Here is a 45753-nt window from a genome sequence, read left to right as displayed (position 1 = left end):
CGTCGGGGCTACGCCCCTCGACCCGGGTCTAAAAAGCGGGCACCCCTGTCGGGGTGCTTCGTTCACCACTCTTTACAATGAGTTGAATGGTTTCTGTACCACTCAAATGCGTCACCCCTGGTTTTTCGGACGACTTCCTCTTGCGGGGGGGGGGATAATGTATATCTTTGGGGACAGAAACCTTTTCCCTAATCTCCTTTCATCACGATATGGGTCTTATGAATGCTTGTACCAAAACCTTGCTGTCACTGCTTGTGACGCTACTGACAGGCCTGACCTGTCTCGCCACGGACTACCACACGCTGCTGAGGGACAAGACCACGGGCGAGGCGGTCGCCGGTGCGACAGCACTCCTCATGGCACCCGACTCGACGACCCTTGCGGTGGTGGTGTCGGATGCCGAGGGGGCGGTGAGGCTCTCCGGCGAGGGGGCGTGCTGCCTCCGCATCTCGCATCTTATGTACCACCCGCTGACGGTCGACTTGGTGGGAGCGACGCTCCCCGACACCCTTCGTCTGGAGCCGCGGAGTGAGCTGCTGGAGGGTCTGGTGGTGAGTGCCGACCGTCCCGTGATGAAGCTGCTGGAGGGCGGCATATCGAGCTACGACGTGGAGCTGCTCTTCGAGAAGAGTCCCGTCTCCACCGCCTATGAGATGCTCTGCCGCCTGCCGGGGATGAGGGAGGAGGGCGGCGTACCGGTACTCGCCGGGGTGTCGGGCTTTACCTTAGTGATGAATGGGAAGCCCTCGTCTCTGCCACAGGATCAGCTGCTGGAGCAGCTCAAGTCCATACCGGTGTCTCTGGTGGCGAGTGCAGAGATCTCCTACACGCCGATCGCCCGATATAGGGCTAAGGGGGCTTCCGTCAATATTGTGCTCAAGCACCAGTCTCGCGACCGGGTCACCTCCGGGCTCTCCGCCCAGCTCTTTGGGACCTATACCTCTCAGTACTACAGCCGGTATGCCGCCGGGGGAAGTGCCCTATACACCTCTCCGAGCGGACTCTCCGTCTCAGGGAGGTATGGTGCCGGTCTCGGCGACCGGATCTCCGATCTGTCGGTGGTGACCGGTCCCCTCGGCTCCCTACCGGAGATAAGGACCCGCAATGTCGGGAAGAACTCCTTCACCACTCATACCCTCTCCCTTGACCTGGGGTACCGGAAGGGACGGCATGACCTGTCGGCGACTTACTACGGCACGTTTTCCCCCAATAATCAATTTGTCGAAAAAGATATTGAGCGCCCTCATCCGATAGAGCAAGAGCAGGAGTCACAGAGGCGGACACACCACCTCAGCGTGGAGTATGGCTACGACGGACACCTGATGATCGGTGCCTTCTATACGGACTATCACCACAGCCAGGCTGTCACCTATGGCACCGGACTGGACGCAACGCCGAGTGAGGCCTTTGCCTTCGACAACGGTCAGCGGTCTCGGGTCGTGGGTGCGCATGCGGACAATAGCCACCGGCTGGGAGGCGGCTGGGGGATCGAGTATGGGAGCAAGTTCTCCCTCTCCCACACCGCCAATCGTCAGCAGTACTGGGTCGTCGCCGGAGAGACGCAGAAGGCTGACCCGATAGAGCGAGTGAGCAGGGAACTACTGGCGGATATATACCTGGGGGTCAAGAAGCAGCTCACCTCTGCGCTCTCCATTGATGCGACTCTCATTGGGGACTATGCCCGATACTACGGTCATGAGGAGACCTTCCGACTGATGCCGCAAGCCTCCCTCCTCTACAGGATCTCTCAGACGGATATGCTGCAGCTCTCCTTTAACTCTCAGAAGAAGTACCCCGCCTACTTTGAGCGGGAGCCCTTCTCCACTCAGCGAAGTGCCGTCCAGGTGTGGAAAGGTAATCCTGAGATCAGACCCTTCGTCGCCTACAATGCGCAGACGGTCTATGTGCTGAGGGGGAAGTACCAGTTTGTCATCCGTGAGAACTACGCCCCTCGCTACTTCGTCCAGCAGATGTATCTCGATCCGGAGCTGGAGAAGATCGTCTACAAGACCTGGAACTGGCACTACTACAATAACCTCAGCCTGACAGCGATTGCGCCTCTTCCCAAGACCGATTGGTGGCAGGGACGGCTGATGCTGGATGTCAGCCTCACGCGGATCAAGCTTGATGTGCCCTTTGTCGGGACGGTAGATCGCCGGCGCACTTCTCTATTTGGCTCACTCTCCAATGACTTCGTACTCAGCGAGCGGAATGGGCTCACCGCCGGACTTGACTTCTCCTACCTTACTGGGGGTATGCAGGGGCTCTATGACTTCTCTGATATCGTCAGACTGAGTGCGAGGATGAAGTGGGTCAGCCGGGACAAGAAGTGGAGCGTGACGATGCGGGGCAACGATCTCTTGGAGAAGGGAACGCCTAAGGTCAAGGCGAACCATGGGGTGCAGCAGTTTGAATTTGTCCCCAGCCGCTACGGGCGCAACTTTAGTCTGGACATCCGCTACACCTTTGGCAACTACAAGAGCGTGAAGAGCCCGTCGCAGCTGGACACCAGCCGCTTCGGTATGTAACCGGGGTTTTGGGTATCTTGTCGGTCAGAACGATAGACACCTATTTATATATGAGTACCTACTTTAGATCCACACTCCTCGTCTCGCTCATCGTCCTGCTGTCGACTCCGGTCGTACGGGCTCAGCAGTGGATGGACCCTGCCAATGCCGATCCCTGCCTGGTGCAGAGACGACTGACGACCGACGCCGGTCTCTACGAGCGGGCTGGGAAGGGAAGCGGCTCCGATGGGCTGCTGGTGGAGTTTTATACCACCTCACCGATGATCCGCGTCCGCATTACTGCCGAAGGGGCGATCTCATCGGGGGTAGACCTCTTCGCTACCGACTGCGACGGAGTGACACGACCCTGCCGAGAGACAATGGTGGCGGGCGACATCATCACCTTTACCAAGCCTGAGACGAAGAGCACCCATAAGTACGGCGACCGTTGCCGACTCTATCTGCCCCTCGGGGTGACGGTCACGTCACTGCAGGTGGGCGTGGACGATGGGGCGTACTTCGACTGGCTTCCCGATCGGGAGGAGCGACCGATCTTAGTCTGTCTGCCGGCGGAGCGCGGCGTGAGCCCGTCGGAGACCCGTGCGGCTCGGCTGGAGCGTGAGCTGGACATCCCGGTGATCACTGTCCCTGAGGGATTGTCCAAGGAGGAGATGATGAAGTCCCGACCTCGCCTAATCCTTACAGGGGAAGCGAAAGATCTTGCCACGGAAGCGAGAGAGGCTCTGGGGCTGCCGACGAAGTGGGTCTGCCCGCCGGTGACGCAGTCGAGGGACAGAGCGTCCTACGTCTGGGAGCGGCGGCACAACGAGGTGATCCTCCGCAATCGAACCGCCAAGCCGAGCGTGCTGGTGCTGGGCAACTCTATTATGCACTACTGGTCCGGGCTGCCGGCATCTCAGCACCACCGCGGGGATGACTCCTGGAACAAGCTCTTCGGGGACCGCGTGGTGACCAATATGGGCTTCGGCTGGGACCGGGTGGAGAACCTGAACTGGCGCCTCACCCACGGGGAGATCGACGACTGCGACCCCGAGGTGATCCTCCTCGCCATCGGTACCAACAACCTCTCTGCCGGAGACGACAACCAGCACATCGCCCTCGGCATCGCTGAGACGGCGACCCTCATCCGGCGTATGAAGCCCAAGGCTCGACTCTATGTCCTCGGGGTGCTGCCCCGCAAGGATATGATGTCCCGTATCCGCCCGCTCAATATGCTGACCGAGTCGCTCATAAGCGTCATCCCGGGAGCCACCTTCATCGACGTCTCCGAGGGACTGACTGAGGACGGAGAGCTCATCGACGCCCTCTTCCGCGACGGACTCCACCCCAATGCCGACGGCTACCGCATACTCGGCGACAACATTGCCCGCCAGGTGGATCTCTGATCCACTCTAAGCCGGTGGGGTATTGGAATTGAGGGGATAAAGGGGTACCTTTGCACCCGAATTATTCATTTATTCACTCACAACTAATAAGGTTACAGAGATGAACCATTACGAAACCGTTTTCATTTTAACTCCCATTTTGTCTGCCGACCAGACAAAGGAAACGGTAGATAAGTTCGCCAATCTGATCACCGACAACGGTGGTGTCGTGGTGAACTGTGAGGAGTGGGGTCAGCGCAAGCTTGCCTACCCGATCCACAAGCTATCTACCGGTAATTACTTCCTCATCGAGTTTGACGCAGAGCCTGACTTTGTCGATACGCTCGAGATCAACTTCCGCCGCGATGACCATGTCATCCGTTTCCTGACCTTCAAGCAGGATCGCTTTGCTCACGAGTACGCTGAGAAGCGTCGTCGCAACCACAAGGAGACTACCCCTGCTGCTACTGAGACTCCCGCTGAGGAGGCACAGGCAGAGTAAAGATCCGGTAACACAAGCAAACTGACATATCATGGCAAAGAAGACATACAACAAGGGCAGAGCCAAGATGCGCTACCTGACCCAGCTGACCCGCGACAAGCAGAAGTACTGTCGCTTCAAGAAGGCCGGCATCAACTACATCGACTACAAGGACCCTGAGTACCTCAAGAGATTCCTCAACGAGCAGGGTAAGATCCTTCCCCGTCGCATCACCGGCAACTCGCTGAAGTTTCAGCGCCGCGTCGCTCAGGCGGTCAAGCGTGCTCGCCACCTTGCCCTCCTCCCCTACGTTACCGACCTGATGGAGAGGTGATCCGGGAGTCTGACAATCAATTTTTGAGAATACTAAAAGGAGACAGAATATGAAACTTATTTTGAAAGAAGATGTCCGTAACCTCGGCTTCAAGAACGAGATCGTAGACGTGAAGCCCGGATATGGTCGCAACTTTCTAATCCCTAAGGGTATGGCTGTGCTCGCTACCGAGAGCGCTCTCCGTTCACACGAGGAGAACCTCCGTCAGCAGGCAGGTAAGCTCGAGGCCTTCAAGGCTGAGGCGCAGAAGCATGCCGACAAGCTGAGCGGTGCCAAGGTGGAGCTCTCCGCCAAGACCTCCTCTACCGGTAGCCTCTACGGCTCCATCACCACCACTATGGTGGCTGACGAGCTGGAGGCTCAGGGCTATGAGATCAATCGCAAGATGATCGAGATGCCCGGCATCAAGGAGATCGGCGAGTACGTCGCCAAGATTCGCTTCCACAAGGATATCGCCGTAGAGGTGCCTGTCATCGTCACCAGCGAGAATCCTGAGGACCTCGAGCTCCCGAAGGAGGAGGAGAAGCCGGCTGAGGAGCCTGTCGCTGCCTCTGAGGAGGAGCAGGAGGGCGAGGAGGCTGCTGCTGAGAGCAACGAGGCAGAGTCTGCTGAGTAATCCTTAGCACATTCCCATTTGCACAAGAGGGGCGTGTCGGTTAGCCGGCGCGCCCCCTTTGTCACTCTCGGGGGAAGGGTATAGGTTCTTCCCCACTAGGGTCAGACAAGAATTTCTCAATGGGAAAGTCTGAGAGACGCATCCCAGTGTCGGCATCAAACATAAAGATGTTGTTTCCATCGGAGACCAGGGTAAATTCCTTATCAGGGCATCCTATCGTTAGAACTCTGTACTCCGGATAATCTCTCTCAAAAGACTCAAGCAAGTCAAAGCACTCCTTGAATGAGTCGTGGTACTTGGTAGCATAGTCTTTGTACTCGCCAAACTCATCTCCGAAGATACTCATGGAATACTCATGGACTATCGCATCCTCCTCATCCTTACCGTATCTTAGCCAAGTCTCAAAGTCACTATCTACATCTCCCACCAGACATCTCCAGGAGTGGTAATCATCACTAATCCATCCCTCAGAGAAACCCATTATTCTTGCCGCATTGAAACAATTGTAGCGTGCTCCGATATAAGGGTTTCCATTCCTATCCACATCTCCAGAATATGGCCAAAAATAGAAGCAGTATCGATCTCCAGTAGAAACCTCCCAGTACCCTTTGTTCAGGTAGTACGTCGCTGATATCAGAGGAATGGTAAAGCTGTACTCCGGCACTTCATACTCCTCCCATCCTGTAGAGTCAGAGTTGTAAATAGTTATTTCAGTCACAAACTCTCTCCTACCCCCAAAGAATGCCGTAACTCTATTAAGAGCATCCTTGAAGAAGGCAAGGGCATACTCATTATCCATTATGTCCTTGCAGTCGTTGGGTAGGATGAGGTTAAGGTCGACTCCCATAGTCCTGATACGCTTGACTATTTTTTGATCTCTAGGTCGTCCGGATAGTCTCTGAGTGACGGCTGTATGTCAAACTCTACCCTATAATCCCCTCTTATGGAGTGGGGCATCATTTTTTGATCATCCATTTCTCCATATCTCTCTTTGACTATCTCAATCCCGTCAAGAAGACTATTCTTCGCCTCTCTGATGGTCCTCCCGTACCCATAGGCTCCTACATCCTCGGGGCTATACGTGTAAGACCAGAAACCATCTGTCCCTGGCTCAATGTAGGCACTGATTACGATGCTGCGGTGGTCTGGTCCGATGGCGTCAGCAATGGCGTCCTCATCAGCTCTGAGAGCGGGTTTTACTGAGCCATCCAGTCCCGCACTCTCCATCAGTTTAACCCCAGTCCCGAGTGGAATCTCAGAGACAGGTACATCGGGTATAGCTAGTACAATACCCCCTTTTTCAAATAGGCTTACGTCTTGGTGCTCTTGCTCCATAACATTTTACCTGATAGTAACTGGACAAATGTACCCATTTCCCTCACCCGACAGTAGCGACACATTCTGTGATTTACACACTACTCATGGAGCCTGTCGGAGGTTTGGAGATAAGGTGGGGCAAGCACATCTGTTGCAGAGAGGAGCGTGGCGAACTAATATCGGTACAAGGTGAAACTATTGTCGGTAATATTTGACACTAATACCGAAAAGATAAATCTAGTACCGGTAGTAGAATTGACTGATCGCTACCTGCTGGTAGTCAGTCTTGTGTGAATGGACATGCGCAGCCGATGAAACTGGATAGTAGTTGGGGCTCCTTGTGATGATTGAGTTGTAGTGCTTTCTTGTCGGAGCGAGGCAGGGGTGACGCATTTGAGTGGTACAGAAGTCATTCGACTCATTGTGAAGAGTGGTGAACGAAGCACCCCGATAGGGGTGCCCGTTGTTTAGCCACGGGTCGAGGGGCGTAGCCCCGAAGACCCGTGGATTGGGCGACGCAAGCGATCCCGACCCCGCTAGGGTGTCGCACTATCAGCCTACTTATGCAGTGCGACGCCCTAGCGGGGTCGTATATCTTTACCGGGGACTTCTTTCCCGGGGTCTTAGGCACTATCGTGCCTCGACACCCGGTCTAAAAAGCGATGATCCCTCCGGGGCTTCGCCCCTGCGGGATCGGCAGTCGGTAGCGGCAGGGCGTGGATCAGTCGACAGGATTGCACAGCGACAGGGATTATCACTTCTTTGCTTTAAAGCTCAAATGCGTCACTCCTGCGGACCGGGGTCGTAGGCAAAGGGAAAGGGGCAAAATAGGTATATTTGCGCCAAGAATAATGTTACGGCTATGTGTGCTAAGAAAGACGACTGCTATCCTCTCCTCAGACATATCGACACCCCTGCGGATCTCAAGCGACTCGATCGCTCGCAGCTCCCTCAGCTCTGCCGCGAGATCCGTCTCTACCTGACGGAGGTGCTGAGTCAGACCCCGGGGCACTTCGGAGCCAGTATGGGGGCCGTGGAGATTGCTGTGGCAGTCCACTACGTCTACGACGCTCCGGAGGATAAGGTGATCTGGGATGTCGGACACCAAGCTTATGCACATAAGCTCCTGACAGGCAGGAGAGAGGCATTTCCCACGTTACGTCAGTGGGGTGGCATCAGCGGCTTCCTCCACCCGGGAGAGAGCATCTACGACGCATTTATCTCAGGCCATGCGTCCAACTCTATCTCCGCCGCGGTCGGCTATGCTGCTGGGAGTAAGCTGGATCAGAAGGATAATCATGTCATCGCAGTGATCGGCGACGGGGCTCTCTCGGGAGGGCTCGCTTTTGAGGGGCTAAACAACGTCTCCGAGCGGCACAATAACGTCCTCGTCATTCTCAATGACAACCACATCTCCATCGACCCCGCGACGGGTGGGCTGAGCCGGTATCTGGTCAAGTTTATCACAAGCCCTGAGTATAATAAGCTCCGCAATATGGGCGCGAAGGGGCTCTCGAAGCTCAATCTCCTCACAGACTCGAGGAAGCGAAACCTTCAGCGCTTCAATAACAGCATCAAGGCGCTGATGACCGATGAGGGTAATTTCTTCGAGGACTTCAGCATGCGCTACTTCGGTCCCATTGATGGCAATGACATTGAGACCTTTGTCTCTGTGCTGGAGGCGATCAAGGACTTCGAGGGACCGAAGTTGCTTCACGTCAAGACGGTGAAGGGGAAGGGGTATAAGCCGGCCGAGGACAGCTCCGTCCTATGGCACGCCCCGGGACGCTTCGACCTCCGCACCGGAGAGCTGGCAAAGAAGGGTAAGAAAAATGGAGCACCGGAGAAGTTTCAGGAGGTATTTGGGAAAACCTTAGTCGACCTAGCCGACCTGGACGACCGGGTCGTGGGGATTACTCCAGCGATGATCTCGGGGAGCTCCATGGGGTATATGCTCCGCAAGTATCCGGAGCGGGTCTTCGATGTCGGTATCGCCGAGGGGCACGCCGTCACCTTCTCTGCCGGTCTGGCGCTGGAGGGGCAGATCCCCTTCTGCAACATCTACTCCACCTTCCTCCAGCGGGCAGTGGACGGAGTGATCCACGACGTGGCGGAGCAGAAAGCCCCGGTGATCCTCTGCGTCGATCGGGCCGGTCTTGTCGGCAATGACGGGATGACGCATCAGGGACTGTATGACCTCGCTTACCTGCGGTCGATCCCCGGGCTGACACTGATGTCACCGATCGATGAGTGGGAGCTGCGGATGATGATGTACACCGCTTATCAGCACAAGGATGAGGGACCCTTCGTCATCCGTTACCCGCGCGGCGAGGGTAGTAATGGCAACTGGCATGCACCGATGGAGGAGCTGCCGATCGGCAAGAGTGACGAGCTGGCTGTGGGGGATGAACTGGTGATCGTCACTTACGGACCAGTGGGCGCTGTCGCTCGGCGTGTCGTCGAGCAGCTTAGGGAGGAGAGAGGGCAATCTGTCGGGCTGATCAACCTGCGCTTCCTTAAGCCCCTTGACACAGAGCTGCTGGATGAGCTCCCCAAGCGGTATCGTCGGATCCTCACCATCGAGGATGCGGCTCTCGCCGGTGGGATGGGGAGCGCACTCCTTGAGTACTACGCTGATCAGGGTGTGTCGATCCCGATCCGCCGTATGGGCGTCGGGGATGAGTACATCAGGCATGGGGATGTATCAGTACAGCGTGCCTATGTGGGCATCGACGAGGAGGGGATAATGACTGAGGTGGAGCGCCTACTGGAGCGAGTATAAGCGATGAGGGTATTTATAGTAGGAGCGGGAGAGACCGGCACCCACCTGGCCAAGCTGATCAGTCAGCAGGAGCACCACGACGTGATCCTGATGGACGAAGATCCGGATAAGATTGACTTTGCCTACGACAATTCGCTCGAGATTATGCCGATCGTGGGTAATCCTACCTCCATCCGTCAGCTGAAGCATGCGGGGGTGGAGGAGACTGACCTCTTCGTCGCGGTGACTCCCTCTGAGAGTGCCAATATCCTCTCCTGTATGATCGCCCACCGGATGGGGGTCAAGAAGACCCTTGCCCGGGTGAGCAATTACGACTATTTCCTGCCCCAGTACCTTCCCTACTTCAATGGTCTCGGCGTCGACGAGATGGTCTATCCGGAGGCGCTCGCAGCTCAGGAGATATACAATGGTCTCCGTCTCCCGTGGACGCGTCAGTACTGGCGGCTCTTTGGCGGTCGGCTCCACCTCTGCGCCTCTCGCATCACGAAGCACTCTCCTATGCTGGGGAAGCGGCTCATGGAGCTGTCGGACCTCGATGAGAAGCACTTCCACATCATCTCCATCGTCCGTGGGAGGGAGAGCTTTGTCCCGAGAGGAAACGACACCCTGGAGGTCAATGACATCGTCTACGTCGCCTGCAATACGCAGAATCTGGACACCGTCCGCGAGTACTGCGGTCAGCCTAAGGTGGATGTGCGGAAGGTGATCATCATGGGTGGCAGCCGCATCGCACTACGCACGGCGGAGCTCCTGCCTCACGATATGAGCGTGAAAATCATCGAGCGCGATCTGGAGAAGTGCCGGGAGCTCTCCGAAGTGACCAACGACAATACCCTCGTCATCCATGGTGACGCAGCCGACTCCGATCTGCTGATCTCGGAGGGAATCCGCAACACACAGGCCTTCCTTGCGCTGACCGGCAGCTCGGAGATCAATATGATCGCGACGATGAACGCCAAGCATCTCGGCATTCCCCGCACCGTGGCGGAGATCGAGAATGTCGACTACCTCGACATCGCCAGTCAGCTCGGCATCGGCAACATTGTGAATAAGAAGATCATCGCTGCCGGTAAGATCATCCGCCACCTCCATCGCATAGACATCTCTGACGCCAAGACGATGGCGATCGGTCATGGAGACGTGCTGGAGATTGTGATCACGGAAGGCAGCAGGATCACCAAGGCCCCCATCAAGGACCTGAAGATCCCCCGTAGCATCACTCTCGGAGGCTTCCTCAGGGATGGGGAGGTCTATCTCGTCGAGGGGCACACAGTCCTGAAGCCGGGTGACACGGTCCTCGTCTTTAATATCAATGCCAGAGACACTGAGCTGGATGATCTCTTCAAGTAATTTGCTGAGCTGAGCAATGCTAAGGGAAGACTTCTTCGTAGACGATTACCAGCCGACAAAGCGGCTCCTCAACTTCCGCTTTGTCCTCAGGACGATGGGCGAGCTCTGTATGGTGCTCTTCCCCTTCCTCATCATCGCCCTCTTGATCTCCCTCTACTATCCGCATGATACCGGGACTAAGCCGCTCGCCATCACTGCCGGAGTCGACGCAGCTGTGGGAGCCCTGCTGATCCTACTCGGCCGGGATCCCGGCAATACCAACATTGGCTCTCGTGAGGGAGTCATGACTGTAACGATCAGCTGGTTCTTAGTCTCTCTCATCGGTATGCTTCCCTATCTGCTGGGCAGCTATATCACCTCGGCGCCGGCTGCTTTCTTCGAGGCCATGTCCGGCTTTACCACCACGGGAGGTACGGTCATCACTCGGGTGGAGGACATACCTAGGAGCATCCTCTTCTGGCGCGCATCGACGCAGTGGCTTGGCGGACTGGGTATCATCGCCTTCCTTGTGGCACTCATACCTATGTCGGGGCAACGGGCAACAACGATCTTCAATAGCGAAGCGACTGGGGTGACACACCAGAAGTTTGACCCCCATATCGGGACTATGGCGAAGTGGCTCATCGTCATCTATGTGAGCTTTACGATCCTCTGCATCCTGCTCTTCGGCATCGGCCCTATGAGCTGGTACGACGCGGTCTGCCACACCTTCTCGTGCGTCTCCACAGGAGGCTTCAGTACCCACTCCGAGTCGATCGGCTTCTTTCACTCCACCTATATAGAACTGGTTGCCGTCTTCTTCATGCTGCTGGGGGCGACCCAGTTCTCGCTGATCTACTTTGCGATCGTCAAGCGGCAGCCGAAGCGCCTCTTTCAGGACAGCGAGCTCCGCTGGTTCCTCTCTTTGGTGCTTATTATGACAACGATTGGAGCCATATGGCTCTGGTACTCCGGTTACCTTACCGGGGCGGATGCTTTCATCAAGAGCCTCTTCACCGTCGCCAGCCTAGGGACGACCACTGGTTTTTTCTCTGGTGACTACTCCGTCTGGGGGAGCTTCTTTGCCCTGATCGTGATAGCGTGCATGTTTGTCGCCGGCTGCTCAGGATCCACTTCGGGTGGCTTCAAGGTTGTCCGCTTCGAGGTCTTGGCGAAAAATCTCAGTAAGGAGCTGGTCCGCCGTGTCCACCCCAACGTCGTCTCCACCATCCGAATGGGCAACACCGTCATCACCGACAAGGTGGTGGTGCAGGTCACCTCATTCTTCTTTGCCTATACAGCCCTTATCATCATTGCCACCGGCGTGGTCACCGCAGAGGGATACAATCTGACAGACTCCTTCTCTTGCGCCGTCTCCTGTGTCTCCAATTCCGGTGGCGGCCTGGGTGTCTTCGGTCCGCATGGCGGCTTCTCGTCGCTGAGCGGCGTGTCGAAGATATTCCTGTCGTTACTGATGGTAATGGGGCGACTGGAGATATTCACTGTGCTCTCACTCTTCCACCCCAGTTACTGGCGGAGCTAAGAGCCAATCCTAATCTTATCTAAAACACTAAACCAATGACAGATACCAATCATACGGGCGAGGAAATGAATCTCGAGGACATCCGACGCGACTACAACGTCGGCTCACTCTCGCACAGCGACATGACGGAGGATCCGCTCGACAAGTGTCGCGAGTGGCTTGAGGAGGCGATTAAGCTCAACGTGATAGAACCGACAGCCCTGATCGTCAGCACGGCTACTCTCGATGGTCAGCCCTGCACCCGCACGGTGTTGCTGAAGGAGATCACCGAGGAGGGGAAGTTTATCTTCTACTCCAACTACGAGAGCCGCAAGGGACACCAGATCGATCTCAATCCCAAGGTGAGTCTCACCTTCCTCTGGCACCAGCTCCAGAGGCAGATCCACATCGAGGGTACCTGTCGGCACGTCGCCCCTGAGGTGTCGGATGCCTACTTTGCCAAGCGCCCCTACAAGAGTCAGGTCGGTGCTCGGATCTCGCCCCAGAGCCACCCGATCCCCAATCGGATGTTCATCGTGACCGAGTTTGCCAAGGAGGCACTCAAGGTGGGAGTAAAGGTCCCCCGTCCCGAGAGCTGGGGAGGATTTGAGGTGACGCCTCACCGGATCGAGTTTTGGCAGGGAAGGCCCAGCCGCCTGCATGACCGCTTCCTCTATCACCTGCAGGAGGATGGCAGCTGGTCCCTTACGCGGATTGCTCCGTAAGAGAAGAGACAATAAAAAATAACTTGCGACTCAAGCAAAATAGGCTTATATTTGCAGTGTGTTTTTCATAGTATTAGATTTTAGGTTAATATTAGGACGCAAAGCTGTCGAGAGACAGTTTTCTCCTAAGCCCCTTTAGGGCGACAACACAACCCCTTGCAGGCACTCGTCTGCAAGGGGTTTTTAATGTGTGAGGGGGCGGAGGAGAAGAGAAAAAATCGTACCTTTGCGCCAATATCAAGGGTCTTATGGATCCGGCACAGTGATATTGGTCCTATAGCTCAGTTGGTTAGAGCACCTGACTCATAATCAGGGAGTCCACGGTTCAAGCCCGTGTGGGACCACTGGATCGACTTTGATCAGCCGGAGAGTGCGGAAGAAGCTTCTGCACTCTCCGGCTTTTTTGGGGGCCTTCTCTAATACCGATATTAGTTGAGACTATTACCGGTATTAGTCGTCACTATTATCGGTATTAGATTTCACTCATACCGACTCCGGTCCCGGGGGGCTTGGGTGGAGTGGCTCTAGAGGGTGCGGATGAGGACGGCAGGAGGTGTGGAAATTTGGGTAACTTTGTTGGTCACTAGAGATACACAGAAATAATCAATGGGAAAGAAATTTAAGTCTAGAAAAGATAAGAGCAGTCAGGCATTTAGGGACTCGTCCTACAAGCCGAGTAAGAGAGAGCGGGGATTCTCCCGCTACAGAAGAGATGTCATCGACTACTTTACCAGTCATGCCAATGTCTGTGTGTCTGTCGTGGTGATCTGCAAGTCGGTCGGCGCAGAGAATGGCTCGGAGAAGCAGATGGTCGGCGAGGTGATTGATCAGCTGATGCGCGAGAAGCTCATCCAGGCAGGCGCCGCCAGTGACGAGTACATCTACAGAACCAAGAATACCAAGCTGACCGGATCTTTCCGGCGGAAGGCGGGCAAGGGACACAATTTCTTCTACCCCGAGGATGGGAGCGACCCGATCCGTGTGGCAGAGCGAAACTCTGCCCACGCCTTCGATGGCGATAAGGTGATGGTACAGCTGCTCGCGCTTCGCCCCGGTCAGGAGATCGAGGGTGAGGTGATCGAGATACTGGAGCGGGTGGTGACTAATTTCGTCGGCGTGATGTCGATCAGCCACGGCTACAACTTCCTCATCACCGACAGCCGTAAGCTGGACAATGATATCCTGATCCCGGATCGTAACCTCAATGGCGCTCAGGACGGGGAGAAGGTGCTGGTCCATGTGCTGGAGTGGCCGGATCATGCCAAGAACCCTGTCGGTGAGGTGATCTCCCGCCTCGGTGAGCCGGGTAGCAACGACACCGAGATGCACGCCATCCTGGCTGAGTATGGTCTGCCTTACTCCTATCCGGAGAATCTGGAGCAGTATGCCAATGACCTCGATGAGCAGATGGCATACGATCCGAAGTACAAGCGGGAGGACTACACCGACCGACTCACCTTTACTTGCGACCCGGAGTCGGCGAAGGACTACGACGATGCGCTCTCCTACAAGGATCTCGGAGACGGCACCTATGAGGTGGGTGTCCACATCGCCGACGTCACCTCCTACGTCACCCCCGGAGATCCGATCGACGAGGAGGCCTATCAGCGTGCGACGAGCGTCTACTTAGTCGATCGCACCGTGCCGATGCTGCCGGAGCGGCTCTGCAACGACCTCTGCTCCCTCCGTGCCGGTGTGGACAGACCCGCATTCTCCTGCATCTTCCGCGTCAATTCCCTTGGAACTGTGCTCGACTACCATGTCGCCCGCACGGTGATCCACAGCGACTACCGATTTAAGTACGAGGAGGTGCTGGAGGTGATCAATGGTCAGCCCGGCGTGACGCCCGAGGTGGAGGAGGCGGTCCATAAGCTGGATGAGATAGCCAAGGCTCTGAGGAAGAAGCGCTTTGAGCACGGTTCGATCGAGTTTGAGCAGGAGGAGCTGGAGTTTGACCTCGACGAGAAGGGTAAGCCGATCTCCGTCCATGTCAAGGAGAATACCGATGCCAATCGTCTGATCGAGGACTATATGCTGCTTGCCAATCGCACCGTCGCCAAGCACATCGCCAAGCTGGCCAAGGAGCGGGACGAGAAGGTGCCGCCCTTTATCTACCGCGTGCATGACCGTCCCGATGAGGAGCGGCTGCAGAACTTTGCCGAGTACGTGGGACGGCTGGGGTACAAGTTTATCTACACAGGGGACGCGCAGTCCATCTCAGACAATCTCAATAAGCTCCTCGAGGAGATCAAGGGGAAGCCGGAGGAGAATGTGATCCAGATCCTGGCGATCCGCACGATGTCTAAGGCTGTCTACCAGACAGAGAACATCGGTCACTTTGGGCTCGGATTTGAGTTTTACACCCACTTCACCAGCCCGATCCGCCGTCATCCCGATATGATGGTTCACCGCCTGCTCTGGCAGTATATGACCACCGGGAAGAGTGCCGACAGGAGCGACCTCGATGCCATCTGTGAGCACGACTCGGAGATGGAGAAGACGGCTGCCGATGCGGAGCGCTCGTCAGTCAAGTACAAGCAGATCGAGTATATGCAGGAGCGACTGGGGCAGGAGTTTGAGGGCATGGTCAGCGGTGTCAAGGACTTCGGGATCTTCGTGGAGATCAAGGAGAATGGCTGCGAGGGACTGGTGCCGATCCGTGATCTCAGCGATGACTTCTACGAGTACGACGACAAGACCATGGCGCTCGTAGGGATCAATACCCGTAAGCGTTATGCCCTTGGCGACACGATCAAGATCCGTGTTGCACGAGCCGACCTCCAGAAGAGGTTCCTCGACTTTGAGCTGGCGGATAAGCCGGCTGATCAGCCTCAGGATGATCATCGCCGAGGAGGCTACAACTCACACCGCGGCGGTAACCGATCCGGTCGCAGGCACTGATAGAGCTGATCTGAGGACATGCGCGACGAGGATCGTAAGATAGAGGGTCTGGAGGACTTCGACATACGTGGTGTCGAGCTGGGGAGCGATCCGCTCACCCTCTCCGAGGAGGGGCGGAAGGATCCCGACAAGCTCTTGAGGCCGCAGCGCTTTGAGGACTTCACAGGTCAGCCCGATGTGGTCGGCAATCTCAGCGTCTTTGTCCAAGCGGCGAAGATGCGGGGTGAGACGCTCGATCACGTCCTGCTCCACGGTCCCCCCGGACTGGGGAAGACCACCCTCTCTCAGATCATCGCCAATGAGCTCGGTGTGGGGATCAAGGTTACCTCAGGTCCGGTGCTGGATAAGCCGGGAGACCTTGCCGGTGTGCTCACCTCCCTCGAGCCGGGAGAGGTACTCTTCATCGATGAGATCCATCGCATGCCGCCCGTGGTGGAGGAGTACCTTTACTCTGCCATGGAGGACTACCGGATCGATATCCTGATCGACAAGGGACCCGGGGCAAGGAGCATTCGACTAGATCTGGAGCCCTTTACCCTCATCGGGGCCACCACACGGAGCGGTCTCCTCACGGCTCCGCTGCGGGACCGCTTTGGGATCAATATGCACCTCGAGTACTACGATGCGGAGATGCTGAGGGAGATCGTCCTCCGTAGTGCCGGCATCCTGGGGATCGAGTGCGAGGATCGGGCGGCGACAGAGATCGCCAATCGCAGCCGCTGCACGCCCCGTGTGGCCAATGCGCTACTGAGGCGGGTGCGAGACTTCGCTCAGGTCAAGGGGACCGGTAAAGTGACGCACGAGGTGGCTTGCTATGCCCTCGAGGCGCTCAATATCGACGAGTACGGGCTGGATCAGATCGACCGGAAGATCCTCCTGGCGATCATGGACAAGTTTGAGGGCGGCCCGGTGGGCGTCGAGACCATCGCCACCTCTATCGGGGAGGATGCCGGTACCGTGGAGGATGTCTACGAGCCCTTCCTGATCAAGGAAGGCTTCCTGAAGAGGACTCCACGGGGGCGCGTCGTCACGTCGCTTGCCTATACCCACTTTGGCCGTCCGTCGCAGACACCGGCTCGGGGACAGATGCTCTGGGACGAGCAGGATCTCTCACTCTAAGGACTTATGGCACAGGGCGGCGGCATGAAGAGTCTGGCCAAGGACACGGTGGTCTATGGCCTTACGAATATCGTCAGCAAGTTTCTCAATTGGCTCCTGGCACCCCTCTACATCCGGGTGCTGGCAACCTCGGCGGAGTATGGCATAGTGACCAATCTCTATGCTTGGGTCAGTGTGATACTCGTGGTACTGACGCTTGGGCTGGAGACGGGGCTCTTTCGCTTCATCAATACCTCCGATAAGCCGCAGCAGGTCTACGCCACCTGCCTAAAGGTGCTGTCTGTCCCGGTGCTGATCTTCCTCCTCGTCGGGCTTACTCAGACGCAGGCAATAGCGGACTTCCTGAAGTATCCCCTTCACCCGGAGTACGTGGGGATGTTTGTCGTCATCGTGGCGCTGGATGCCCTGATGTCGCTCCCCTTTGCCTACCTGCGTTATCAGCATAAGCCCTGGCGCTTTGCTTTCTACAAGTTCCTCTTCATCGGGCTGAATATCTTCTTCAACCTCTTCTTCCTCATCGTCTGTCCGAGACTCGAGGCGGCGGGGTACGCTCTACCCGGCTGGCTCTACCGACCCGGCATGGGAGTAGGGTATATCTTCATCTCCAACCTCCTCGCCTCCGGCATCGAGGCACTGATGATGCTGCCGCTTTTCAGGTACGGGATCAAAGGCTTCGACCGAGAGCTTCTGCCGAGGCTGGCGCGATACTGCGGTCCGCTGGTGTTGCTCGGTCTGGCGGGCGACTTCAATAAGATGGCCGGTCAGGTGCTGATCCCCTACCTCTATGCCGACCACGGCGAGGGGATGACGGCGCTCGGGATCTTTGGCGGAAACCTCAAGATCTCGGTCATCATGGTGATGTTCCTGCAGGCGTTCCGCTTCGCTTACGACCCCTTCGTCTTTAGCAAGATGAAGTCTCGGGACGCCGGTCAGGCGTATACGATGGCGATGACCTACTTCATCCTCTTCGCCTCGGTGATCTTCGTCGGAGTGATGTACTGGATCGATGTCTTCAAGGTCATCGTCCGTCCCGACTATTACTCCGGACTGGTGATCGTGCCGTGGATGATGTTTAGCGAGATCCTCTTTGGGATCTACTACAACCTCTCTGTCTGGTATAAGGTGACGGATCGGACCTACTACGGGGCGCTCTTTGCCGTGATCGGTCTCGTCGTCACTCTGACAATCATCACGCTGGGCGTGCCACGCTACGGCTTCATAGCCTGTGCCTGGGCCGCCGTCAGCTGCAACCTCGTCATGCTCCTCCTCTCCTACGTCCTCGGGCAGCGTCACCATCCGATAGCATACCGGACACGGTCGGATCTGGGGATCCTGGCGCTGGGAGCACTCTTCTACTTCGGTGGGATGCAGATCCACCCCGAGAGCTTGGCGCTCACGCTTGTACTCCGTACGCTTCTCCTGCTGATCTACATCGGTCTTGCAGGCTATTTCTTTACTCCTGTATTTACTCTTTTGCGTCATTATAGAAAATGAGTACCCAACCATCCAATCCCAAGCCCGAAGATGCAGAACAGCCTCAGGTAAAGAAGAACGAAGGCTTCATCGGCTTCCTTAAGGAGTACTTTGACCTCGGTCTCGACAAGGAAAATGAGCTGAAGACCATCGAGTCGATTGCTGCCGATGTCGACTTCAAGGGTCCGAAGATGTGGATCCTGATCTGCGCGATCTTCATCGCGTCGCTGGGACTGAATATGAACTCCACCGCCGTTATCATCGGTGCGATGCTCATCTCCCCACTCATGGGTCCTATCCTCGGCTTCGGTCTCGGGCTTGGGATCACCGACTTCAAGCTGGTCAAGCGTAGTCTCAAGAACCTCGGTATGATGACCCTCATCGGCATCACCACCGCTACAGTCTACTTCCTCCTCTCACCGGTGGAGACTATCACTTCGGAGCTCCTCGCCCGCACACAGCCGACCTTCTACGACGTGCTGATCGCCTCCTTCGGCGGTCTGGCAGGCATCACGGCCGGTGCCAGTAAGAATAAGGGGAATGTGATCCCCGGTGTCGCCATTGCCACCGCCCTCATGCCACCGCTCTGTACTGCAGGATATGGCATCGCGACGATGAATCTCCACTACTTCATCGGTGCCTTCTACCTCTACATCATCAACGCAGTATTCATCGGGCTCGCCACTTACATAACGGTACGTGCGCTTGACTACCCGCGGGTCACCTATGTCGACAAGAAGCGGGGGCGGCTGCTCAATCGCGCCGTTGCCGTCATCGTCATCTGCACACTCCTGCCCAGTATTTATCTGGCATGGCAGATGGTACAGACCACAGTCAAGGAGCAGGCGGAGCGAAACTTCATCCGCTCTGAGATCACCGGTGATGACCGCTATGTGCTCTCCTACGACTCCTACAAGCATGGAGACTCCACCTTCATGACCGTGAATGTACTCGGCTCGGAGATCACCGAGGAGGAGGAGAAGGTGCTGGATGCGAAGCTCGATGGCTATGGCCTCCACAAGACCGCCCTGATGATCCAGCAAAACTACGACCGGCAAAACGTACAGCGCCTCCGATCCTCGATCCTCGATGACGTCTACAGGGGCGATGGCGGACGTGGAACCGCTGACCTCGTTGCCTACCAGCACTACCAGATCGACTCACTGCAGAGACTGCTCTCCCAGTATGCCATTATCGGAGAGGAGTCGCAGCGACTTGCCGTCGATATGAAGGCGCTCTTCCCTGAGGTGAGTCAGCTGGAGTTTGGCGACGTGATCACCTACAATCAGGACTCACTTGAGGTCAATAGCCCGGACACGACATTCCTTGTCCGGATCTATACGCCCTCCAGCAAGCTCACCGAGGAGAGAGAGCAGACCATACGTCGCTGGGTGGCCATTCGGATCCCCAGGTCAAGGGTCGACATCCTCACGTCTGCCAAGATGAAGTAGTGGTGGTATGAATACCCACGGCAAGCTCTTTCGCCTCACTACCTTTGGCGAGTCGCATGGCCCCTATATCGGAGGGGTCATCGATAGCTGCCCTGCCGGTCTCAGAGTCAATTGCGATGAGGTGGCGCATCAGCTTGCCCGCAGGCGTGGCGGAGTCACAGAGGGATCGACCGCACGGCGGGAGAGTGACCGGGTCGACTTTGTCTCCGGTCTCTTGGACGGCATCACTACCGGTACGCCTCTTGCCTTCGTGATCCCCAATGAGCAGCACCGTAGCTCCGACTACGACCGGCTCAGGGACGTCTTTCGCCCCTCCCACGCAGACTATACCTATACCAAGAGGTATGGCATCCGGGACTGGCGAGGCGGCGGCAGGGCATCAGCCCGCGAGACAGCCGTTCGCGTCGTGGGCGGAGCAATTGCCCGCCAGATCCTCCGGGAGGAGGTGGGGCTGGAGATTGTCTCCTACACCTCACGACTTGGTGGCGTGGGGTTGCCTGACAACTACTTAGATGAGATAAAATGTGCCGATGTGGAGGCATCGGACTACGGCTGTCCAGATCCGGCGATAGAGCAGCAGATGAAGGAGCTGATCCGTCAGGCGCGTGCCGCGGGCGACTCCCTCGGTGGTGTGGTCACGACTGTGGTGCGGGGTGTGCCGGCAGGGTGGGGCGATCCGCTCTACGACAAGCTCTCTGCCGGCCTGGCGTCAGCGTTGATGAGTATCAATGCTGCCAAGGGCTTCGAGCTCGGGGACGGCTTTGCTCTCGCCGAGATGATGGGGTCGGAGGTCAATGACCCTTTTGTTACGAATGAAAAGGGAGAAATACGAACCTCCACCAATCACTCAGGAGGCATCCAGGGTGGCATCTCCAATGGGGAAGTGATCCGATTCCGAACCGCCTTCAAGCCCATAGCCTCCATTGCTCGCCCTCAGTCCACCGTCGACACCGACGGTCACCCCACCGATCTCACCATATCCGGTCGCCACGACTGCTCCGTCTTCCCCCGCGTGCTGCCGGTCGTCGACGCCATGACGGCACTGGTCCTCGTGGACCACTACCTGCTCCTCCGTGGGGTGAGGCCGTTGTCGTAGGGCTTACTCCGCCCCGGTTCTATGCCCGGAGGTGCGGATCAGCTCCAGTAACTCCCGGTAGAGCGGGTCATCGATAGAGGTGGCGAGGAGATAGGGGAGATCCTTCCCCTCCTCGAGACGCTCTCTGATGTCTGTCGAGGAGACCTCGTACGTCGGCACATCGTCGATCACCCGCGTCCTCGCCGGCATCTCGAAGTCCTCCGGCAGATGGTATCCCGGCCGCGGATAGACCAGTATGTCGGTCGTCTGGGTCAGCTCATCGCTATGGTACCACTTATGGAGCCAGAGCAGGCTGTCGAGCCCCATCAGGAGGGTAAAGTGGCTGTCCGGGTACTTCTCATGGAGGTACTGCATGGTCCGGAGGGTGTAATTGGGCTGCGGCAGCTCCCACTCATCGAGGCTCAGGTGGATCTTAGGGTGCTCTCGCAGGAGGCTCTCCGCCCAGCGCCGCCTGAAGTCGTCCGGCAGCAGCAGATTGTCCTCCTTGAAGGGGTTGCTCGGCGTGAGCGAAAACCACAGCTCATCGAAGCGGTCGCGCATCTGCTCGATGATGTAATTGGCGAGGCAGAGGTGGCCTATGTGCAGAGGGCTGTAGGAGCCGGGGTAGAAGAGTATCTCGCGCATCTGTCACACATCTGTAGAGAGGAAGTCCTCGATGACACGAGCTGCGTCGCGACACGCCTCCTCGAGGTCGTCATTCACGACGACCGCATCGTACCTATGAGCAAAGGAGAGCTCTGTCTCCGCCTTAGCGAGCCTCCGCTCAATCACCTCAGGGGCATCTGTCCCCCTTCGCTCCAGTCGCTCCCGCAGACGCTCAATGCTCGGCGGCTGGATGAAGAGCGTCAGCGCTCTGTCGCCATAGATCTTCTTGACATTGAGTCCACCCTGCACGTCGATGTCGAGGATCACATTCTCCCCCTGAGCCAGCGTCCTGTCCACCTCGCTCCGAAGTGTCCCATAGAAGCATCCCGGATAGACCTCCTCGTACTCCAGGAAGTCCCCCTCACTGATCCGCCTCCTGAAGTCCTCCTCCGTGAGGAAGTAGTACTCGACACCATCCTGCTCGCTACCGCGCGGCTTGCGCGAGGTGGCAGAGATGGAGAAGCGGCCCCGGAGGCCATACTCGCTCATAAGCTTATTGATGATCGTGCTCTTACCCGAGCCGCTGGGGGCGGAGAAAATGATTAGCTTGCCTTGCATGTGGGGAGTCAAAAGTGAATGGTACTATCTATCTCAAGTCAAAGGTACCAACTTTTTGCCGTCTCCCCTTTTTTATATCCCTCTTCCGGCGCCGGCAAATCAGGTCACGAGAAGAAGCCCTAAACTAATACCGGTATTAGTGATCACTATAGTCGGTATTAGTCGACACTATTACCGGTAATAGATGAATCTAATATCGGTAATAGATTTTGAGGAATGCTGAGTGCTGATTTCCAGGTCTGTGGCTGGTCTTCGTCCGGCTCCTAAAATAGGGCTATGACTCTTTGGCGGGATCGGGTGTGCTTGACCTTTTTTAGTAGCGGGATTTCTCGTCATCCTCCTTATTCAGACCTCGTCTCTTGATTTTATCGGCCTGATCGGATTACGGCAAAAGTTTGTACCTTTGTCTATTAAAGATAGTAAAATCAGACAGTAGATCAATCCATATAGATCATGGCAAATATCACAATTACATTTCCGGACGGGTCTCAGAAGGAGGCCCCCAAGGGGGTAACCAGTCAGCAGCTGGCGGCAGAGATCAGCCCTCAGCTGGCTAAGAAGATCCTCGTGGCGAGGGTGAATGGTAAGCTGTGGGATGTGATGCGTCCCATAGAGGAGGATGCGCGGGTGCAATTCTTCACCTGGGATGATGACGAGGGGAAGCATGCCTTCTGGCACACCTCGGCACACCTCACCGCCGAGGCACTGCAGGAGCTCTATCCCGGGGTGAAATTTGCCATCGGTCCCGCTGTAGATGACGGCTACTACTACGATGTCGATATGACGGAGACCGGCACCACCCTGACGGAGAGCGACTTGCCTAAGCTGGAGAAGCGTATCATGGAGCTCGCCAAGGAGGATCAGCCACTGATCCGTCAGGAGATCTCCAAGGAGGACGCCCTCCACCACTGGACTGAGGAGGATAAGGATCCCTACAAGGTGGAGCTGATCCAGGACCTCGAGGATGGGACGATAAGCACCTACACCTGTGGTAACTTCGTCGATCTCTGTCGTGGACCCCATATCCCCGGTACCGGTCTGATCAAGGCGGTCAAGCTCACCAAGCTCGCCGGCGCCTACTGGCGTGGGGACGAGAATCGTCAGATGCTGACCCGTATCTATGGTGTCACTTTCCCCAAGGCTAAGATGCTCGACGAGTATCTCCAGATGGTGGAGGAGGCAAAGCTCCGCGACCACCGCAAGATCGGTAAGGAGCTGGAACTCTTTACCTTCTCGAGCGAGGTGGGACCCGGTCTGCCCCTCTGGCTCCCGCGTGGTACACAGCTTCGTCTGACCCTGCAGCGCTTCCTGGAGCGTGTCCAGGAGACCTATGGCTACCAGCAGGTGATGACGCCTCATATAGGTAGCAAGCAACTATACGTCACCTCAGGTCACTGGGCGAAGTATGGCAAGGACTCCTTCCGCCCCATCACCACGCCGCAGGAGGGTGAGGAGTATATGCTCAAGCCGATGAATTGCCCTCACCACTGCATTGTCTTCCGGAGCAAGCCTCACTCCTACCGAGATCTGCCTGTGCGGATTGCGGAGTTTGGTACCGTGTATCGCTACGAGCAGAGCGGTGAGCTCCACGGACTGACGCGCGTGAGAGGCTTCACGCAGGATGATGCGCATATCTTCTGCCGCCCTGATCAGATCAAGGAGGAGTTTGAGCGCGTGATGGACATTATATATATTGTCTTCAAGACCCTGGAGTTTAAGTCCTTCGAGGCACAGATCTCCCTGCGCGATCCTAATAATAGGGAGAAGTATATCGGGTCGGACGAGAACTGGGAGAAGGCCGAGAGTGCCATCATCGAGGTCTGCAAGGACCGCGGTGTCAAGGCGAAGTTGGTCGAGGGAGAGGCTGCCTTCTACGGTCCCAAGCTTGACTTTATGGTCAAGGACGCCATCGGGCGCAAGTGGCAGCTCGGTACCATCCAGGTGGACTACAATCTCCCGGAGCGCTTCCAGCTCGAGTACACCGGCGAGGATGGTCAGCTACACCGTCCGGTGATGCTGCACCGTGCTCCCTTCGGCTCTATCGAGCGCTTCGTTGCTGTCCTCTGCGAGAATACGGCGGGCAAGTTCCCCCTCTGGCTCTGTCCGGATCAAGTGGCAGTCCTCCCCGTGTCGGAGAAGTATCTCGACTACGCCTATAAGGTGGAGGATGAGCTGAAGGCGAAGGGTATCCGCGTCAAGGTCGACGATCGGGACGAGAAGCTCGGCAAGAAGATCCGCGAGACAGAGCTGATGCGCATTCCCTACCTCCTGATCGTAGGTGAGAAGGAGGAGACTGATGGTACAGTCTCTATCCGTAAACAGGGTGAGGGCGAACAGGGTACGGAAAAAATTAGTACCTTTGCCGACGCTGTGGCTCAGGAGATCTACCAGCAGACTCATCAGTGGGAGCATACTGATGAGGCTCAGAAGGCCTTTGCTCACCAGCACGATAAGGAATAATAGACTGATAACTACAGGTTTAGTCGTCCTTTATACTTATCCCGCGAGGGGTAGGGGACGATGATGACCGTCACGTAACTAAATTTTTTAGACCTCAAGAAGAGACTTAATGTCCGCAAGAAGACAGCCAAATGGTCGCGGAAGTCGCGACGATGATAACTCCAACCGTATCAACGAGCAGATCCGTGCTCGTGAGGTGCGTGTCGTAGGAGACAACGTGGAGCAAGGGATCTACACCATCCAGGAGGCTCGCCGTATGGCGCAGCAGCAGGAGCTGGATCTCGTGGAGATTTCGCCCAATGCAGATCCCCCTGTCTGTAAGATCTTGGACTACCAGAAGTTTCTCTATCAGCAGAAGAAGAGGGCTAAGGAGCAGAAGGCCAACCAGGTCAAGACGACGCTCAAGGAGATCCGCTTCGGACCTCAGACGGACGACCATGACTACAGCTTCAAACTCCGCCATGCCATCAGCTTCCTGCAGGAGGGCAGTAAGGTGCGTGCTTATGTCTTTTTCCGAGGACGGTCCATTGTCTTCAAGGATCAAGGGAAGCTGCTCCTCCTTCGCTTTGCCAACGATCTCGATGAGTATGCTCGAGTGGATCAGCTGCCAAAGTTAGAGGGCAAGCGTATGAGCATGCTCTTCTCTCCCAAGAAGGGAGTCGCTAAGAAGAAGGGTGACGACCGTAGTAACAATAATAATCACACCTCTGATGAGGGCTCTGACGCAAAGCCGGATGAGGAGGCGTAATAACGACCACGGCGGGAGCCGCGGCAATCACTAATTTATACATTAATAATCCATCAAGTCATGCCTAAGGTTAAGACTAATTGCGGTGCTAAGAAGAGATTTTCTCTCACCGGATCAGGAAAAATCAAGCGTAAGCATGCTTACAAGAGCCACCTCCTGGCATGTAAGTCCAAGAGGCAGAAGCGTGATCTCACCAATAACGGGCTGGTACATAAGTCCAATGAGCGTGGGGTCAAGAAACTGCTTGGACTTGCATAAGTAAGCCTCGACTACGTAAGATTTTAGTAACAGGATGATGAGCAGAGAAGTGCGGAGAGTAATGATCCGCCGCTTATGTCCACACAAATTTTAGAATCATGTCAAGATCAGTCAATCATGCCGCCTCCAAGGCGCGGCGCAAGAGAATCCTCAAGCAGACCCGTGGCTACTATGGCGCACGTCGTAATGTCTGGACGGTAGCTAAGAATACCTGGGAGAAGGGTCTTACCTACGCTTACCGTGATCGTAAGGTCAAGAAGCGCACCTTCCGTGCCCTCTGGATCCAGCGTATCAATGCAGCTGCACGTCAGGAGGGGCTCTCCTACTCTAAGCTCATGGGCATGCTCCACGAGAAGGGTATCGAGATCAATCGTAAGGTCCTCGCTGACCTGGCGATGAATCACCAGGAGGCGTTCAAGGCGATCGTGGATAAGGCTAAGGCCTGATCCTTCGTCTCAGTAATAGACTCACATAAGAGCAGCATCGTAGTCCCTACGGTGCTGCTCTTTGTGACGTGATCCGATTTGGCAAGCGACTTGACTTGGAAAAGTGTTATCTTTGTGTCTATCGTAATCATAAACCGTAATCATGACTCTATTTAGCGTCAATATCAATAAAGTCGCCACCCTCCGGAATGCCCGAGGCGAGAATCGCCCGGACATTATCCAGGTGGCTAAGGACCTCCAGAGGATGGGGGCGCAGGGGATCACTGTCCATCCCCGACCCGACGAGCGGCACATTAAGTACGCCGACGTGCCGGCGCTGAGGCAGGTGATCGACACGGAGTACAATATCGAGGGCTACCCCTCGGAGGACTTCCTTAGTCTCGTTACTCAGGTAGGTCCCGATCAGGTGACTCTGGTCCCGGATGCACCGGATGCGCTGACGAGTAGCGCCGGATGGGATGTGGAGACGCACTTTGACCAGCTGGAGAAGATCATCGACCGGCTTCATCGAGCAGGCATCCGCGCCTCGATCTTTGTGGATACCGACCTGGATAATCTCGCCGCCGCTCGGAGTGTGGGTGCGGATCGGGTGGAGATGTACACGAAGCCCTATGCCGACCTCTACCCGACACATCCGGAAGAGGCGGTTCAGCCCTTTGTCGCCTGTGCGAGACGGGCCAAGGAGCTGGGACTCGGAGTCAATGCAGGTCACGACCTCAGTCTCGATAACCTGGCTCTCCTGCACAAGTATATCCCCGAGCTGGATGAGGTCTCTATTGGTCATGCTGTGATCTGCGAGGCTCTCTATGAGGGATTTGAGACCGTGGTACGCAAGTATCTCGAGATCCTCAGCAAGTGAGACAAGCTTAGTATCGTAAACCAATCATATCAGAATAATATCAAATGAATTTCCTTCAAATAGCGGCAGACACACTGCCTCAGCTCTCTCAGGTAGCCGGCTCTGCCGTTACCGATACGGAGACGATGAATCTATGGGATCTGGCTGTCAAGGGAGGCTGGATCATGATTGTCCTGCTGCTTCTCTCGATCCTCGCCTGCTATATCTTCGTGGAGAGGGTGCTCTTCTACAATAAGGCAAGCAAGAGCAATCCCTCCTTCATCGAGAAGACCCGCGACTATATCCGTGAGGGCAAGCTCGAGTCTGCCAAGGATCTCTGCGAAGCTGAGAATACTCCCGGTGCCAGGATGATCTCCAAGGGAATCGATCGCCTGGGACGCCCGACTGATGAGATCATGGCTGCGATAGAGAATGTGGGTAACCTCGAGGTGCAGCGCTTGGAGAAGTCACTTCCTCTCCTCGCCACCGTTGCCTCCGGTGCGCCGATGATCGGCTTCCTCGGCACGGTGACCGGTATGATCCGCGCCTTCTACAATATGGCGCAGGCTGGAGCTAATGTCGATGTCTCCCTGCTCTCGTCCGGTATCTATGAGGCGCTGGTGACGACCGTTGGTGGTCTGATCGTCGGTATCCTTGCGCTCTTTGCTTACAATTACCTCACGACAAGGGTGGACAAGATCGTCTCCAAGTCTGAGTCTGAGGCTCTCGACTTCATGGACCTGCTCAATGAGCCCACCGTCACTTCTGCACGAAAGGGAGGAATACACTGATGAAGCTCAAGCGTAGATCAAAGGCAATAGGAGACTTTAGCATGGCGTCGATGACCGACGTCATCTTCCTGCTCCTGATCTTCTTCATGGTCTCGAGCACGCTGGTCGTGCCGAGCGCCCTGAGGGTCCTACTGCCCCGGAGCTCCCAGCAGACCAATGCCCGACCCGTCACCCGTGTCACCATTACGCCGGAGGGGGAGTACTTCGTCGGCATAGGTAACGGGGAGGATCGGCAGGTGACCTTCGACGAGATTGATCCCTTTCTGCAGGAGACTCTGGATAAGAATCCTGATATGTTCGTCGCCCTCTATGCGGATGAGGGTGTGCCGTACGGCGAGGTGGTGAAGGTGCTGAATATTGCGGTCGAGAACCGCTATCAGATGGTCCTCGCCACACGACCGCTCAAGGAGTAATCATCACTCAAGAAGAAAATCGTGGAGGACGATAAGAGAAGTAAGCGGCAATGGATCTCAGCAGCCATCGCGGTGGGGGTACATATCCTCGCCGTGGGGCTGCTATTCGTCATCCTCATGCCTCCGATCAAGGTTCCTGACCTGCCGGCAGGGATCCTGGTCTCCATAGGCAATATGGCAGAGGCTGAGGGGACCTACGATCCGCACGAGATCATCCCACCAGAGGAAGTGGAGCCTGTGGAGCCGACTCCCACACCGCCCGACGAGGACCTGCTGACGCAGGACCTTCCTGAGGCTCCGGAGGTGAAGCAGATCCAGCGGCAGGAGCCGAAGAAGGAGCAAGTGAAGAAAAAGGACACCCGTGCCGAGCAGGAGAAGCGGCGCCAGGACCGTCTCCGCGAGGAGCAGAAGAAGCGTGAGGCTGCCGAGGCTAAGCGTAAGTCTGAGATCGCCGGAAAGGTGGCAGGTGCTCTGGGGAATGCTCAGAATGCCTCCGGATCGGGAACCACTCCGTCCGGCTCCACCTCAGGCTATGAGGGCTCGCCGTCAGGCAATGTGACCGGCGGCGGTGCCGGCTCAGGAGTGGCAGGCTTCGGAGGCTGGTCACTCGCAGGACGTGACATCGTGGGAGGGCTGAAACGACCCGACTTCACAAAGAATGTGGAGGGACGCATCGTCGTCGCCATTACCGTCAATAGTAGTGGAAACGTCATCGCCGCCACGATCGCTCCCGGTACCACGATCGGAGACTACTCTATGCAGCAAAGCGCGATCAAGGCCGCCAAGGCGACGCGCTTCAGCCGAGCCGATCAGGTGAATAACCAGCGAGGCAAGATAACATACAAGTACGAGCTCCACTGAGCTCTTTAGATCAAGAAATTATGTCAAAGACAGCTTATATTATCCTAGCAGATGGATTTGAGGAGACCGAGGCGATGGGAGCATGGGATGCTCTCCGTCGCGGAGGTGTGGAGGCGAGCTTCGTCTCCATCAATGAGACGACCGCTGTAGAGGGCGCTCACGGACTCCACTTTACTGCCGATCACACGATCGATGAGATCCGGAATCATCCCGCCGATGCGATCGCTCTGCCCGGTGGAGCTACCGGTACAGAGAATCTCTATCAGAGCGAAAAGGTCAGAGAGCTGATCACTACGCAGCTCGAGGACGGTCGTCTGGTAGGCGCCATGTGTGCCGCTCCCTCCGTGCTGGGGCGTATGGGTGTCCTGCGTGGCAAGCGAGCCACCGCTTACCCGGGGTGGGGGAAGTACCTCGAGGGTGCTGAGGTTATCGACGCGGAGGCTGTGGTGGACGGACAGATCATCACCGCAAGGGGTCCGCGCTACTGCTTTGCCTACGGTGTGGCGATCCTGTCGCAGCTCGAGGGAAGTGAGACAGCTGCTAAGGTGGCTCATGGCTTGCTTCTGGATGAGAGTGTGGAGCCGCTGAAGTTGTAATCTGAGGAGACGAGTCTTATGGAGATCAATAAGGAAGAGATAAGGAAGGGACTTAAGTTCTACAACACTGAGGATCGCAAGCTGGAGGACTTCCAGCCGCTCCAGTCGCCGCACGTCGGCATGTATGTCTGCGGCCCGACGGTCTACGGAGATGCCCACCTGGGACATGCCCGACCGGGGGTCACCTTCGACATCCTATTCAGGTACCTGTCGCATCTGGACTACAAGGTCCGCTATGTCCGCAATATCACCGACGTCGGGCACCTCGAGCACGACTCCGATGATGGCGAGGACAAGATTGCGAAGAAGGCACGACTCGAGCAGATCGAGCCAATGGAGGTGGTGCAGCACTATCTGACTGCCTATCATCACAATATGGAGGCGCTCAACGTCCTCCCTCCATCCATCGAGCCGATGGCGAGTGCCCACATCCAGGAGCAGATCGAGCTGACTCAGCAGATCTTAGACAATGGCTTTGCCTATGTCTCGGGAGGATCGGTCTACTTCGACGTCGAGAAGTACGACAAGAAGTATAATTATGGTCGCCTCTCCGGTCGTAACGTCGAGGATATGCGGGCGAATACGAGACAGCTCGCCGGCCAGGATGAGAAGCGCAACCCCCTCGACTTTGCCCTCTGGAAGGAAGCCTCCCCGGAACACATCATGAAGTGGAAGAGTCCCTGGGGCATCGGCTTCCCCGGCTGGCACTGCGAGTGCACCGCGATGGGACGCAAGTATCTGGGGGATCAGTTTGACATCCACGGTGGTGGACTGGATCTGGTCTTTCCTCACCACGAGTGTGAGATTGCCCAGTCGGTCGCCTCGATGGGTCATCCGATGGTCCGCTACTGGCTGCACAATAACCTGATCACCATCAATGGTCAGAAGATGGGCAAGAGTCTCGGCAACTTCATCACCCTGGATGAGGTCTTCAGCGGCAAGCACAAGCTCCTCGATCAGGCCTACGACCCGATGACGGTCCGCTTCTTTGTCCTGATGGCTCACTACCGCAGTCAGCTCGACTTCAGCAACCAGGCGCTGCAGGCTGCGGAGAAGGGACTGACCCGACTCCACGAGGCCTACAAGGCACTTGACTCGCTCAAGCCTGCCGACGCTCAGAGCGCCGAGGTGAGGGACTTCATCCACGCCTCCTATGAGCACCTCAATGATGATCTCAATACTCCGAAGGTAGTGGCAGAGCTCTTCGATGCCGCTCGGGTGATCAATACCGCCAAGAATGGCGACCAGCCGCTCACGGAGGAGCAGATCGCCGACCTGCGTCAGCTCTTCGATACCTTCCTCTATGGTGTGCTCGGTATGCGCCGCGCCGGAGCCGGTCTCTCCTCTCAGCATCAGGAGGCATTTGACGGAGCGATGGATCTCCTCCTAGACCTTCGTCAGCAGGCTAAGGATAGGAAGGAGTGGACCGTCTCTGATGAGATCAGGGATCGCCTGACGGCGCTTGGCTTTGTCATCAAGGACACCAAGGACGGTGCCGAGTGGTCGATCTGACCAAAAATTCCCCTCTCACTATTACCGGTATTAGATTTCTCTAATACCGGTAATGGTTTTGACTACTACCGGTAATAGATGCGACTAATACCGGTAATAGAAATGGCGGTCTCTATCCGGCTGATACTCGCACCCTTATGGAGCCCTCTGTACAGCTGCCTTCCGCCGGCGGTGACAGAGACAGTGTGAGATGGTGGACTTGATGGCGATTGCCCTGCAAAAGGGGATAAATAGGCTCGATATATCGAGAGAATTGTCTACCTTTGCAGTATAGAGGGGGAGAAAAGGGCCCGGTAGCTCAGCTGAATAGAGTGTCAGATTCCGGATCTGAAGGTCATGGGTTTGAATCCCATCCGGGTCACTCGATACATTTGTTGCGAAGTCGGTACGCTTATGTGCCGGTACCCCGAATTATTTCGCTACATTTGTGACAGAATAATAAAAAACCAAACAGACATCTATCATGAATTTCCTGAAATACCTAGGGACCCTCGTCATGCTTATCGGTGCTGGAGTGCTGGTCTTCATCGGTGTTACCGGTGGTGCACAGGCGAATGTGGGACTATTTGTAGGACTCGGTCTCATCCTCCTCGGCTACGTCCTCCACATCGTGCTGGACAAGAAGGCTTCCGAGCAGGAGCGTCTGCATAACTGAGCCATCCCTCTCCTCTCCTTCCCGACGTAGAGCAGAGCACTTCTGCCCTATAGATGATAGAGGACCAATATTTCTAAGAAATAGAGATAGAGGAGCGGTGTATCCGGTGACACTGGGTGCGCCGCTCCTCTTCGAGTTATATCACACCACCCATCACGCGGACTTAGCGGACCATGCTTAAAATACTCAACGATCAGACTACTCAGAGACTGGTAGCCGGTGCTATGGAGGGCGTCGGCGCCCTGGATGAGCATCAGCTCGCGGAGAGGCTTGCTGATGCCTTCATGACACAGCTGCAGCGAGAGCTGAGGTCGAGGCAGCACTTGATCGTCTTTGCCGGTCCGAGTATGGCGGGAGCTGTGTCGCTGCTCTCGGCAGTCACACTCAATATGCTGGGACACACTACCGAAGTCATCCTGCTCAATGACAGTGGCTCGGGTGTCCTGCCGGAGGTGGTCTCGTGGGCCAAGACTCGAGCGCTGGAGTCCGGTCTCGAGCTGCGTGAGGTGAGTCAGGACTTTGCCCCACCCAGGATGGACAGCCGATCGATCGTCATCGATGGCATCTGCGGTACGGAGCAGAGGGGACGCTTTACCGGTAGTCTGGCGAATGTCTGCCGATTTATCAATAAGAAGCACCCCTTTATCATCTCTCTCGATATGCCCTCCGGTCTCTGTGCCGAGGATAATAGGGATAATAACACGGAGGCAGTCATCCTTGCTGATGTGACCTACGCCTTTCACTCTCCCAAGCTCGCCTTCTTCCTCAGAGAGAATACGGCACTCGTGGGAGACTGGAAGGTACTCAGCATTGGACTGGACGACAACTCCCTTGCGAGCGATGTCCGATACTACCTCCTCGAGGACGGAGATATGGAGGGGGCTTTCGGCTCACGCAAGCGATTTACCAATAAGTACGACTACGGTCGGACGCTCCTCATCGCCGGATCTAAGGGGATGATGGGTGCCTCCATCCTTGCGGCACGGGCTGCGATGCGAGCCGGTACAGGACATCTCACCGTACATCTCCCCGCCGGTGCCGATACGATGATGCACCTCGCCGTCCCTGAGGTGCTGGTCACGGAGGATCAGTCGGCGGAGGGCTTCACAGGTACCGGTGAGGACCTCAGTCTCTATGATGCGATCGCCGTGGGACCCGGTCTGGGTCGGAGCGATGCTACCGGTCGTGCGCTCATGGAGCTCATCGAGAGCAGCAATCGGCCGATGATCCTCGATGCAGATGCACTCTACCATCTCTCCAAGTGTCCGGAGAAGCTCAGCGCTCTCACCGCCGGGTCGATCCTCACACCCCATTCGGGGGAGTTTGATCGCCTCTTCGGACCCTCCGAGAGCGACTACGAGCGACTGATGAAAGCGATCGAGATGGCCTCTCGCTACGCATGCTATATTGTCCTCAAGGGACCCTTTACTGCCACCTGTACCCCGAGAGGGCGGGTGATCATCAACTCGTCCGGCAATCCCGGTCTCGCCACAGCCGGCACAGGAGATGTCCTGACCGGGATCATCCTGGCACTGCTGGGCAAGGGGATCAAGCCAATGCATGCCTGCGTGGAGTCGGTATTTATCCATGGCTATGCGGCTGATCTCTATCGGAATGAGGCGTCTGAGGAGACGCTGACGGCGTCCGATGTGATCGATCGAATCCCGATGGTGTACAAGGGATTTCAGGACTACTCCTCGCCTTGGGACAGGACCCTCTGAGTAGAAGAGGTAAGAGAATAGGCAAAAGATACTTTATAAAATATGCGAATAGGAGACTCGGCTCTCATGCCACCGGTGACGATGTCACTGATATGCGTCAATGGAGTAATGCTGATCGCCCTCTGGCTCTGTCAGAGAGTGGGTATAGATCTCAATTTCTTCCTCGGTCTGCACTACTGGCAGGCGCCGAGCTTCAAGCTGTACCAGTTTGTGACCTACATGTTTATGCATGGTGGGTTCAGCCACTTCTTCTTCAATATGTTTGCCCTCTGGATGTTCGGTACAGTGATCGAGCGGACCTGGGGTGCTGAGCGGTACCTGATCTACTACTTTGTCTGCGGTCTGGGTGCGGCATTAGTGCAGGAGATCGTCTGGGGCATCGGGATGTCTCCCGCTGCACTGGCATACTATGGAGACTACCTGATCACTGTGGGCGCGAGTGGGGCGATCTTCGGGATCCTGCTCGCCTTCGGGATGCTGTACCCCAATACACCGCTCTTCATCATGTTTATCCCGATCCCGATTAAGGCGAAGTGGATGGTGATCGGATACGGCATCATGGAGCTCTTCGCCGGTGTCTCGCAGACGGGAGACAATGTCGCCCACTTTGCCCACCTCGGCGGGATGATCTTTGGTTACCTGCTTATCAAGTACTGGCGCAAGCGGGACAGGAAGCGGGTGCGAGACGGGGTGCAAGAGTTTTTCTGATCGATCACACCGATGGGTGGAAAGAGTCATAGAGCTGCTCTGCTGAGTGCCACCGGCAAGCTTATCTGGGTGGTGGTGATGGTGGTGGCCTTTCTCCTATACGGAGGTGCGCTGCTCTCGCCCTCTGTCTCACCTCTGAAGACTCAGATCCCAGCGTTTCTCAATCTCTCCTTCCCTGTCCTCTTGCTCGGCATCGTGCTCCTGCTCGTCTGCGCTCTCATCATGAGGCTCTGGCGGTCAGCTGTTGCCTGTCTGCTGCTACTGCTGCTGAGCGGGGGCTATATACTGACTTACTTCCCTCTGCACCGTACCTCGCTGAGTGAGGAGAGAGACCTGAGGGTCGTCTCGTATAATGTTGCGAATATGGCACTTACGGACGAGGAGGGTGTCCCGCGCGCTCTTCGGATCCTCGAGGGGTCTGATGCGGACGTCATCTGCCTGCAGGAGGGGATCTCTCCCGAGCAGATTGGAAGGTATGGGAAGGAGTGTCGGCAATTCCTCTCGCGCTATCCGTATCGCCGATTCTACGCTGACGACCGGCTGCTTCTCCTCAGCCGGTTCGACATCATCGATGGCGGTATGATCGACTACAAGTCTTACGCCAACGGCTCTGCCTGGTACCTCCTTCGCATCTCGCCCGATCGGTCGCTGCTTCTCGTCAATAACCATATGGAGAGTTACAGTCTGGGTAGTGAGGAGAAGGAGACCTTCCGAGGCTATCTGACCAAACCGAGTCTCGATGAGATGAAGAGCCGACTGCTCGCTATCAAGCGGCGTCTGGGACCATCGCTTAACGTACGAGCCGGTGCCGCGAATGCCGTGCGGGATAAGGTGAGATCGCTCCAGCGAGACCTTGCACCCACATATACCATCATCTGTGGTGACTTCAATGACACACCCATGTCCTATTGCTACTCCCGCATCAGGGATGACCGAAACGATGCCTTTGTGCAGACCGGAAGGGGGATGGGGGTGTCATTTAATGAGCCACTCTATGCATTTAGAATCGATCACCTCTTCTACGAAGGTCCACTGAGAGCCATGGCTGCAGAGATACCAAGCCATAAAGACTGCAGCGATCACAATCCGCTCTTGGTGGACTTCAAGACCCTGGATACAAAAGAATAAGCTCCCCATGTCAAGTAAAGTCAGATCTTTTCTCGCCCGCCTGATCACCGGAGTGCTCTACGTCTCGGTGATACTCTTCGGGATACTGACCGACTCGGTCAATATGATGGCTGCGATCTTCGCCATCCTTACCTCCTTTGCCACCTACGAGTATCAGACCATTACTCAGGTCAATAGGTACTTCCCGATCCTTAAGACGGTGCATGCGGTGATGGCAGGTGTGCTCTTCTTTATCATCTTCAACGTCATCTCTCAGGGCTATACCTACAAGCACCTGCTGATCGCAGTCCTACCGTATGTCGCCTACTACCTCTTCTACATCATCACGGAGCTCTTCCGTAGACGTCCACGGGCGATCGAGGAGATAGCGCACGCCTTCTTCTCACACCTCTATACGACTGTCCCCTTCGGCGCGATGATGCTGCTCTGCTATATGGCTCCGGAGGATACGGGGCAGTACCTGCTCAGCTTTGACCACACGTTCTGGCTACTGCCGATATTTGTATTTATCTGGCTCAATGACTCCGGCGCCTACTGCGTCGGTAGTATGATCGGCAAGCATCAGATGGCGCCGCACATTTCTCCGCACAAGACGGTCGAGGGACTGCTGGGTGGTATTGCTTTCACGCTGCTGGGAGCGGTAGCCTTCTACTACTTCTTCCCGGCGGTGACCAGTTTGGTCAATTGGCTGATCCTTGCCGCCATAGTCGGCTTCTTTGCCACTTGCGGGGATCTCTTTGAGAGCTTGCTGAAGCGCTGCTATGACGTGAAGGACTCCGGGCATATACTCCCGGGACACGGAGGCATACTGGATCGCATCGACAGTACGATCCTGGCCGCACCCCCCGCATTTATCTACATTATTCTCTTTATCTACCTCTGACGGTTAGCCGAGTAGTCCCTCTGGCAGTGTAAGGCGGAGGATATGGTGCTCCTCATCCAGCGCCACCACCCACTCTGCTACCCAGGGGAGAAGGTGCTCCGTGCCATCGTCCGACCGCACACTCAGCAGCACATTGGCGGTGCTGTCATCATACCGCTCCACTACGCCGAGATAGGCATCGTCTCCAGCGCTGTAGACTCTCCAACCGAGCAGACTCCGGTAGTCCCTGCTCTCATCCTGAGTCTGGTCGTGCTGCTCACCCGGAGCGGCAAAGGCGGGGCAACCTCGGTAGCGCTCAGCCGTCTCCACATCATCCACACCGGAGATTTTTACGACCACTTGGCCACTCCGATCCACTAACTCCTCGATCTCAAAGGGAACCTTGATCCCCTCTATCTCGATGAAGATAAAGTCATCCAGCGCCGTCTCCGGGAAGGAGTCGACGATGAAGTCCCCGGTCGTCCCATACGGCTTAAGTATGGGACCGAGGGCAATGTAATGCTCAGGCAGTGCCCTGAGATCGGTAAGTTTCATCAGTGGAAGGCATTAGTCGATGCGGCTTATCGAGGCGCCGATGGCATTCAGCCGCTTATCGATATTCTGATAACCGCGGTCGATCTGCTCGATGTTATTGATCCGGCTGGTACCGCTTGCGGACATGGCGGCAATAAGTAGTGCGATACCGGCACGTATATCCGGTGAGTCCATCGTCGCAGCGCGGAAGGGGTGCGCCCGATCCAGCCCAATGACCGCCGCTCTGTGCGGATCGCAGAGGATGATCTGGGCGCCGATGTCGATCAGCTTATCGACGAAGAAAAGCCGGCTCTCAAACATCTTCTGATGGAAGAGTACGCTTCCCCTCGCCTGTGTCGCTGCCACCAGCATCACACTGATGAGGTCCGGAGATAGTCCCGGCCAGGGTGCGTCTGCTATCGTCAGGATGGAGCCGTCCATAAAGGTGTCGATCTCGTAGTGCTCCTGAGCAGGGATAAAGAGGTCATCCCCCCTCATCTCGGTCCGTATCCCGAGACGCTCAAAGGCTCGCGGGATCATCGCCATCTCCTCTATGTGAGGATTGACGATCGTCAGCTCAGAGGCAGTCATGGCGGCCATGCCGATGAAGCTCCCCACCTCGATCATATCCGGCAGGATCCTGTGACTCGCCCCGCCGAGATGGCTGACTCCCTCGATGGTCAGCCTATTGCTTGCGACGCCCTCGATCTTAGCCCCCATAGAGATCAGCAGTCGGCAGAGCTGCTGCACGTAAGGCTCGCAGGCGGCATTGTAGATCGTCGTCGTCCCCTCCGCAAGCACTGCTGCCATAATGATATTGGCGGTGCCGGTCACAGAGGCCTCCTCCAGGAGCATATACTTCCCATGGAGACCCTCCTTGGCACGGAGGGAGAAGAGCTCCGTCTCCTCGTCGTAGTCAAAGGTGGCACCCAGGTCTATGAAGCCCTGGAAGTGGGTATCCAGACGCCGGCGTCCGATCTTATCTCCTCCCGGCTTAGTGATCGCCGCCTTGCCGAAGCGCGAGAGCAGAGGGCCGACCAGCAGGATCGATCCCCGCAGCTTGCGACACTTTGTGAGAAACTCCTCCGAGTAGGCGAAGTCAAGATTGACGTCATCAGCCTGGAAGCAGTAGGTGTCCTCGCTCTCCTTCGTCACCTTGACGCCCAGATCCATCATCAGACGGATGAGATTCATCACGTCCAGGATATCCGGGACGTTGGCGATGCGGACCTCTTGGTCGGTGAGCAGAGCTGCGGAGATGACCTGTAGAGCTTCGTTCTTAGCCCCCTGTGGGACGAGGGTTCCCCTCATCTGCCGACCGCCCTCTATGACAAATGCGCCCATGATACCTATCGTCTTTTCTTCTTATTTCTGTTGCCTCCTTTATTCCCTCGTCCCCGGTTGTTATTCTTCCGGTTATTGTTGTTACTCTTCTGAGGGTTATTGCCGGACGGAGCTGTGAGAGCCCCTGCCTCCGGCAGCGTGCAGATATGCTCATCGAGGTAGATCTCGCCCTTGGAGAGCTCGTACAGGTCTGCAAAGATCTTGGAGTCGGCGACGGAGGACTTATTCCAGCTGCAGTACTGACGCTTCATCTCCACGGCAGTGATCCTCGCCAGCTCATCTCGCTCCTCTCCCTCCGGCAGCCCCTTGACGATCTCCACCATACGCTCTATCACATGGCCGTAGTGGCGGTAGACCGGGGGTCTCTGTGTATTGTCATCCAGCTTCCGGACCGTCGGCTCCTCATACTCCTCCTGAGAGGTGACGGGGTAGGGGAAGTCCACGTCCAGTCTGAAGCGGGACATGATATAAAGGTGATCCCACAGTACCTCCTCGAAGTCCTCTCGATCCTTGTCCGTCGTGGCAAAGGAGCGCATCGTGTCGATGATCGTCTCGGCACACTGCTGGCGGGTCGCCGGATCCTCGATCTCGACACAGCGGTCGACCATATTCTGGACATTACGTCCGTACTGGGGGAGGATCAGCGGCTTGGCGTCGTTTTCCTTGTAGTCTTGTAGCATATATCTTATTTCTTCTTGTCGAGACGAGTGCGGATCTTCTTGGTCTCCTCCTCGTAGCCGGGCTTACCGAGCAGTGCAAACATATTCCGCTTGTACTCCTCTACACCGGGTTGGTTGAAGGGATTGACACCCAGGATATAGCCACTGATGCCGACCGACTTCTCGAAGAAGTAGAAGAGCTGACCGATATAGTACTCGCTCAGCTCCGGGAGCTCGAGGCGCATCACCGGCACGTCGCCATCGAGGTGGGCAAGGATGGTACCTGTCTCCGCATTCTTATTGACGAAGTCGACCTGCTTCCCGGCGAGGTAATTGAGCCCGTCGAGATTGTCCTTATCCTCAGGTACGACGACGGAGCGGCGTGGCTTCGTGATGCTCACAAAGGTCTCGAAGAGGTTTCGCTCTCCCTGCTGGATCATCTGACCGATGGAGTGGAGGTCGGTGGTAAAGTCTGCCAGGGTGGGGAAGATACCCTTCCCGTCCTTCCCCTCGCTCTCGGCAAAGAGTTGCTTCCACCACTCACCGATGTAGTGGAAGCGGGGGTTGAAGTTATTCAGGATCTCGATCACCTTACCGTGCCGGTAGAGAGCGTTGCGGGTCGCAGCATAGCGGACCGCCATATTCTCCTCGCCCGTGACACTGCGCCCGATATGCTTCTCCATATCCTGAGCACCTCTCACGAGTGACCGGATGTCGCAGCCGGCAGCCGCCAGCGGTACCAGTCCCACCGGTGTGAGGACTGTGAAGCGCCCGCCTACCGGATCCGGGATGACGAAGGTCTTATAGCCCTCATCATCGGAGAGCTTGCGGAGTGCCCCCTTGTGTGCATCTGTGATCGCGATGATGTGCTTGCGAGCAAAGTCGACTCCCTCCTGCGCCTCCAGGAGCTCCTTCAGCAGTCGGAAGGCAATAGAGGGCTCGGTCGTGGTGCCGCTCTTGGAGATATTGATGATGCCAAACTTCCGACCCCTCAGGAGGTCGATCAGCTCGGCAAGGTAGTCCTCGCTCACCTGATTGCCGGCAAAGAGGAGTCTGGGACCGCTCTGCTCCTTGTAGTCAGCAAAGGAGTCTCTCACCCCATCGTAGACCGCCCTGATCCCGAGGTAGGAGCCGCCAATACCGACGGAGACCACGTAGTCGCACTCCTCTCGGAGAGGCTTCACGGCGGTCTCGATCTCGGTCATGATCTCATCGGTGATCGAGGAGGGTAGGGAGACCCATCCGAGGAAGTCGTTCCCGGGTCGATCGCCGACGTATAGTGACTCATGCGCAGCATCCGCCTCCCGGAGGAGGGAGTGATACTCAGCAGCCTGCAGCTCGTCGCTGCATAGGGCGTTGGTGATGTCGAGAGAGATAAAGTCCATATGTGCTCGTATCTTCATTCATTGTTTTACTTATACGCAAATATAGCTATAATCTCTTCTTGTCTTCGGATCTGTGGGAAAAGTTTGCAAGACAGTCCGAGGGACTTCACCCTCCACGGGGAAGGGGCACTTTTTCAGGCTCTCCCTATGATTTCTGTGGCGCCCGATCTGGGGTATTTCTATTACCGATATTAGTGACGACTAATACCGGTAATAGTGATGACTAATACCGGTAATAGATCGGGGCCGCACCACACACCTCCGATATACCTTTATCGGACAGCAAAAAAAGAAGCCCTGTCGGAGGACTCTCCGGCAGGGCTTCTTAGGATAGGTCGGGGTTAGTCCGGCTTACTTTACTTCCGCACGAAGTACCTCGACGGCGCGCTTGATCTGGGTGTCACGACCCTGTAGCGCCTCGTTGAAGTCCAGGGGCTGCTTGACATCCGGCTCTACCTGATGATTCTCGAGGTAGTAGCCATCCTTCGTCATGTAGCCGATGGCGGGGACGCCGAAGTAGATGGCGGGGTTCTGGAGAGTGATCCAATTCACGCTCGACATGGTTCCCGCAACCGGCATACCGACGATCTTACCGATCTTCATCGTCTGGTAGACCCATGGGGTGCCGTGGGCATTGGAGTAGTCGGCCTCGCAGGTGACCATGACGCTCGGCTTGGTCCAGCGGCGTGATGGCATCGGGCAGTAGTCGCGTCCCTTCGTCATCTGCTCCAGATACTTGGTCCCGGTGAAGAGTACCTCGATGTCCTCGTGGAGACGGCCACCGCCATTATTACGGATGTCGATCACGATGCCGTCGCAGTTATAGTACTTACCGAGTGCATCAGAGTAGACCTTACGGAAGCTCTCGTCATCCATCGAGGGGATGTGAACGTAGCCGAGCTTGCCGTCTGAGAGCTTCTTTACCTCCTCAGCACGCTGAGATACCCAGCGCTTGTAGAGTAGGTCGCTAAGTCTGCCGGAGGAGATGGGCTTGATCGTCTCCTCCCAGCGTGCGCCGGTCTTCGGGCAGTAGAGGGAGATGAGGGTCTCGCGACCGACCTTACCCCTCAGGAGGGGGAAGTAGTCAGTCTGAGCATCGATCTCCTCGCCATCGATGGCGGTGATGTAGTCACCGGCCTCGACCTTGGAGCGGAAGGTATCGAAGGGACCGCCGATGACCACCTCATCGATCTTGAGGCCCTTGTCGGAGGGCGTCCAGTCGAGGAAGAGTCCCAGCTCAGCGGTGGAGGGACTACTGACAGGTCCTCTGTAGCCGCTGCCGGTGTGGGAGACGTTCAGCTCGCCGAGGAGCTCAGAGAGCATGTCGGAGAAGTCCTGATCATTGGTGATATAGGGGAGGAACTTCTCGTAGTGGTCGGTCAGCTCGGGCCAGTTGGCACCATTGATATTGGTGATGTCCTCGTAGAAAATCCTCTCTCCCTCCTCGCGGCGTACGTAGTCGTACTCGAAGCGGCGCTCGTCAGCGGGACGGAGCTTCATGCGAGCGTCGTAGGAGACAGACTCTATCTTCTCGCTCGGGAGAGACATCTTCTTCATATCCCTTGAGCCGATCATGAAGATCTTGTCCCCCTTGCTGTCGGGCATGAAGTTGTAGAAGGGACCGTCGAGCTTCTTGAGCAGCTCTACATCGCCCTTGCGGAGGTCCTTCTTCCATAGGTCGTATCCACCCTCGAAGGCAGACATATAGTAGAGTGTCTCTCCGTCAGAGGTGATGAAGGCATCACCGAGCTCTGAGGAGACGGGGGTGAGGCGCAGGATGCGGTGGTCGATATTGTCGAGCTCGACACGGATATCCTTCGTGGTGTCGTCCTTCTTCTCGGCTTTCTTGTCGTCCTTCTTGGCCTGCTCTTTCTCCTGCTCCTTAGCCTTCTTCTCCGCCTCGGAGAGGAGCTTGTACTCCTCCTCGTCGAGGACGAACTTGTCGTAGCTCTCGCGATTGAGGAAGACGATCATCACGTCATTCATCGAGCCCCAGGAGGCGTGGTTGCGCATACCGTACTGCTCGGAGGTGTAGATGATCGCATTACCGTCCATCACGAAGCGGGGACCCATGGCGAAGTAGCCGGACTGGGTGAGGTTGTGGATCTCAGGATTGGACTCGGTCGCGCTGACGAGAGCGACATCGTAGTAGGGGTTGTGGCCGTTGTCGACGATGCTCATGGCGATCCACTTGCTGTCGGGCGACCAGGTGAAGTCGATCTGTCCGTCACGCTCTACCTGATACCGTCCGTCGGTGATCTGGCGCTCCCGCTTGGTCTCGGTATTGTAGATCACGAGACGGCTGCGGTCCTTGAGGTAAGCGAGGTCCTTGCCGTTGGGGGCAAATTGCGGGCAGGTCTTCTCCGACTTGTCGCCGGGGATGAGGAGCTTCTCGTCGATCAGGGTGCTGTGGGGGAAGTCCGGATCCTCGCTGCGCTTGATGGTGGCGACGTAGAGGTCGCTCTTGCCATTGCGCTCACTCGCATAGACGATCGTGCGGTTGTCGCCAAAGGTGACATCGCTCTCGGCTGCGGGGGTATTGGTGATGCGCTTCGTCGTGGTGTAGTCCGCCGAAGTGACAAAGACCTCACCACGGATCACGAAGGCGACCTGCTTGCCGTCAGGGGAGATGGAGGCGGAGGTGATACCGGAGCGGAGTGTGATCTCCTGCTCGGGCTCCTCGACGTAGTCGCTGAGGATGCTCACCTGCACGCGCTGCGGCTGACCGCCGGGACGGAGGGTGTAGATCTCGCCGTCATACCCGTAGCAGAGGGTGCCGTCGGCAGCAGAGGAGAGGAAGCGGACCGGGTGGTCGGTGTAGGAGGTAAGCTGCTTGACATTCTGACCATCGATGGAGGCGGAGAAGACGTTGAAGCAGCTCTTCGCTCCGCGCTCACTGAGGAAGTAGAGCGTCTTGCCGTCAGCCGAGAGGACCGGGTTACGATCCTCACCCTTCCAGGTGACGATGGGGGTGTACTTCTTACTCTTGAAGTCATACCGGACGATATCTCGGGTGACGGAGGAGGTGTGGTGCTTGCGCCACTCATTCTCCATCCCCTTATTGTCCTCATAGATCAGTCCGGATCCGTCGGGGAGGAGTACACCGTCAGCAAGAGGCGTTGGCATCACCATCTCCGTACGACCGCCCTCGGCGGGGATGCGGTAGAGCTCGTTGTACCGCCCGGGGAAGATGGCACTGGACGCAGGATCCTGGATATGGGCTGCGTAGAGGATGTGCTTGCCGTCGAGGCTCCAGGTGATGGGTTTCTCGCTTGTACTGTGAGTGGTGACACGCTTCGCCTGACCGCCACGGGCGTCCATGACGTAGATGTCCTCTCGCCCATCGGTGCGGGTGCTGACGAAAGCGAGCTTGGAGCCGTCCGGGTTCCACATGGGACGATAGTCGTACCCCTCTGAGGTGGTGAGGCGTCGTGCCGTGCCGCCCTGAGTGGCGACGCTGAAGAGGTCCCCCTGGTAGGAGAAGGCGATCTCCTTGCCATCCGGAGAGATGGCGGGATAGCGCATCCAGAGAGGTCTCTGCTCCTGAGCGGAGAGCATGGTCGCCGCTGTCAGTGCGACGCTTACCGTCAGGATGATCTTCCTTAGATTCATTTCGATTACAGTTAAGTGGTTTGATGTGATATGAGTCTGGCTTAGTCTCCCCCGTGACTTTTGCAAAAATAGTGAATTTATGGCAATGTGGGACTCCTCACTCGTCACCCCTGTCGCCCCCCCACCTCAAAGATCCCGACCGGTCGGCCGGGGTGTGCAAAGGCTCCGTCAGAGGCGGTCCCGCTACCCCGGTTGAGAATGTTGCAAGAAGTGCCATTCTCGCACATTAGCGACAAATGTGCTGAGGCATTGCACGAAGGATGAGATGTAAAGGCGCCTAGACCAATTCTGTCCAAGGGAGCGTATCTTTCTCCTCGCAAGAGAGACTATCATTCAAGCAACAGTCTCAGCTAAGTACGCTTTCTACCCGCCAAGGCACCTTCGTTGAACTTTAAATCCGTCACCTTTAACCTCAGCCAAGTCCAATTACCATCATCGAGTTTCCAAGTGGCAGACGCCCTACTGGGCACACGAATACCCTCATAATCGCGATAATCATATATATTCATTTCCCAAACGTACCTCTTTGCTTCCTTGCCATTATCCTTGTATCTGAGGGCCGAGTATTTCACGACATCTCCTTCTGAATTAAAGAAAAAAGTTCCGCTACCAGTTGTCCCATTATACGACAGAGTGGCTATCGCTGTATTGGCATCAATCTCCGTCCACACTATATAGGGACTTAGAGCCAGAGATGGGAACCACACCATTTCTCCTAAATAGGTCTGAAGAATAGCTTCATCCAATTTTTTTCCCCGTTCGTTCACGACTGATACTAATGAATTCATTTTGATGGTCATGAGTCCATGCCCATCCTCGAATTTATCCCGACCTTGAAAGGTAATGAGTCCTCCCCTATTAACTTCCACACACCAAATAAATGCAGGGATATTAAGAGTCGAATACTGGAGTGCTTTAGCTGTCATCCACCCGCCTTTCCCTTGTTTCATCTGCATCTGTGCTTCTTGGACAACCCGACCCACAGAGATGGAGGCCTTGCCAACCATTCCACAATGGGTCAGCCATCTTGCAACAGGACTTGGCAGATTGGAGAGATCACGCTCGGATATTTTTTTGCTCTCGGCCCCATTCTTAGAGAGTATGCGTGCCGTTTCCTCTTCTATTTTGTTTCTGAAAATTTGCTGTCCCACCAAGGACACTGACACCACTAAGATTAAAACATTAGGGAGAGTCCCGAATCTTGCATCTTTCCAATAGGTTAGAATCAAGATCTCAGAACTTAATACTGCGATCAAACCTACCCATGGAGCATACTTTGACCCTGTAAAATACTGTACCCCAAAGACGATAAAGAGGACTGCCGCACACATCCATAAAAATCCGTAAGGCTTAGGGATAGACGACATACTGCTAATAGATGTCGGACTCAAGGCTTTAATCAATCCGAGAGTGTGCAGTAGACCGTGAAGGAATACAATAACGGCAAATACTATCTTCATATGACCAAAAAGGCAATAAACATTACTTCATCTCAATCGCAAAGTTACAAACAATAACAAGATAAGCAGCCTTCTACAGGGGTGACGCATTTGAGCTTTACATATGTCATCCAACTCATCGTGAAGAGTAGGGAAAGAAGCACCCCGACTGGGGTGACAGCTCCATAGCTCGGGTCAAGGGGCATAGCCCCGAAGACCCGTGGATCGGGCAATGCAAGCAATCCCGCGACCCCGCNAGGGGTCGAGGGGGTAGGGAAGGGTCTTTGTACATCGGTCACCGCTTCGCGGATGACCGATGCCTATGGAGCGAGCACCCTTCGGGTGCCTCACGGATAAGCCCTCTAGGTATATGATTACCCCAATGCTCAAATGCGTCACCCCTCGCCGTCCCTCGCTCGGATTGCGCGAGAGTGTGCCAAATAGGTATATTTGTGCAGTAATCGGAATGATCACACACGAGAGCGAGATATGTACGGGCTTTTCAATGACAGCTTCCAGCCGGCAGTAGATGGGGTGGGCAC

Annotated in this window: 39 protein-coding genes and 2 tRNA genes; 31 read left to right on the top strand and 10 right to left on the bottom strand. The window is 56.2% G+C overall.

The window, feature by feature from the left end; all coding sequences use genetic code 11:
• Positions 1-254 precede the first annotated feature (254 nt).
• The 5 genes from B088_RS04235 to rplI all read left to right on the top strand — a co-directional run bounded on the left by B088_RS04235 (position 255) and on the right by rplI (position 5323).
• Positions 255-2528 (top strand): outer membrane beta-barrel protein, encoded by a 2274-nt coding sequence (locus tag B088_RS04235; RefSeq protein ID WP_245546721.1) that lies wholly within the window; start codon positions 255-257, stop codon positions 2526-2528.
• A gap of 50 nt (positions 2529-2578) precedes the next feature.
• Complete coding sequence (locus tag B088_RS04230; RefSeq protein WP_018107165.1) at positions 2579-3913, top strand: GDSL-type esterase/lipase family protein; 1335 nt, start codon at positions 2579-2581, stop codon at positions 3911-3913.
• 100 nt (positions 3914-4013) lie between these two features.
• Complete coding sequence (gene rpsF / locus B088_RS04225; RefSeq protein WP_025081793.1) at positions 4014-4394, top strand: 30S ribosomal protein S6; 381 nt, start codon at positions 4014-4016, stop codon at positions 4392-4394.
• A 31-nt stretch (positions 4395-4425) separates the two neighbouring features.
• A complete protein-coding gene (gene rpsR / locus B088_RS04220; RefSeq protein ID WP_018107163.1) occupies positions 4426-4707 on the top strand; it encodes a 30S ribosomal protein S18 in 282 nt (93 codons plus the stop codon).
• A 49-nt stretch (positions 4708-4756) separates the two neighbouring features.
• Positions 4757-5323: a 50S ribosomal protein L9 gene (rplI, locus tag B088_RS04215; RefSeq protein ID WP_025081792.1), complete on the top strand. Its 567-nt coding sequence runs from the start codon at positions 4757-4759 to the stop codon at positions 5321-5323.
• Between the two features lie 61 nt (positions 5324-5384).
• On the opposite strand, the gene B088_RS04210 is transcribed toward rplI, so the two are convergent.
• Together B088_RS04210 and B088_RS04205 are read right to left on the bottom strand one after the other, a co-directional pair.
• The gene (locus B088_RS04210; RefSeq protein ID WP_018107161.1) at positions 5385-6170 is read right to left on the bottom strand and encodes a hypothetical protein; all 786 of its coding nucleotides are present in this window, start codon (positions 6168-6170) and stop codon (positions 5385-5387) included.
• 17 nt (positions 6171-6187) lie between these two features.
• Positions 6188-6658: a hypothetical protein gene (locus tag B088_RS04205; RefSeq protein WP_018107160.1), complete on the bottom strand. Its 471-nt coding sequence runs from the start codon at positions 6656-6658 to the stop codon at positions 6188-6190.
• A gap of 844 nt (positions 6659-7502) precedes the next feature.
• Between B088_RS04205 and dxs the strand changes: the two genes are divergently transcribed.
• The 10 genes from dxs to aroC all read left to right on the top strand — a co-directional run bounded on the left by dxs (position 7503) and on the right by aroC (position 21038).
• Positions 7503-9422: a 1-deoxy-D-xylulose-5-phosphate synthase gene (gene dxs, locus B088_RS04200; protein WP_018107159.1), complete on the top strand. Its 1920-nt coding sequence runs from the start codon at positions 7503-7505 to the stop codon at positions 9420-9422.
• Positions 9423-9425: 3 nt separating this feature from the next.
• Positions 9426-10772, top strand: coding sequence for a Trk system potassium transporter TrkA (gene trkA, locus B088_RS04195; RefSeq protein ID WP_018107158.1), 1347 nt, complete (start codon positions 9426-9428; stop codon positions 10770-10772).
• 16 nt (positions 10773-10788) lie between these two features.
• Complete coding sequence (locus B088_RS04190; protein WP_018107157.1) at positions 10789-12294, top strand: TrkH family potassium uptake protein; 1506 nt, start codon at positions 10789-10791, stop codon at positions 12292-12294.
• A 35-nt stretch (positions 12295-12329) separates the two neighbouring features.
• The gene (gene pdxH / locus B088_RS04185; protein ID WP_018107156.1) at positions 12330-12998 is read left to right on the top strand and encodes a pyridoxamine 5'-phosphate oxidase; all 669 of its coding nucleotides are present in this window, start codon (positions 12330-12332) and stop codon (positions 12996-12998) included.
• 270 nt (positions 12999-13268) lie between these two features.
• A tRNA-Ile gene (locus tag B088_RS04180) sits at positions 13269-13342 on the top strand.
• A gap of 262 nt (positions 13343-13604) precedes the next feature.
• On the top strand, positions 13605-15899 hold the full coding sequence (gene rnr, locus B088_RS04175; protein WP_018107155.1) for a ribonuclease R: 2295 nt from the start codon (positions 13605-13607) through the stop codon (positions 15897-15899).
• A gap of 18 nt (positions 15900-15917) precedes the next feature.
• On the top strand, positions 15918-17018 hold the full coding sequence (ruvB, locus tag B088_RS04170) for a Holliday junction branch migration DNA helicase RuvB (RefSeq protein ID WP_018107154.1): 1101 nt from the start codon (positions 15918-15920) through the stop codon (positions 17016-17018).
• A 6-nt stretch (positions 17019-17024) separates the two neighbouring features.
• Positions 17025-18512 carry a lipopolysaccharide biosynthesis protein gene (locus B088_RS04165; RefSeq protein ID WP_018107153.1) on the top strand — a complete coding sequence of 496 codons (1488 nt, stop codon included), beginning with the start codon at positions 17025-17027 and terminating at the stop codon, positions 18510-18512.
• Positions 18509-19942 (top strand): TIGR00341 family protein, encoded by a 1434-nt coding sequence (locus tag B088_RS04160; protein WP_018107152.1) that lies wholly within the window; start codon positions 18509-18511, stop codon positions 19940-19942. The genes B088_RS04165 and B088_RS04160 overlap by 4 nt, the downstream gene beginning before the upstream one ends.
• 7 nt (positions 19943-19949) lie before the next feature.
• On the top strand, positions 19950-21038 hold the full coding sequence (gene aroC, locus B088_RS04155; RefSeq protein WP_018107151.1) for a chorismate synthase: 1089 nt from the start codon (positions 19950-19952) through the stop codon (positions 21036-21038).
• 3 nt (positions 21039-21041) lie between these two features.
• On the opposite strand, the gene nadD is transcribed toward aroC, so the two are convergent.
• Both nadD and gmk read right to left on the bottom strand, forming a co-directional pair.
• Entirely contained in the window at positions 21042-21662 is a 621-nt protein-coding gene (nadD, locus tag B088_RS04150; RefSeq protein WP_018107150.1) for a nicotinate (nicotinamide) nucleotide adenylyltransferase, read from the bottom strand.
• A 3-nt stretch (positions 21663-21665) separates the two neighbouring features.
• Entirely contained in the window at positions 21666-22241 is a 576-nt protein-coding gene (gmk, locus tag B088_RS04145; protein WP_018107149.1) for a guanylate kinase, read from the bottom strand.
• 453 nt (positions 22242-22694) lie between these two features.
• Here gmk and thrS point away from each other — a divergent pair, with 453 nt between their 5' ends.
• The 16 genes from thrS to B088_RS04065 all read left to right on the top strand — a co-directional run bounded on the left by thrS (position 22695) and on the right by B088_RS04065 (position 36259).
• The gene (gene thrS / locus B088_RS04140; RefSeq protein ID WP_018107148.1) at positions 22695-24701 is read left to right on the top strand and encodes a threonine--tRNA ligase; all 2007 of its coding nucleotides are present in this window, start codon (positions 22695-22697) and stop codon (positions 24699-24701) included.
• A gap of 109 nt (positions 24702-24810) precedes the next feature.
• Positions 24811-25449 (top strand): translation initiation factor IF-3, encoded by a 639-nt coding sequence (gene infC, locus B088_RS04135; protein ID WP_018107147.1) that lies wholly within the window; start codon positions 24811-24813, stop codon positions 25447-25449.
• A gap of 60 nt (positions 25450-25509) precedes the next feature.
• Entirely contained in the window at positions 25510-25707 is a 198-nt protein-coding gene (gene rpmI / locus B088_RS04130) for a 50S ribosomal protein L35 (protein WP_018107146.1), read from the top strand.
• A gap of 98 nt (positions 25708-25805) precedes the next feature.
• The gene (rplT, locus tag B088_RS04125) at positions 25806-26153 is read left to right on the top strand and encodes a 50S ribosomal protein L20 (protein WP_018107145.1); all 348 of its coding nucleotides are present in this window, start codon (positions 25806-25808) and stop codon (positions 26151-26153) included.
• A 142-nt stretch (positions 26154-26295) separates the two neighbouring features.
• Positions 26296-27012, top strand: a complete 717-nt coding sequence (locus B088_RS04120) for a pyridoxine 5'-phosphate synthase (protein ID WP_018107144.1) — start codon at positions 26296-26298, stop codon at positions 27010-27012.
• A 44-nt stretch (positions 27013-27056) separates the two neighbouring features.
• Positions 27057-27782: a MotA/TolQ/ExbB proton channel family protein gene (locus tag B088_RS04115; RefSeq protein ID WP_018107143.1), complete on the top strand. Its 726-nt coding sequence runs from the start codon at positions 27057-27059 to the stop codon at positions 27780-27782.
• Positions 27782-28195 (top strand): ExbD/TolR family protein, encoded by a 414-nt coding sequence (locus B088_RS04110; protein ID WP_018107142.1) that lies wholly within the window; start codon positions 27782-27784, stop codon positions 28193-28195. The genes B088_RS04115 and B088_RS04110 overlap by 1 nt, the downstream gene beginning before the upstream one ends.
• A gap of 21 nt (positions 28196-28216) precedes the next feature.
• On the top strand, positions 28217-29056 hold the full coding sequence (tolA, locus tag B088_RS04105; protein WP_018107141.1) for a cell envelope integrity protein TolA: 840 nt from the start codon (positions 28217-28219) through the stop codon (positions 29054-29056).
• Between the two features lie 20 nt (positions 29057-29076).
• Complete coding sequence (locus B088_RS04100; protein WP_018107140.1) at positions 29077-29652, top strand: DJ-1 family glyoxalase III; 576 nt, start codon at positions 29077-29079, stop codon at positions 29650-29652.
• An 18-nt stretch (positions 29653-29670) separates the two neighbouring features.
• On the top strand, positions 29671-31164 hold the full coding sequence (cysS, locus tag B088_RS04095) for a cysteine--tRNA ligase (protein ID WP_018107139.1): 1494 nt from the start codon (positions 29671-29673) through the stop codon (positions 31162-31164).
• Between the two features lie 287 nt (positions 31165-31451).
• A tRNA-Arg gene (locus B088_RS04090) sits at positions 31452-31525 on the top strand.
• A gap of 102 nt (positions 31526-31627) precedes the next feature.
• Entirely contained in the window at positions 31628-31819 is a 192-nt protein-coding gene (locus B088_RS04085) for a hypothetical protein (protein WP_018107138.1), read from the top strand.
• A gap of 173 nt (positions 31820-31992) precedes the next feature.
• Positions 31993-33540: an NAD(P)H-hydrate dehydratase gene (locus tag B088_RS04080; RefSeq protein ID WP_025081789.1), complete on the top strand. Its 1548-nt coding sequence runs from the start codon at positions 31993-31995 to the stop codon at positions 33538-33540.
• Positions 33541-33582: 42 nt separating this feature from the next.
• On the top strand, positions 33583-34248 hold the full coding sequence (locus tag B088_RS04075; RefSeq protein WP_018107136.1) for a rhomboid family intramembrane serine protease: 666 nt from the start codon (positions 33583-33585) through the stop codon (positions 34246-34248).
• A gap of 12 nt (positions 34249-34260) precedes the next feature.
• Positions 34261-35376, top strand: coding sequence for an endonuclease/exonuclease/phosphatase family protein (locus tag B088_RS04070; protein ID WP_018107135.1), 1116 nt, complete (start codon positions 34261-34263; stop codon positions 35374-35376).
• Positions 35377-35383: 7 nt separating this feature from the next.
• Positions 35384-36259 (top strand): phosphatidate cytidylyltransferase, encoded by an 876-nt coding sequence (locus B088_RS04065; protein ID WP_018107134.1) that lies wholly within the window; start codon positions 35384-35386, stop codon positions 36257-36259.
• A 3-nt stretch (positions 36260-36262) separates the two neighbouring features.
• Here the strand turns inward: B088_RS04065 and B088_RS04060 are convergent, their stop codons facing one another.
• From B088_RS04060 to B088_RS04035, 6 genes are all read right to left on the bottom strand, one after another.
• Positions 36263-36793: a ribosome maturation factor RimM gene (locus tag B088_RS04060; RefSeq protein WP_018107133.1), complete on the bottom strand. Its 531-nt coding sequence runs from the start codon at positions 36791-36793 to the stop codon at positions 36263-36265.
• Between the two features lie 12 nt (positions 36794-36805).
• Entirely contained in the window at positions 36806-38116 is a 1311-nt protein-coding gene (murA, locus tag B088_RS04055; RefSeq protein WP_018107132.1) for a UDP-N-acetylglucosamine 1-carboxyvinyltransferase, read from the bottom strand.
• A 5-nt stretch (positions 38117-38121) separates the two neighbouring features.
• A complete protein-coding gene (locus B088_RS04050; protein WP_018107131.1) occupies positions 38122-38796 on the bottom strand; it encodes a DUF4290 domain-containing protein in 675 nt (224 codons plus the stop codon).
• Positions 38797-38801: 5 nt separating this feature from the next.
• Positions 38802-40160 carry a glucose-6-phosphate isomerase gene (locus tag B088_RS04045; RefSeq protein ID WP_025081787.1) on the bottom strand — a complete coding sequence of 453 codons (1359 nt, stop codon included), beginning with the start codon at positions 40158-40160 and terminating at the stop codon, positions 38802-38804.
• A 351-nt stretch (positions 40161-40511) separates the two neighbouring features.
• Positions 40512-43772 carry a S41 family peptidase gene (locus B088_RS04040; protein ID WP_018107129.1) on the bottom strand — a complete coding sequence of 1087 codons (3261 nt, stop codon included), beginning with the start codon at positions 43770-43772 and terminating at the stop codon, positions 40512-40514.
• Positions 43773-44122: 350 nt separating this feature from the next.
• Positions 44123-45232 carry a DUF6544 family protein gene (locus tag B088_RS04035; protein WP_018107128.1) on the bottom strand — a complete coding sequence of 370 codons (1110 nt, stop codon included), beginning with the start codon at positions 45230-45232 and terminating at the stop codon, positions 44123-44125.
• Between the last annotated feature and the right edge of the window lie 521 nt (positions 45233-45753).

The sequence above is a fragment of the Porphyromonas bennonis DSM 23058 = JCM 16335 genome, assembly GCF_000375645.1.
In the GTDB taxonomy this organism is placed as follows: domain Bacteria; phylum Bacteroidota; class Bacteroidia; order Bacteroidales; family Porphyromonadaceae; genus Porphyromonas_A; species Porphyromonas_A bennonis.
This window is presented reverse-complemented; position numbering and strand designations above follow the sequence as displayed.

Coding starts and splice junctions, on each gene's coding strand:
- B088_RS04075 (WP_018107136.1), top strand. CDS start 33,583: ATGCGAATAGGAGACTCGGCTCTCATGCCACCGGTGACGATGTCACTG.
- B088_RS04110 (WP_018107142.1), top strand. CDS start 27,782: ATGAAGCTCAAGCGTAGATCAAAGGCAATAGGAGACTTTAGCATGGCG.
- B088_RS04100 (WP_018107140.1), top strand. CDS start 29,077: ATGTCAAAGACAGCTTATATTATCCTAGCAGATGGATTTGAGGAGACC.
- rpsF (WP_025081793.1), top strand. CDS start 4,014: ATGAACCATTACGAAACCGTTTTCATTTTAACTCCCATTTTGTCTGCC.
- murA (WP_018107132.1), bottom strand. CDS start 38,116: ATGGGCGCATTTGTCATAGAGGGCGGTCGGCAGATGAGGGGAACCCTC.
- B088_RS04230 (WP_018107165.1), top strand. CDS start 2,579: ATGAGTACCTACTTTAGATCCACACTCCTCGTCTCGCTCATCGTCCTG.
- B088_RS04070 (WP_018107135.1), top strand. CDS start 34,261: ATGGGTGGAAAGAGTCATAGAGCTGCTCTGCTGAGTGCCACCGGCAAG.
- nadD (WP_018107150.1), bottom strand. CDS start 21,662: ATGCGCGAGATACTCTTCTACCCCGGCTCCTACAGCCCTCTGCACATA.
- infC (WP_018107147.1), top strand. CDS start 24,811: ATGTCCGCAAGAAGACAGCCAAATGGTCGCGGAAGTCGCGACGATGAT.
- rpsR (WP_018107163.1), top strand. CDS start 4,426: ATGGCAAAGAAGACATACAACAAGGGCAGAGCCAAGATGCGCTACCTG.
- B088_RS04120 (WP_018107144.1), top strand. CDS start 26,296: ATGACTCTATTTAGCGTCAATATCAATAAAGTCGCCACCCTCCGGAAT.
- B088_RS04160 (WP_018107152.1), top strand. CDS start 18,509: ATGAGTACCCAACCATCCAATCCCAAGCCCGAAGATGCAGAACAGCCT.
- pdxH (WP_018107156.1), top strand. CDS start 12,330: ATGACAGATACCAATCATACGGGCGAGGAAATGAATCTCGAGGACATC.
- B088_RS04050 (WP_018107131.1), bottom strand. CDS start 38,796: ATGCTACAAGACTACAAGGAAAACGACGCCAAGCCGCTGATCCTCCCC.
- rpmI (WP_018107146.1), top strand. CDS start 25,510: ATGCCTAAGGTTAAGACTAATTGCGGTGCTAAGAAGAGATTTTCTCTC.
- B088_RS04115 (WP_018107143.1), top strand. CDS start 27,057: ATGAATTTCCTTCAAATAGCGGCAGACACACTGCCTCAGCTCTCTCAG.
- B088_RS04205 (WP_018107160.1), bottom strand. CDS start 6,658: ATGGAGCAAGAGCACCAAGACGTAAGCCTATTTGAAAAAGGGGGTATT.
- B088_RS04165 (WP_018107153.1), top strand. CDS start 17,025: ATGGCACAGGGCGGCGGCATGAAGAGTCTGGCCAAGGACACGGTGGTC.
- cysS (WP_018107139.1), top strand. CDS start 29,671: ATGGAGATCAATAAGGAAGAGATAAGGAAGGGACTTAAGTTCTACAAC.
- B088_RS04060 (WP_018107133.1), bottom strand. CDS start 36,793: ATGAAACTTACCGATCTCAGGGCACTGCCTGAGCATTACATTGCCCTC.
- B088_RS04040 (WP_018107129.1), bottom strand. CDS start 43,772: ATGAATCTAAGGAAGATCATCCTGACGGTAAGCGTCGCACTGACAGCG.
- rnr (WP_018107155.1), top strand. CDS start 13,605: ATGGGAAAGAAATTTAAGTCTAGAAAAGATAAGAGCAGTCAGGCATTT.
- rplI (WP_025081792.1), top strand. CDS start 4,757: ATGAAACTTATTTTGAAAGAAGATGTCCGTAACCTCGGCTTCAAGAAC.
- rplT (WP_018107145.1), top strand. CDS start 25,806: ATGTCAAGATCAGTCAATCATGCCGCCTCCAAGGCGCGGCGCAAGAGA.
- B088_RS04080 (WP_025081789.1), top strand. CDS start 31,993: ATGCTTAAAATACTCAACGATCAGACTACTCAGAGACTGGTAGCCGGT.
- thrS (WP_018107148.1), top strand. CDS start 22,695: ATGGCAAATATCACAATTACATTTCCGGACGGGTCTCAGAAGGAGGCC.
- B088_RS04045 (WP_025081787.1), bottom strand. CDS start 40,160: ATGGACTTTATCTCTCTCGACATCACCAACGCCCTATGCAGCGACGAG.
- B088_RS04035 (WP_018107128.1), bottom strand. CDS start 45,232: ATGAAGATAGTATTTGCCGTTATTGTATTCCTTCACGGTCTACTGCAC.
- gmk (WP_018107149.1), bottom strand. CDS start 22,241: ATGCAAGGCAAGCTAATCATTTTCTCCGCCCCCAGCGGCTCGGGTAAG.
- B088_RS04210 (WP_018107161.1), bottom strand. CDS start 6,170: ATGGGAGTCGACCTTAACCTCATCCTACCCAACGACTGCAAGGACATA.
- B088_RS04065 (WP_018107134.1), top strand. CDS start 35,384: ATGTCAAGTAAAGTCAGATCTTTTCTCGCCCGCCTGATCACCGGAGTG.
- B088_RS04085 (WP_018107138.1), top strand. CDS start 31,628: ATGAATTTCCTGAAATACCTAGGGACCCTCGTCATGCTTATCGGTGCT.
- aroC (WP_018107151.1), top strand. CDS start 19,950: ATGAATACCCACGGCAAGCTCTTTCGCCTCACTACCTTTGGCGAGTCG.
- B088_RS04190 (WP_018107157.1), top strand. CDS start 10,789: ATGCTAAGGGAAGACTTCTTCGTAGACGATTACCAGCCGACAAAGCGG.
- ruvB (WP_018107154.1), top strand. CDS start 15,918: ATGCGCGACGAGGATCGTAAGATAGAGGGTCTGGAGGACTTCGACATA.
- dxs (WP_018107159.1), top strand. CDS start 7,503: ATGTGTGCTAAGAAAGACGACTGCTATCCTCTCCTCAGACATATCGAC.
- trkA (WP_018107158.1), top strand. CDS start 9,426: ATGAGGGTATTTATAGTAGGAGCGGGAGAGACCGGCACCCACCTGGCC.